This is a genomic window from Sphingomonas sp. LR55 (genome assembly GCF_036856015.1).
Classification (GTDB): Bacteria; Pseudomonadota; Alphaproteobacteria; order Sphingomonadales; family Sphingomonadaceae; genus Sphingomonas.
In genome coordinates this window covers 3874100-3930023 of the sequence record NZ_JASPFO010000001.1, presented here as the reverse complement: position 1 = coordinate 3930023, position 55924 = coordinate 3874100, and the positions used below count along the sequence as shown (strand labels likewise).

Annotated in this window: 51 protein-coding genes, 1 tRNA gene and 10 pseudogenes (2 of these 62 cut by a window edge); 28 read left to right on the top strand and 34 right to left on the bottom strand. The window is 63.6% G+C overall.

Annotation, left to right across the window (positions count from 1 at the left end):
• Positions 1-259, bottom strand: the 5' portion of a protein-coding gene (locus QP181_RS19060; RefSeq protein ID WP_333929500.1) for a DNA adenine methylase. 539 nt of this gene lie to the left of the window's left edge; the window shows 259 of its 798 coding nt (coding positions 1-259); its start codon is at positions 257-259; the stop codon falls past the left edge of the window.
• On the opposite strand from QP181_RS19060, the gene QP181_RS19055 reads away from it, so the two are divergent.
• Positions 258-956, top strand: a complete 699-nt coding sequence (locus QP181_RS19055) for a VapE domain-containing protein (RefSeq protein ID WP_333929499.1) — start codon at positions 258-260, stop codon at positions 954-956. The two genes, QP181_RS19060 and QP181_RS19055, sit on opposite strands and share 2 nt — an antisense overlap.
• A 2945-nt stretch (positions 957-3901) precedes the next feature.
• Here QP181_RS19055 and QP181_RS19050 read toward each other — a convergent pair.
• On the bottom strand, positions 3902-4741 hold the full coding sequence (locus QP181_RS19050; protein WP_333929498.1) for a DUF3732 domain-containing protein: 840 nt from the start codon (positions 4739-4741) through the stop codon (positions 3902-3904).
• 49 nt (positions 4742-4790) lie between these two features.
• Complete coding sequence (locus tag QP181_RS19045; RefSeq protein ID WP_333929497.1) at positions 4791-5015, bottom strand: YozE family protein; 225 nt, start codon at positions 5013-5015, stop codon at positions 4791-4793.
• A 135-nt stretch (positions 5016-5150) separates the two neighbouring features.
• Here QP181_RS19045 and QP181_RS19040 point away from each other — a divergent pair, with 135 nt between their 5' ends.
• The 3 genes from QP181_RS19040 to QP181_RS19030 all read left to right on the top strand — a co-directional run bounded on the left by QP181_RS19040 (position 5151) and on the right by QP181_RS19030 (position 7218).
• Positions 5151-5354, top strand: a complete 204-nt coding sequence (locus QP181_RS19040) for a hypothetical protein (protein WP_333929496.1) — start codon at positions 5151-5153, stop codon at positions 5352-5354.
• Positions 5355-5357: 3 nt separating this feature from the next.
• Positions 5358-6494 carry a DinB/UmuC family translesion DNA polymerase gene (locus QP181_RS19035; RefSeq protein ID WP_333929495.1) on the top strand — a complete coding sequence of 379 codons (1137 nt, stop codon included), beginning with the start codon at positions 5358-5360 and terminating at the stop codon, positions 6492-6494.
• Between the two features lie 133 nt (positions 6495-6627).
• Positions 6628-7218: a hypothetical protein gene (locus QP181_RS19030; RefSeq protein ID WP_333929494.1), complete on the top strand. Its 591-nt coding sequence runs from the start codon at positions 6628-6630 to the stop codon at positions 7216-7218.
• Positions 7219-7456: 238 nt separating this feature from the next.
• Here the strand turns inward: QP181_RS19030 and QP181_RS19025 are convergent, their stop codons facing one another.
• A complete protein-coding gene (locus QP181_RS19025; RefSeq protein WP_333929493.1) occupies positions 7457-8116 on the bottom strand; it encodes an SOS response-associated peptidase family protein in 660 nt (219 codons plus the stop codon).
• A 3-nt stretch (positions 8117-8119) separates the two neighbouring features.
• Positions 8120-8455, bottom strand: a complete 336-nt coding sequence (locus QP181_RS19020) for a hypothetical protein (protein ID WP_333929492.1) — start codon at positions 8453-8455, stop codon at positions 8120-8122.
• A 280-nt stretch (positions 8456-8735) separates the two neighbouring features.
• On the opposite strand from QP181_RS19020, the gene QP181_RS19015 reads away from it, so the two are divergent.
• Positions 8736-9068 (top strand): hypothetical protein, encoded by a 333-nt coding sequence (locus QP181_RS19015; RefSeq protein ID WP_333929491.1) that lies wholly within the window; start codon positions 8736-8738, stop codon positions 9066-9068.
• Positions 9069-9349: 281 nt separating this feature from the next.
• Here the strand turns inward: QP181_RS19015 and QP181_RS19010 are convergent, their stop codons facing one another.
• Together QP181_RS19010 and QP181_RS19005 are read right to left on the bottom strand one after the other, a co-directional pair.
• Positions 9350-9499, bottom strand: a complete 150-nt coding sequence (locus QP181_RS19010) for a hypothetical protein (protein ID WP_333929490.1) — start codon at positions 9497-9499, stop codon at positions 9350-9352.
• A 686-nt stretch (positions 9500-10185) separates the two neighbouring features.
• Positions 10186-10383: a hypothetical protein gene (locus QP181_RS19005; RefSeq protein WP_333929489.1), complete on the bottom strand. Its 198-nt coding sequence runs from the start codon at positions 10381-10383 to the stop codon at positions 10186-10188.
• Between the two features lie 545 nt (positions 10384-10928).
• On the opposite strand from QP181_RS19005, the gene QP181_RS19000 reads away from it, so the two are divergent.
• Positions 10929-11117, top strand: a complete 189-nt coding sequence (locus QP181_RS19000) for a hypothetical protein (protein ID WP_132897256.1) — start codon at positions 10929-10931, stop codon at positions 11115-11117.
• Between the two features lie 40 nt (positions 11118-11157).
• Here QP181_RS19000 and QP181_RS18995 read toward each other — a convergent pair whose 3' ends face one another.
• Positions 11158-11727, bottom strand: a complete 570-nt coding sequence (locus QP181_RS18995) for a hypothetical protein (protein ID WP_333929488.1) — start codon at positions 11725-11727, stop codon at positions 11158-11160.
• Positions 11728-11951: 224 nt separating this feature from the next.
• Between QP181_RS18995 and QP181_RS18990 the strand changes: the two genes are divergently transcribed.
• Positions 11952-12221, top strand: coding sequence for a hypothetical protein (locus tag QP181_RS18990; protein ID WP_333929487.1), 270 nt, complete (start codon positions 11952-11954; stop codon positions 12219-12221).
• Positions 12222-12304: 83 nt separating this feature from the next.
• Here QP181_RS18990 and QP181_RS18985 read toward each other — a convergent pair whose 3' ends face one another.
• The 4 genes from QP181_RS18985 to QP181_RS18970 form a co-directional block, all read right to left on the bottom strand.
• Complete coding sequence (locus QP181_RS18985) at positions 12305-12595, bottom strand: hypothetical protein (RefSeq protein WP_333929486.1); 291 nt, start codon at positions 12593-12595, stop codon at positions 12305-12307.
• A 72-nt stretch (positions 12596-12667) separates the two neighbouring features.
• Positions 12668-12985 carry a hypothetical protein gene (locus QP181_RS18980; RefSeq protein WP_333929485.1) on the bottom strand — a complete coding sequence of 106 codons (318 nt, stop codon included), beginning with the start codon at positions 12983-12985 and terminating at the stop codon, positions 12668-12670.
• A 138-nt stretch (positions 12986-13123) separates the two neighbouring features.
• Positions 13124-13390 carry a helix-turn-helix transcriptional regulator gene (locus tag QP181_RS18975; protein ID WP_333929484.1) on the bottom strand — a complete coding sequence of 89 codons (267 nt, stop codon included), beginning with the start codon at positions 13388-13390 and terminating at the stop codon, positions 13124-13126.
• A 25-nt stretch (positions 13391-13415) separates the two neighbouring features.
• A complete protein-coding gene (locus QP181_RS18970) occupies positions 13416-13652 on the bottom strand; it encodes a hypothetical protein (RefSeq protein WP_333929483.1) in 237 nt (78 codons plus the stop codon).
• 353 nt (positions 13653-14005) lie between these two features.
• Between QP181_RS18970 and QP181_RS18965 the strand changes: the two genes are divergently transcribed.
• The 3 genes from QP181_RS18965 to QP181_RS18955 are packed head-to-tail and all read left to right on the top strand — an operon-like array spanning position 14006 to position 18442.
• Positions 14006-14368, top strand: a complete 363-nt coding sequence (locus QP181_RS18965; protein WP_333929482.1) for a hypothetical protein — start codon at positions 14006-14008, stop codon at positions 14366-14368.
• Entirely contained in the window at positions 14365-14718 is a 354-nt protein-coding gene (locus QP181_RS18960; RefSeq protein ID WP_333929481.1) for a hypothetical protein, read from the top strand. Before QP181_RS18965 ends, QP181_RS18960 begins: the two co-directional genes overlap by 4 nt.
• Positions 14600-18442: a peptidoglycan DD-metalloendopeptidase family protein gene (locus QP181_RS18955; RefSeq protein ID WP_333929480.1), complete on the top strand. Its 3843-nt coding sequence runs from the start codon at positions 14600-14602 to the stop codon at positions 18440-18442. The genes QP181_RS18960 and QP181_RS18955 overlap by 119 nt, the downstream gene beginning before the upstream one ends.
• An 80-nt stretch (positions 18443-18522) precedes the next feature.
• On the opposite strand, the gene QP181_RS18950 is transcribed toward QP181_RS18955, so the two are convergent.
• Positions 18523-18612 (bottom strand) — tRNA-Ser (locus QP181_RS18950).
• 155 nt (positions 18613-18767) lie between these two features.
• On the opposite strand from QP181_RS18950, the gene hspQ reads away from it, so the two are divergent.
• The 4 genes from hspQ (at position 18768) to QP181_RS18930 (ending at position 20777) form a co-directional block, all read left to right on the top strand.
• Positions 18768-19163 carry a heat shock protein HspQ gene (hspQ, locus tag QP181_RS18945; protein WP_132738318.1) on the top strand — a complete coding sequence of 132 codons (396 nt, stop codon included), beginning with the start codon at positions 18768-18770 and terminating at the stop codon, positions 19161-19163.
• A gap of 243 nt (positions 19164-19406) precedes the next feature.
• Positions 19407-19754, top strand: coding sequence for a 50S ribosomal protein L21 (gene rplU / locus QP181_RS18940; RefSeq protein WP_107963253.1), 348 nt, complete (start codon positions 19407-19409; stop codon positions 19752-19754).
• 13 nt (positions 19755-19767) lie between these two features.
• Positions 19768-20058, top strand: coding sequence for a 50S ribosomal protein L27 (gene rpmA, locus QP181_RS18935; protein WP_132738101.1), 291 nt, complete (start codon positions 19768-19770; stop codon positions 20056-20058).
• Positions 20059-20231: 173 nt separating this feature from the next.
• Positions 20232-20777, top strand: coding sequence for a GNAT family N-acetyltransferase (locus tag QP181_RS18930; RefSeq protein WP_333929479.1), 546 nt, complete (start codon positions 20232-20234; stop codon positions 20775-20777).
• Between the two features lie 281 nt (positions 20778-21058).
• On the opposite strand, the gene QP181_RS18925 is transcribed toward QP181_RS18930, so the two are convergent.
• Positions 21059-21928: a metal-dependent hydrolase gene (locus QP181_RS18925; protein WP_277983611.1), complete on the bottom strand. Its 870-nt coding sequence runs from the start codon at positions 21926-21928 to the stop codon at positions 21059-21061.
• 63 nt (positions 21929-21991) lie between these two features.
• Between QP181_RS18925 and QP181_RS18920 the strand changes: the two genes are divergently transcribed.
• The 9 genes and pseudogenes from QP181_RS18920 to lptG all read left to right on the top strand — a co-directional run bounded on the left by QP181_RS18920 (position 21992) and on the right by lptG (position 32090).
• Complete coding sequence (locus tag QP181_RS18920; protein WP_333929478.1) at positions 21992-22681, top strand: TetR/AcrR family transcriptional regulator; 690 nt, start codon at positions 21992-21994, stop codon at positions 22679-22681.
• The gene (gene obgE / locus QP181_RS18915; protein WP_056055836.1) at positions 22669-23715 is read left to right on the top strand and encodes a GTPase ObgE; all 1047 of its coding nucleotides are present in this window, start codon (positions 22669-22671) and stop codon (positions 23713-23715) included. Before QP181_RS18920 ends, obgE begins: the two co-directional genes overlap by 13 nt.
• A gap of 150 nt (positions 23716-23865) precedes the next feature.
• Positions 23866-24961, top strand: a pseudogene (gene proB / locus QP181_RS18910) (glutamate 5-kinase).
• Between the two features lie 91 nt (positions 24962-25052).
• Complete coding sequence (locus tag QP181_RS18905) at positions 25053-25952, top strand: NAD-dependent epimerase/dehydratase family protein (protein WP_132896218.1); 900 nt, start codon at positions 25053-25055, stop codon at positions 25950-25952.
• Between the two features lie 58 nt (positions 25953-26010).
• Positions 26011-26256 (top strand): acyl carrier protein, encoded by a 246-nt coding sequence (locus QP181_RS18900; protein WP_333929477.1) that lies wholly within the window; start codon positions 26011-26013, stop codon positions 26254-26256.
• Positions 26257-26379: 123 nt separating this feature from the next.
• Entirely contained in the window at positions 26380-27642 is a 1263-nt protein-coding gene (gene spt, locus QP181_RS18895) for a serine palmitoyltransferase (RefSeq protein ID WP_333929476.1), read from the top strand.
• A gap of 163 nt (positions 27643-27805) precedes the next feature.
• Positions 27806-29701: an ATP-binding protein gene (locus QP181_RS18890; RefSeq protein WP_333929475.1), complete on the top strand. Its 1896-nt coding sequence runs from the start codon at positions 27806-27808 to the stop codon at positions 29699-29701.
• Positions 29702-29790: 89 nt separating this feature from the next.
• Positions 29791-30996, top strand: coding sequence for an LPS export ABC transporter permease LptF (gene lptF / locus QP181_RS18885; protein WP_333929474.1), 1206 nt, complete (start codon positions 29791-29793; stop codon positions 30994-30996).
• Positions 30993-32090, top strand: a complete 1098-nt coding sequence (gene lptG, locus QP181_RS18880) for an LPS export ABC transporter permease LptG (RefSeq protein ID WP_333929473.1) — start codon at positions 30993-30995, stop codon at positions 32088-32090. The genes lptF and lptG overlap by 4 nt, the downstream gene beginning before the upstream one ends.
• A 123-nt stretch (positions 32091-32213) precedes the next feature.
• Here lptG and QP181_RS18875 read toward each other — a convergent pair whose 3' ends face one another.
• Positions 32214-33302, bottom strand: a complete 1089-nt coding sequence (locus QP181_RS18875; protein ID WP_333929472.1) for a fatty acid desaturase family protein — start codon at positions 33300-33302, stop codon at positions 32214-32216.
• Between the two features lie 173 nt (positions 33303-33475).
• On the opposite strand from QP181_RS18875, the pseudogene QP181_RS18870 reads away from it, so the two are divergent.
• A pseudogene (locus tag QP181_RS18870) lies at positions 33476-34628 on the top strand (GNAT family N-acetyltransferase).
• Positions 34629-34782: 154 nt separating this feature from the next.
• On the opposite strand, the gene QP181_RS18865 reads toward QP181_RS18870, so the two are convergent.
• From QP181_RS18865 to QP181_RS18835, 7 genes and pseudogenes are all read right to left on the bottom strand, one after another.
• The gene (locus tag QP181_RS18865; RefSeq protein ID WP_333929471.1) at positions 34783-35067 is read right to left on the bottom strand and encodes a hypothetical protein; all 285 of its coding nucleotides are present in this window, start codon (positions 35065-35067) and stop codon (positions 34783-34785) included.
• A gap of 3 nt (positions 35068-35070) precedes the next feature.
• Positions 35071-35865: a transporter gene (locus tag QP181_RS18860; RefSeq protein ID WP_333929470.1), complete on the bottom strand. Its 795-nt coding sequence runs from the start codon at positions 35863-35865 to the stop codon at positions 35071-35073.
• Positions 35862-36632, bottom strand: a complete 771-nt coding sequence (gene xth, locus QP181_RS18855) for an exodeoxyribonuclease III (protein ID WP_333929469.1) — start codon at positions 36630-36632, stop codon at positions 35862-35864. Before xth ends, QP181_RS18860 begins: the two co-directional genes overlap by 4 nt.
• A 6-nt stretch (positions 36633-36638) precedes the next feature.
• Positions 36639-36977 (bottom strand): iron-sulfur cluster insertion protein ErpA, encoded by a 339-nt coding sequence (erpA, locus tag QP181_RS18850; RefSeq protein WP_056057508.1) that lies wholly within the window; start codon positions 36975-36977, stop codon positions 36639-36641.
• A gap of 229 nt (positions 36978-37206) precedes the next feature.
• Positions 37207-37797, bottom strand: a pseudogene (locus QP181_RS18845) (M23 family metallopeptidase); the annotation flags it as partial.
• Between the two features lie 448 nt (positions 37798-38245).
• Positions 38246-38701 (bottom strand): peroxiredoxin, encoded by a 456-nt coding sequence (locus tag QP181_RS18840; RefSeq protein ID WP_333929467.1) that lies wholly within the window; start codon positions 38699-38701, stop codon positions 38246-38248.
• Positions 38691-41367: pseudogene (locus QP181_RS18835) on the bottom strand (bifunctional [glutamine synthetase] adenylyltransferase/[glutamine synthetase]-adenylyl-L-tyrosine phosphorylase). The gene QP181_RS18840 and the pseudogene QP181_RS18835 overlap by 11 nt, the downstream one beginning before the upstream one ends.
• 73 nt (positions 41368-41440) lie before the next feature.
• Between QP181_RS18835 and QP181_RS18830 the strand changes: the two are divergent.
• A complete protein-coding gene (locus QP181_RS18830; protein ID WP_443027569.1) occupies positions 41441-41632 on the top strand; it encodes a hypothetical protein in 192 nt (63 codons plus the stop codon).
• Positions 41633-41810: 178 nt separating this feature from the next.
• Here QP181_RS18830 and QP181_RS18825 read toward each other — a convergent pair.
• Positions 41811-42465 (bottom strand): annotated as a pseudogene (locus QP181_RS18825) (sigma-70 family RNA polymerase sigma factor).
• A gap of 398 nt (positions 42466-42863) precedes the next feature.
• A pseudogene (locus tag QP181_RS18820) lies at positions 42864-43666 on the bottom strand (response regulator).
• Between the two features lie 247 nt (positions 43667-43913).
• Between QP181_RS18820 and QP181_RS18815 the strand changes: the two are divergent.
• Positions 43914-44117, top strand: coding sequence for a NepR family anti-sigma factor (locus QP181_RS18815; protein ID WP_333929466.1), 204 nt, complete (start codon positions 43914-43916; stop codon positions 44115-44117).
• A 40-nt stretch (positions 44118-44157) separates the two neighbouring features.
• On the opposite strand, the gene QP181_RS18810 is transcribed toward QP181_RS18815, so the two are convergent.
• Entirely contained in the window at positions 44158-44307 is a 150-nt protein-coding gene (locus QP181_RS18810) for a hypothetical protein (protein WP_333929465.1), read from the bottom strand.
• Between the two features lie 31 nt (positions 44308-44338).
• Positions 44339-44611, bottom strand: a complete 273-nt coding sequence (locus QP181_RS18805) for a hypothetical protein (protein ID WP_333929464.1) — start codon at positions 44609-44611, stop codon at positions 44339-44341.
• Between QP181_RS18805 and QP181_RS18800 the strand changes: the two genes are divergently transcribed.
• Together QP181_RS18800 and QP181_RS18795 are read left to right on the top strand one after the other, a co-directional pair.
• The gene (locus tag QP181_RS18800) at positions 44583-45764 is read left to right on the top strand and encodes a sensor histidine kinase (protein ID WP_333929463.1); all 1182 of its coding nucleotides are present in this window, start codon (positions 44583-44585) and stop codon (positions 45762-45764) included. The genes QP181_RS18805 and QP181_RS18800 overlap by 29 nt on opposite strands.
• 321 nt (positions 45765-46085) lie before the next feature.
• A complete protein-coding gene (locus QP181_RS18795) occupies positions 46086-46220 on the top strand; it encodes an entericidin A/B family lipoprotein (RefSeq protein WP_132738056.1) in 135 nt (44 codons plus the stop codon).
• 77 nt (positions 46221-46297) lie between these two features.
• Here the strand turns inward: QP181_RS18795 and tatC are convergent, their stop codons facing one another.
• From tatC to QP181_RS18755, 8 genes and pseudogenes are all read right to left on the bottom strand, one after another.
• Positions 46298-47080, bottom strand: a complete 783-nt coding sequence (gene tatC / locus QP181_RS18790) for a twin-arginine translocase subunit TatC (protein WP_132738053.1) — start codon at positions 47078-47080, stop codon at positions 46298-46300.
• Between the two features lie 43 nt (positions 47081-47123).
• Complete coding sequence (gene tatB / locus QP181_RS20165) at positions 47124-47693, bottom strand: Sec-independent protein translocase protein TatB (RefSeq protein ID WP_443027568.1); 570 nt, start codon at positions 47691-47693, stop codon at positions 47124-47126.
• Between the two features lie 53 nt (positions 47694-47746).
• Positions 47747-47992 carry a Sec-independent protein translocase subunit TatA gene (locus QP181_RS18780; RefSeq protein ID WP_056416986.1) on the bottom strand — a complete coding sequence of 82 codons (246 nt, stop codon included), beginning with the start codon at positions 47990-47992 and terminating at the stop codon, positions 47747-47749.
• 28 nt (positions 47993-48020) lie between these two features.
• Positions 48021-48541, bottom strand: a pseudogene (gene scpB, locus QP181_RS18775) (SMC-Scp complex subunit ScpB); the annotation flags it as partial.
• A 90-nt stretch (positions 48542-48631) separates the two neighbouring features.
• Positions 48632-49343 (bottom strand): annotated as a pseudogene (locus tag QP181_RS18770) (segregation and condensation protein A); the annotation flags it as partial.
• 406 nt (positions 49344-49749) lie between these two features.
• A pseudogene (locus QP181_RS18765) lies at positions 49750-50749 on the bottom strand (glycoside hydrolase family 3 N-terminal domain-containing protein).
• A gap of 35 nt (positions 50750-50784) precedes the next feature.
• Positions 50785-54864 (bottom strand): translocation/assembly module TamB domain-containing protein, encoded by a 4080-nt coding sequence (locus QP181_RS18760; protein WP_333929682.1) that lies wholly within the window; start codon positions 54862-54864, stop codon positions 50785-50787.
• A gap of 62 nt (positions 54865-54926) precedes the next feature.
• Positions 54927-55924 (bottom strand): annotated as a pseudogene (locus QP181_RS18755) (autotransporter assembly complex protein TamA); it runs 992 nt beyond the window's last position.

Here is a 55924-nt window from a genome sequence, read left to right as displayed (position 1 = left end):
GCCAGCAAAGCTCCTGGACGAACGGCTCGTAATGCCGGCGTACGATGCGAAACAGGTTTGCGACGTCGCCAGACAGGTCGTTGATGATCTCGACCGAAGGGCGGCGCGACCGGCGAAGGAAGACGCCACCCATGCCGACGAAGGGCTCGATATAGGCTTTGTGCGGGGTGGCATCGATCAGCGCGCACAGGCGCGTTGCGAGGTTGCGCTTGCCGCCCATGTACGGTGCGGGCGGGCGAGCGGTGATAACGGTATGCATGGTGGGTACCCGCGCCGACGTCCGACACATCAAAGGCTTCGTCAGCAGGCAGACGGACAAAGTGCGGCTGGCATATGCCAAACGCGCTCAGGAATATCGCCGGCAATCGATATTTTGCGGCTCGACCAACGACTTCAAATTCCTGAAGGACGATACCGGCAACCGTCGTTTCTGGCCCATTGGCTGCCACGTCGAGACGATCGATATTGATCGGCTGCGGGCTGAAGTCGACCAGCTTTGGGCGGAAGCTGTCGTGCTCTACCGCGCCATGCGCGCGGCGCAGCCGTTCGGGGACTTGCCGCTCTATCTGACCGACGCGGCTGCACAGGCGATCGCAGTTCAGCATCAGGAGTCAGCGCAGGTGGAAAGCGCAGATGAGGCGCAGGCGGGTCAGATCGGTGCATGGCTTGATACGCCGATAACCAGCGGCAACGTTGATGACGACCGAGACGCTGACGGCAAAGCCATCGTTCGGAACGAGACATGTTTGATCGAGATCTGGGTCGAATGTCTTAAAAAGGACCGCGGGCTATACAACCAGCAGACCGCGCAGATGCTCGGCCGCGCGATGCGGTTGGTGCCAGGATGGACGGTTGAGCAGAAGGCTCGGCGGTATAATCGGGAATACGGGTTACAGCGTGTGATCGCCCGCGACGTTGAGACGCTGCCGCGATCTGCCCCGGGAAGATCTGCCTAGTCGAAGCCCGATCAGGGCGCAGTCTAAACGCCCAGAGTCAGACGTTCCGGTGGGCAGCTCGCGGTCTCTAAAGCGGACGTCTGTTCATCACGATGGAGCCAAACTCGGCAATGGAATGATGCAAAATGAAAAGTTTTGCATCAGCGTTAGTACCCTACTTCCAGTGTCACGACCGTCAGCCGACCTTTGATTCTGCCGACCAACGTTACATTGCCACCAGGGGCGTCAGGGCTGTTCATTGCCATGATGGTGCTGGATGTCATTTGGGCCGTGAAAAGAGGTTTGAAGGTTGCTGCTCCCGGCGCGGTAACGATGGTGACCTTTGCTCGATCATCGACCCACGCACCGAAGCCCCATGCCGCCCCTATGAACCGTAGTGAGCGGCCGGGGGTGGCGGAGGAACGGCCGGTTCATAAAACTTTCGCGGCCCCTCACATCCTGTTTTGCTCAACCGGCCATTAGAGAGCGTGCCTCCTTCATAATCAGCTTGAAGTACGTAGCAGCGACCATCACTCAATGAGATAGTGACGGGCAGAAAACCTGAAGACCATGCCGCTACGACATGCGCTTTGCTCGTTTCGGCTATCGCATATGCGCCAACAACCTTGGCATGGCCTACAGCCAAGCCGCGCTTGTAAGCTGGATCGACACGGAATACGTTTGATACCGTGCTATCAGGAATGCGGGTTAGTGCCGGCGCGCTGGGATCTGATGGCACCGCGACACTCGGTCGTGATCCGTTACCGCTGTATCCAGCGGACGGGACAAACTGCGCATGAGCGCTGATCGCTGCGGCGGCTATGGCAATCCCCGCGCTTGCGCGAGCCCATGCTGATGCTTTGTTATTCATCTGCTACTCCTAGAACGAAGCAACTTACGACCGTGCTGCAAAAGCGCCAGCCGACATGCAGACAGTCCACCTGATGCAAAATCACCGATTTTGCATTGGCTAGAGAACGGCAGGAAAGCTGGGTATCCGCCGATGCAAAAATCTGATGCGTTTGGCGGGCGCATTCGATGGCAGGTTTCTCGGAGTGCGACCCCGAAAGGCCCGTCTGCTGTCCTTCTCATACCGGCCATTCCGCTAACGCCCACACCCGGACTTTCAGGCTGGCGATCAAGGCTCCCGATAACGACCGTTCGTTAAGCGCATCTTCCCGTTTCTCCGTCTCCAACAGGCCATTTCGGGAAGACGTATCGGTAGCAAGCGGCCGATTGCTGACATTCGCCCTTGGTGTACAGCCGTAGGAAAGGATCGGAGTGGCAGGCGATGTTAGGAAGCTGGATTACCGTATTCGCTGCTGTGACCCTTGTTACGGGGACCAGCGGATCAGCGCCTTCCATTGATAGGGCGTCATCTACGATATGTGCATCTGGCTCCCCCGAGATCAAATCCAGGTCCGCGTATTTCCCATCACCATTCAACGCCGCGTCTTTCCATCGCCTGATGAAATCATTGATCATGGAGGTAGCGCCTCGATGGTTCGACAATTCTGGCGCTTGGCGATGGCCGGCATTTGTGATCCGAATTTGCCAGAAGCTGATGCAAGATCAGCGATATTTGAGGCTCGGATCGTCGTCTTTGTAGAAGGGGAAAGGGATCGTAGCCCCCTTCTCCTAGAGTATCCAGACTGGCAGGATACCCCTGCGCCGGTCCGGGCGAGACTTAATGGAAGAACCGTTCTGGTGCCGGCAGCGGTCGTGCGCAAACTGCTCGACTATTCTAGAGTAGGTTGGCGAGACTAACTTCGTAAAGGGGGCGCCCGCCTTCTTCCTAACCCGGACATTCCAAAATTCGATCCTTTTAGAAAGGCCGCAGCGTCAGGCGACGTCCGCTAACGCCATCTGCCTTCCCAATAGCGGACCGTCCGCTTTCCTGCCCATTCCGGCCATTCCGCTCACGCCCCAGTTGCGGACATTCGGTGACCGGGCCATGATGGGTTATGCGAGGACGACAGCCCGACCGATACGACTACGGCTTCCACGCATTAGGCGCACTGCTCGCTTACCTAATTCTAGTGCTCGCAAGGGCGCGGGATTGGTCTTCGCCTGTATCCATCATCGCACTCGTCATCGTCCCCATCCCGATCGGCTTGGTGCTTGGACGGCTTAAACATCGGATACAGTCGCGAAGCACGAAGGCCCGCTGACCGTCCCATTCCGGCCATTCCGTGAACGCGCCTAAACTTCCGAAAAGCTGGCGAAAGGCATGGCTTTCTCCATCCCACACCGGATTACAGCCTGTTTTGCGGAAATCTCCACCAGCCTGTAACGGCAAAAACCCCAGAAATCCGCCATTGTTACAGGTGTTACATGTTACAGGTCGCCGGCCATAGTCTGTCGCGTCACGGCTCCCACGGAATGCCACCGACGGCCTCTGCCATGGTCGTATCTCACCCCATCAACCCACCACTGCCTATTAGACTCCTGTAACACCTGTAACGCTGTAACTATGGCGGATTTCTGCGGGTTTCCGCGTTACAGGTCATGTTACAGGCCTCGACCCTGTAACAGCGTACGCGTCTAGCCTGCGGTTTTCCGCATATTGTCCAGAAGCTGGTCCGAAATGGGTTGGAAAAAGGGACTCCGCGTCTCGCGCGAACGGCTACGGACGCTGGATAGTACCTTGAGCGGATTATAGGTGTCCGTAGACGTTCGTGGCCTTCCCGCACGGTCAAGCCAGTTCAATGTGGCTTGGGAAGTATGGCTTCGGCCTCCACCCAAACCTCCCGGTCTGTCATCATCGACGACTTAGCTAACGATCACGACCTTTAACTGCTCGCTCGCTCCGTCCTTGAAGTGAACGAGCACCCGATCCGGCAAGACATCGACTCGCATCTTCAGGACGAGCCCGCGCTTCGGTTAGCCATCAAGCGCGGGACGCCCCAGAACGCCGTAGCCTGCACGCCGTAGGTTAGACACCTCAGCGCACACTATGTCGCGCGTCATTGATCGATCCAGTCGAGTGGCACCAACTTGCGACCGTGTCGCCAACGTTCGATCACGGCTGCATCGAACCAGTCCTCTTTAAGGTCGGCATGGTCGAGCAGGATAACCTGAAGCGAGGGCGCGATCTCGCGGGCCACCTCGGCAATTAGCGAGAACAGCTTCTGCACCGCCGTCTGGTCCTCGTCCGCCAGCGACGTGATTGACCCGTCGCCGGTATCCTTATCCGGCGGATAATGTGCCTGGGAAGGCTGGTCGAGAATTAAGAAGCTGGGAACAGGCCGCGACTTTTGGCGGAACCATTTATGAAGCGCGAGATGAGTAAGGACGTGATAGCCGACCCAGTTCTCGCCGCTGCCCATCCGTTGCAGCGGTACCGGTCCGTCGATCGTGTCAGCAATTACCGTGAGCTTGCGGATATCGAGCCGGAGTTGGCTGCCACGATGCTCGAGGTCGAGCGCATCCGAATAGTCCGTCATCATCCGGCCAATGATGTTGAGATAGGTTTCAAGTCGCTCCTGGGAGTCGTTTGCGCCAACCTCGGCCGTAAGTATGGCGACGCGGGCGCGCGCCTCTTCGATCTCTCGCAGCAGCGTTGAATTGTCGGCGCTACGGGTTGTCGTGCTCAGATACTGCGTGATCTTGCCTACCGTCCGGGCTTGGACAATAAAATCGTCGCGCTGCTTAGCGAAGAGTTCGTTCTCGCGAATGCGGGCAGCCATGCGCTGACCGTTCTCCCGCAATCGGCCTTCAAGTAGCATCTCGCGCTCCTGCAGCGAAGCCAGTTTTGCCTGTATCTTCGGGCTTTCGCTTTCGACGGCTTGGAGCTCATGATGCATCTCAGCGAGGGCGCTTGCAATTTCCTCAACCGCTGGCACCCGTCCTGCATCAAGCCGACAACCAATCGGACTCGGCGTCGTCGACCGCGGCGAACATGTCGCCCTCAGCCTGCATGGCGCTGAGATGTTTGCGCACGGCCTCCGGATCTCCGTTGCGGGGAAACCGCCGATCGATGACCGCACCGGCCGCCAACTGGCCAACGAGATCGCTTCGGTCTTTCTGCGCCATAAGCCACTGACCAAACGCTGGCTTTGGCTCGTCATGATCTGTCATTCTCGCGTCCCTCGAATCAGTGACCTGCCAATCGCATCAGATTGATGTTCTTGCAATGTTCTTGCGAATCAACGGGGATCGCGCCTAGCTAGGGACAGGCCACGACCGGCGACTCGATATTGACGGAGCAACGAAATGCAGCACGATCTGCGGCTGAGAGCGGCTGCCCGCGTGATATACGACAACGTCTATCCACCTGTTGATGCCGTACAATTCAGCTTCGACGAGGCCGAACGGTTCGGAACGGTGGAGTACCGACAGGCCGTCGGCGCTGCCCAGGATGCGCGGTCGGTTCTGGCTGCGCAGCACGACCAACTCCTCTTTGCCGCGATCCTATAGATCATGCGCTCGACCAACTCAGGCCGCCCGGTCGTTGTCTCGCTGAACCGTCGGGACGATGCGCTGCGACTTCACGACGTCCCGTTCGAACTAGTGCCGTGTGAGGTGCCGTTCTTCCTCGTCCACACGCCGGCAGGGTTCCCGTCGCCTGCGCAGGACGACATGCAGGAGCCGATCGACTTGAGCGCGTGGCTCATCGAGCATCCAGCTGCCAGCTATGTCATGCGCGTAGAGGGGCGGTCCATGGCAGGCGCCGGGATCATCGACGGCGATCTGCTCGTCGTGAACCGGGCCAAGGCGCCAAGGACGGGTGCCATCGTCGTCGCCCTAGTGCACGGTGAGCGGACCCTGAAGCGTCTGCGCTATGTCGACGGCCGCCACTGGCTTGTCCCCGAAGCCGAAGGGTTCGCGGTCGGCGACGTGTGGGGCGTCGGCGGTGCGACTGCGCGCAAGCTGACTGATCTTGGTATTCATACCGCCGGCGCGTTACGAGACATGCCGATGAAGCAGGCCCGCGCCGTCGGGACCGTCGTGCTCGAGCGACTGGTTGCCGAGCTACGCGGCGTCCCGTCGAATGCTGTGGAGGCGGTCGAGCCGCGGCGGAAAGGCATGGCCGTCACCCGGTCGTTCGGGACGCCCATCTGCGACTTTGAGCGGATGATGGGGGCTCTGTCGCAATACGCGCTGCGCGCCGGGGAGAAGCTGCGATCGCACGGGCTGGTCGCCGCCCGGCTGACGACGTTCTTCCATACCAACAAGCACAAACCCGACCGGCCGCAGTACGGCGGGTCGCGCATGGTGACGCTGCATCCGATGACGAACGACAGCCTCGAACTGATTGCGGCCGCCAGACGCGGCGCGGAGAAGGCGTGGCGCGATGGGTACGCCTACACCAAGGCCGGCATCATGCTCGACGATCTGCTTCCCCAGGACGAGCGTCCGCGCACGCTATTTGAGGAGGATACAGCCAAGCGCGATCGACTGATGGGGGCACTCGACGCGATCAATGGCAAGTTCGGCACATGGACAGCGGTGACGGCGTCGCAAGGGTTCAAGCGCGAGTGGAAGATGCGGTCGGAGATGCGGTCGCCTGCCTGGACGACCGACATCGCTCAGGTGCCCGCCGTTCGAGCTGGTTGATTGCTAATAACGCAGAAGCGCCTAGCCTTCGTGCAAAGCGAAGGGACACGTTAAGGCGAAAGATGCCTGCAAGTTAATAAAATTGGTGTAATATTATACTAGCGTAAAATCGGTTAACAAATGGGGCGACTTAGTGGAACAAAAGACATGGCTGCGGCGAGTTGTCGATGAGTTCGCCAAATCTCCGGTTCAAGTTACAGGCAACGTTATCGGCGGAATAGCCGCTTTTATTGCCATCAGAGGCGCCTGGTTTCCGCAGATTAACGCAGGTTTCTCTAATGAAATTTCATCAAAGACAATCACACCGCATGCAATAACGCATTTGCCGCTATTGGTGCTGTCATGGTTTACCTTGTTTTCTGTAATAGCCGCTTCTATCAGCAGAGCGATGCGGAAGTCATCTTGGTCCGCAGGGTCGTTTGGATCCCTAATCGTCGCAACAATCGCCGGCTCAGTTATTATATCGCTCTGCCGCAGCCAAGGCATCATAAGCGATCATAACCATGACAACGCGCTTCGAACCGTGTGGATTGGCCTGACGCTGGTCTTCGCAGCATTCAATGGCGACTTAGTCCTTGACGATGCGCGCAATATGGGGCGGCGTGTCGCTGGTGATGACGGGGAAATGGAATATTTTGTAGCCTTCATCGTGCTTGTCGCGTTGGTGCCAATATGGATTTTCGCACTTAGCCTTACGCTGAACGGAGCCTCTGCCCTACTGTAACTCGGTAAGGGGCGTATTGCCGTTCTCGCTAAATCCGCCCACTATACTGTATTATCTATTGCGCTGCTGCGGCAGATTTCCTCGCCCATTTTGGGTCAGGCCAGCTTCTCGCGATCGAAGTTTCGTCGGAATGGCATCCCCGCTAGACGATCCGGTTCGAACCCAGCGACACGGGGGTGGGGGTCGACCTGGCAAAGCCGGTCTGGCTAAAACCTGAGCTGGACCAAGATGACCGTGCTTAGATTAACCGAGGCGTCGGCGTACGCGTGGGAAACACTGGCCCGCGTACCGTCATCCGATCGGCCGGGTATGGCCGCTGCAAGGACAGGACGTCGTCATAGCTGCCGGTCAGCCACCGCTCATGATCGTCCGGCCGTAGGATCGTAATCATCGCCTTCGGATGGATTGGAGCCACCAGCTCGTTCGCGTCGCAGGTGACCATCGCGAAATAGCGCTGCTCTCCGACCTGCCGCCAGAAACCCGCAATCGCGAACACGGGCTGATCGGTTACCCCGAACCACATCTCCCCCTTAATTGGCTTCTTGCCATCGCCGAGGTCGGTCGGCTCGCGGGCCCATTCGCAGAATTCCGTAAGCGGGATCAGACAGCGGTTCGCCGGATCAGTGACGAGCGAACGCCATTGCGGGAGATGCAGCGTGCGCACGTTGGTCTGCGCAACCTTGCGACCCGCCTGCTTCGCCTGCCCCGCCAGGACGTCCCATTCCATCACATCGAGTCCGCGGCGGTCGCCTTCGTTCCGCACGACGTACGCCCGACCGAACGGGCGCAGTTCCTTCGGGTCGAACCGGTTGTCCATCGGCTTGCCGACAAGCCATTCCGCACCGAACCGTTCGGTGATGGTCTCGGGCTCGCCGTCGAACCGGGCGCGATTACACATCGATCAGATCCCGAGGCTGCGACGCTTGATCTCGCCAAGCAGCGCTTCGGCTACCGGATGCCCAACCTCGCCGCCCGACTGCTCGTAGGCTGTGGTTAGATCCGTGTCGGATGCATCATTCAGCAGGCCCCGGACTTCGGCGCTGAACTCGTCGACTTCCTCGGCCGCTGCATCCGCTGCGTCGTCGCTGGTTATGGTCGGCTCGTCTCCGGGTGCCGGCGCATGTGCCATCACGGCATCCTGCTTGAACATATCGAAGGCGTCCGCGGCTTCGTTGCGTTCCTCCAAGGCGATCTCGAGGCGGGTGAACAGGTCGAGCGACGGTGCGGTGTTTTCCATCGCGGAAGCGTAAGCCCGGTTCGTCACTCCACGCAATATGCCTCAGTTGCACGTCGATGGTTCAGCTGTTGATCCGCCCGATTGCGGCGCCGATCGCGATCACAGAAACGATGATCGCCCAGCCCTCCCAGGTTCGAGGCGTCCACCCGATGCCTACCACCTTGGGCTGAAACCATTCTCGAGGGTGGTTCATGACGGCTCCGATACTGGCGAGACCAATCGGCCCCGCCTTTCGCTTCCCGGCCTCGAACGATACATGTCACGAACGGAGGACGCCAGCATGCCCGCGGACATCATGAAGATAGATGACCAAGCCAAGATCGACCTGTTCCAAGAGATCATGCCTATCGTGATGCAGTATCTGGCGGCAAACTCAGCCAATCAGGAACTGATCGCCGACGACATCATCGACTTCTTCGCCCTGTCGATCGCGTCGGTAATCCAGAACGACACAAACCTGACAACCCCGCAGTTGCAGCGCAAAGGCGTCGACGCGGCAGGCAAGCACATCGCGCACTGGGTCCGCCTGTTGAAGCTCGATCACGAACAACGCGGCGCGTCGCTGCTGGCGATGACGATGGGCGCAGTCGCGTCGGATGAGACGCAGCAATAGCTCGCCAAGGGAACGTGGGACGGCTCAGTCTGTCGGTAGATTGCGTGGATAGAAAGTGCCCGAGCGTTAGTTGAAACGAGAAGTTGCCTATTGAACCGCGGTGTTGGTGATTGCGTCGACCGCTGCGGCGAGACGGCGCCAGTCCTCGACCGCGATGCGATCGCCCAATGCGTCAGTCATCTGGTCGATAATATAGTCCGTTGTCATCTCGCCATGCATCGCGAGAATCGCTCCGGCTTGTATCCAAACTTCTCGAGCATTCATCCGTCCAGCACGAGCCATCAGATATTGAGGTCGCGACGTTCAATTTCAGCAAGAATTCGGTCGACCATCGGATCGAGCGGCTCAGCTTTCGCCTCTGCGTATGCTTCGACGAGGCTCCGGTCATCGAGGTATTCGATTACGTCGGGATGCAATGGTGGTGTTGCCATGACCCGAGCTTATGCGCGATCGATCGATCCGGGCAAACGGTTGCGACCGACCCGGCGCATTGGGAAACTCAGGCGATGCAATCGTAGCCTTTCCGTGGGCGCAAAGTCATCCGTCGACCATATGTTATGGAACGTTCGCCTGATATTGTTATAGACGTAATGAAACCTAGTAGGGTCCAGTCGCATCTCGAGCGTACCTTTGGGCGCCCATTAACGGTGGATGAGGTCGTTGCTATGGAGGCCGCACGAAAGTCGAACTCTGGTAAGCGGGGGACAGCGAAGGCGATGCGCTCAGCTGTTCAGATCGCAATTAGCCATCGGTTACGAACGCCATATCTCTGAACTTAGAGGCGTGCGGTGTGACCCCTATATTACGTCGGCTTCACGTTTCGTTGAGCATCGGCCATAATTCGCTGCCCTCTGGCTTCCGCAGCGGCGTCAGTGATGTCGTCAGCCATAATAACGGCGTCTTCTGCTGACATAGTGAGCGACGACGGCCAAATCTCGACATGGACTAATCCCTCTTGAGCCGAGAACACACTTACGGGCGAGGTAGATTTAGAGTTCATATGCAGTCCAATCCCCAGCCTAACGGCTCAACGATATAAACGGACGCTTCCAGTATGATTTATAGCGAACGGACGAGCCACGAACTAGCCGTGCCTCGCCCAAGGTTCGATAAGCGGTCAGTCAGGATTCAACCTTTCACCAGCTGCTAGCATCGCCTGCTGGCCAAGGGCGGCAGCAGAAGATTCTGTGAGCTGGTCCGCGAGTTGCAACGCAGCGGCCGGCGCCGAAGTTAAGGCAATTCCTGCCCCGTCGAGCATGACACACCCTTTTGCAGCAGCCGTTTGGAATGATTCGGTATTAAAAACAACTACCATCCGAGTTCTCCCGTCACTCCTTTAACGGTTCACAACTCAGGTTAGACCCCAGGTAATTGACATAAATTACTCCCTGCAGATGTCATTCCGTAAGCATGACGTGAAGAAGCTGCTGCAGATCAGCACGAATTAAAACCATCCTGGTAATGCTTCGAATAGTCTCCGATCAGACCAAATTTCCGGGAATTGGGGAAAAATATGCCGCTGTGGAACGAAAACGCAGTCGCTGTCGAGCGCCGGCAGGGTGAGACCGTCATCATCGGCGATGGCACGCTAGCCGCGCTAGTTGGTGGACTGCGAACTCTGCGGACAAGCGCGTTGACTAGGGTTCGGGTTTCGCTGCCAGACCGGCGCGTTCCCCCGTTCATCTTCGAAGGCCAAGGGCTTGTCGAACTGTTGAGAGACCCAAGTCGACCGGACGCACAACCGACAAAGCTCCTCGCGCCGGTTGTCGAGTAGCCATCGCGTTCCGGTCATACCGGATTGACGGCCGACGACGAGCAACGCAGTTTCATCCGCCCGGTTCTCGGGCAGGAGAATGCTAGATGCGTAAACTGCTGTTCGCTGCCGCTTCGTTATCCCTGCTCGTCGGGGCGCCATCGATGGCTGCGCCGTGCAAGGACGCCAAGGGGCGCTTCACTAAGTGCCCGAAGGCGCCGGCTAAGACCGTCCGGTGCAAGAGCGCGAATGGCAAGTTCGCGAAATGTGGCACTGCTGGCGCCAAGCCGGTCTGAAGCTAGATGAGCGCGGGCGATCACACCCGCGCTCACTACGTCAGTTTTTCGCCGGCGCGGTGACGACCATCGGCGCGCTTGCCGGGACGACGGCAACCGAAACGTCCTCGTCGATAAAGGCGGTCACCGGCGAGCCAAGAGGAATGTCAGCGCTCGTTCCGGTCATGAAGAAGCCCGCGACCGGGATTAGAACCGCGGCACCGACGACGCCGGCAGTCCCGGTCTTCCCCTTATCGTCGATCGACCCGCTCATACGGATCTGGCGACCATTCGCACGCACGTACAGGACGCGGCCGTTGATGCGGCCGGACTTGCCCCACATGCCCTTGTTCCTGACTTCGGTGATCTCACCCGTTGCGGGGCTGCCTGCCGGGATCACGATGTTGCCGTCGATCGTGACAGCCTCCGCGGTCTCCATCTGAAAGCGTTGCCCGACCTTGAGCTTCTTGCCCTTCGTGGTCAGCCCTTCGGCCATCTTTAGCGGAACCGAGGTTCCGGCACGAAGCGTCCCAGACGTCGTTGCAGCGGTCGTAAGCGGTACCGTCTGCGCGGCTGCCGCAGACGCGGTGAAGGTAAGCGCACACGCAAGAACGCTAACTGTAATTCTCATTGAACACCCCTCCTGATTCGGCCTCCCCAGGCCGACAAACAGATCGAAGTCTTTCTAATCTAAAGGGTCAATCAAAACTCGAACCGATTTGATACGTTGTATTTAAACGACATATCCTCACGAACATAGATTAAGTGTGCCCGCAACGCTGAGCGCGACGGAACAAATCACCCTGCACAGAATTCTAGTCTGCCTAGTTCGCAACGAACGACAGGGGACGGAATATGAAGAAGGCATTCGTTATCGCGATGGCAGCAGGGCTTTTTTCGCTGTCGGCATGCAACTCCAGCCCCCGCGAGCAGGCAGCTGATAACATTGAGTCCAACACCGAGGCTGTCGCAGATAACCTAGAAGACGCTGCGGACAACGTCAGCAACCCAGCTGCCGAAGCGCGCCTCGAGAACAAAGCTGACGCCGTCCGCGCAACCGGTCAGAATCAAGCTGACGATATGCGGACGAACGATCCCGACACGAACCTGTCGAACGGTATCTAGTTTCACGAGACAGAACGAGCCGCTCCCAAGCACAGCTCGAACTGGAAGGGCGCCCGAGGAAACTTGGGCGCCCTTTTCGTATATTAGCCGAATGCAGTGATCTCAGCGACCGTGGGCTCTACTGCAATCGGGAATTCACCCAGCAACAGTTCGCGCCGCTCGGCTGCGGTTACCGGCATGAAAAGCGATCTCGGCTCGACTGAGCGAACGTCATTCTTCAGAACGCTGCCGCGAACAGCTTCCTTCGCATTATACAAAATTTGCCCAGTCGCCTTGAGCGGCTTGAGACCTGCTTCCTGCGTCCGCGCGGGGGCGGTGAACGCCGTCCCCTTACGCATGATTTGAGCATATGAGTCGCTGATCACTTCGGCCATTTCGCCTGCCTCCTACTCAATTTGATATGAAGGCCGCCTGCGGTGGAGTGAAGCCGCAGGCGACCAACTCGTTCAGGCGAACTCTGTCTGCGCGTCTGCAAACAAAGAGAGCTCAGCCGTCGAAGGCTCTTCCGCGGGTGGATACTGACCCTGCAGTAGTTCGATGCGGGCCGCCGCCGTGGGCGGAACGAACAGCGAGCCTGGCACTGCAGTCTGCTGCGCGCCGTACGTGATGGAATTGATTGCCTTCAGCGGCATGATGCCGGATTCTCGGATTACGGGGTCCGGTAGCGCGCCGCTGGGTGAAAAGTTCGTCTTTCCGTCGGGAAGCCGCTTGCGATCGATTTCAAGGGTATCGTTGCCGGTTGGGCGTGGTTTGGCGTTGGCCATGTTCGTTGTCCTGACTGGTGGTCCGATGTCCTGAAAGCATGTGGGCGAGCACAGTTTGCACCAGCCCACACCCAGTACAGGACGAGTCGTACATAGCCGCAATCGGACGAGAATCGTAATTATGGAGGCCTAATACAACTATGAGTTGAGAAGCTCGTCAAAGTCATTGTCGAGTTCTGCATCAATATCGGGACGCCGCGTTGCGAACTGTTCCTGCTGCCATCGCTTAATATCGTTCGACAACCAAAAACGCTTCTTTGGTGTATCACGGTAGCCGTTCGATCTTGGGAACAGGCCAAGATTCATCTGACGATAAACCTCCGTCTTGGAAACACCAGTAACCTCGACAACGCGTTTTAGGCTCCAGAACTCAGCGTGAACGACTGGTCGTTCGTCGCGTATCATGTCAGCGCTTGCGCCGACCGATCGGCTAAACGCTGAAAAAACCAATGTGTACGGCACCCCACCTCCCAATCTTTATCATCTCGTGGACAATGTGAGAGAGCGCAGGCGTGGTATTCTCTACAGTTGCCATCTTTAGGACGAGCGCGTCAGCCATGAGTCGACCAGTCGCACAGTCCGCACCGTAGTCACCAGTTTCCGACATCTGTGCGTAGCTGACGATCTCGGCGCGCGTGATAGCATTTTCGTTGATTTCGTTGGTCATGGGTAACACTCCGCTAAAGTTTATACCCGGCTCCCATTTTCCGAATGGTAGCCGGACGATAATAAGCGGAAAATCGTGTAGCGGACACGATTGGCTAGAAGCCCTTACTATCGCCCGACCGACTCCCGTTTACCGAAAATCGTGGGCATGTCCACTACACGAAACCTTTCGGTCCGCTCCAAGAGACATAATCTTGGTAAACGCTTTGTAACTTTGAATCAGAGTCGAGATCAAGCTTGAATTTCAAGCGCATATATTGCTCAGTGACGACTACGTGTATTTCAACTGCAGGTTGAAACAGTTCGACGGGTCCTGACTATTCGGTGATTGGCTTAGTACATGATACTTACGGCATGCCATTTGCAAAACGGGAGTGCCGCAACTTGTCAAACGCCCTAACCCTTCGCGAGCTCGAGCAGATCATTCAACGCCACCCATCGGCGTTCACCGCCGCAGCAGAACGGCCGACGATAACGACCAACGACATTGCATTTGCTGTGTCGCAAATGGCCGTGGACGGTGACGTTGCGCGGGATGTTGTGGCAACAAGCAGCGGTTGCCCTCTAGACGAGGTCCCATCCGGGCTCATGACACTGATCCGAGCGGCGGCGATCGTAAGGGAAACCCTGAGCAGGCATCCTTCACAAAGCATTGCGAATATCTTCGTCTCGGCGGTCGTTCCAGGCTTCGGTAACGAAGCGGGCAGCCTCCAATGAGTGCACGTCCCCAAGTCGACAGCGTCCTCGTAATCCGAGCTCGCGACGAGGCGACCAAGGCTGTCACCGCGATCGGCAGTGCGCTCGAGCAGCTAATCGGCACCCAGAAGCGTGTCGCCGCCGGCAGCGAGACCGCGGCGACCGGGATGCAGCAGATCCTCGGCGTTCTGGCGTCCTTGGACAAGGCCTACGCGAAAACCGCTGCCGCGACCGACGGTGGCGCGGAAGCCCTTGAGCGGCAGAACCGCGCCATCGCTGCCAGCAAGGAGCAGTATTCGGCGCTGGAGGCCCAGCAGCGCGGCGCGTGCGGCGGATCAACTGCGGGTTGCAATAGTAGATGCGCTAATTAATCGCGGCGCCACCGACATTTTACGGGCGCAACTTGCCGAAGTCACGACTGAGATGGGCCGACTCGAGTCGGAAGCCGGCAAACTGCAGCGCACGATCGCCCAGCAGGAGGTCGGATACACCCGCGCAGCGTCTGGCATGGCCGAACTGGAGCGGCAGACCCGCCTAGCCGGTGCCGTCAGCACGTTCGCCAGCGGCGAGGCCAACGACTACGCGCGATCGCTCGACAACCAGACGGCAGCCGCGCAGCGTAACGCCAGCGTCATGCGGAACATCGCGCGTGCAACCGGCACCGACCGCGGCGCAGCGACCGACAACGGTGCCACGTTCGCTGCGTTGGAGAAGCAGGCGGCAGCGTCGGAGGCAGCTGCTGCGGCGGAACGCGATCGCGCACAGGCAGCCGAACTGACGAATAACGCCCTGCGTGCCCGTGGCCGGATCGAAGGCAATGGTGGCAGCGTGCCGAAGGCAGCCGACACCGCGTTCGCCCAGCAGCTGCGCGACGAGGAGACGGCTGCCACGGAAGCCGCGCGAGCCGAGAAGGAACTGACGGCAGCGACCGCACGGCTGCGCGCCGAACTGAATCCGATGGGCGCGATTCAGGAAAAGCTGAACACCGAACTGGCCGAAGCCGACCGCCTGTATCGCGCTGGGAAGATCAGCGCGACCGAACTGGCTGGTGCAACCGCGCTGCTGAAGGGCAACGCCGCTAGTGCAGCCGCGGCGCTGAACGGGCGTAACGGCATCGGCGCGGGCGGTAAGCCGTCGCTGTTCGGCCTGAAGCCCTACGAACTGCAGAACCTCGGCTACCAGGTCAATGACGTCGCCACCCAGTTGGCGTCGGGCACGTCGCTTGCGCAGACGTTAGGCCAGCAGGCCGGCCAGATCATTCAGATCTTCCCACGCGTCGGTTCTGCCATCGTATCCGCCTTTACGAATCCCGTAATACTCGGGTTCGTGGTGACCGTCGGCGCAGTCGTGCTCGCCCTGAAGAACGCCGGCGACGAAGCCGAACGCACCCGGAAGTTCATGGGGCTGCTGGCTGCATCGGCTGACGGCGCCACGTACGGCGCGAAGCAACTCAGCGAGGCGTCGGAAGCCCTCGACCACTATGGCCTGTCGGCAGCCGACGCGGTCACCGTGGTGCGCGGATTCGTGAAAGACGGCGTTGATCCGACCCGCATCGTAGAGTTCGGCAAGGCCGCGCAGGATCTGGCCGACGTGCTGGGCATCAAGGTAGTCGATGCCGCGCAGCAGGTTGGTGAGGCGTTCACCGGCGGGTACGACAGCGTCAAGAAGCTGGACGACGCGACGAACTTCCTCACGTCCGCCCAGCGTGACAACATCAAGTCCCTGTTCGACCAGGGCAAGGCGGCCGAAGCGCGGAACGAGGCTCTGCGTATCTTCAGCGATCAGCAGGAAGACGCCGCCAACAAGATGCGCGGCAGCTGGTCGGAGGCCGCGCGGTCGCTGGGCGGCGCGTGGCAGGACTTCCTCAACGTGCTGTCGGATACGGCGCCGATCAAGGAAATCGCGAAGGAGCTTGATGGCCTCGGTCGCATCGCGTCGCAGGCCATTCGTGCGATCGCCGGCGCGAAGTCCGCGGGCGACATCAGTGCGCAAATCGCCCGCGCGAACACGGTCATCGGCAACCTGGAAGGCGCGAAGGCGGCACAGCCGAATTTGGCAGCCGCGTACGAGCAGGACATCGTCAAGATCCGGAAGCAGGTCGCCGGGTGGCAGGCTGACCTGGACAAGCTCAACGGCGTACAGGCGAAGGTCAACGACACGGTTGCCATCCGCGGTGAACTGCAGAAGAAGCAGTCGGCTGACCTCCTCACCGCGACGGATGCCGCCAAGTCCGAAAAGACCGTGCTCGAGGCAACGAACGAGGCCCGACGCACGGCTACCGAGTATGTCGAGAAGAACTTCAAGTTCGCCAGCGACGCCGCGAAACAGGCGTACATTGGCCAGAAGGCTGAAGAGGCGCGGACGGCAGCCCTGAAGAAGGCGGCCGACGAACGGAAGCGTGAAGCGAATGAAGCGAAACGCGCGGCTGACGAGGCCAAGCGCGAACGCGAACGGCTCGCCAAGCAGACGGTGTTCCAGGCGCCGGTGGACGGTCGCATTTCGTCCGGCTTCGGTGCGCGTGCCGCCCCGAAGGCTGGTGCGTCGACGTTCCACAAGGGTGTCGATTACGCAGTACCCGCCGGCACCACCGTCCGTGCGCCGGCGAACGGCGTCGTGGTCGAGACCGGCACCGACTCCAAGCTGGGCAAGTTCGTCTACATCGACCACGGCAAGGGGGTCATATCGAAGTTCGGCCACCTGTCGGACAACAGCGTGGTCGAAAAGGGGCAGGTCGTCACGGCCGGTCAGGCGATCGCGAAGTCGGGCAACACCGGCAACAGCACCGGCGCGCACCTGCACTACACGGTCACCGTCAACGGGAAGCCGGTAGATCCGACCAAGGGGCTGTTCCCCGCCGACGGCAAGTCGCGGTTCCAGGTCGACCAGGCTGATGCGATCGGCAACTACGACGACGCGCAGCAGAAACTGGCCGATAAGCGTGACGCGTATCTGGCGAAGCTCGACCAGTCGACGGCTGCCACCACGCAGGACACCGACCAGTTGAAGCAGCAGGTTGGCCTCACCGGCGAACTGCTGCTGGCCGCACAGCGTCAGGCGGCCATCGAGGACGCCGTTCGGAAGGCGAAGACCGACGCCACGCAGGCCGGTGTCGATCCTGCCGACGCGGGTCTCGCGCTGCGGATCGAGGCGCTGAAGGGCGTCACGGGTGCGTATTTCGATGCCGCCCACGCGAAGGATGCGTTCGACGCCAAGCGGAACAACGTCGACAAGCCAGTGGCCGATCTGACCGCGCAGCGCGACGCCATGCGGGACCAGATCACGTTCCTCCGCGACAACGGGTTGGATGCCGAAGCCAACCAGTTGCTGCCGCTGCTGGGGCAGGTGAACGGCCAGTTGCAGGGCGCGATCGACAAGGCGGTCGCGTTTTACAAGGCGCTATCGCCGGACTCCAACCCGCTCGCGCTGACGGGCGCACAGATCGATGCGATTCTGCTGAAACTCCAGATGGTGAACCAGACTGCTCAGGAATGGGGAACCGTCCTCAACATATCAGCGGAGCAGATCGCGCAGGCGTTCGCGAACGCCCTCACCTCATCCGTTGACGGCTTCGTGCAGGCGCTAGTCGACGGCCAAAATGCGTTCAGTGCGCTAAAAGATGCGTTCTTGGATTTCGCAGCGAACTTCCTGCGCCTGATCGCCCAGATGATCCTGCAGCAGATCGCACTCAATATCGCTAAGGGCATTCTCAGTGCGGTAGGCGTCGCCGTTCCCACGCCTGTCCCCGCAAATCACACCGGGGGCATTGCAGGCCAGAACACCTCCGGAACTCGTCTTCTTAACCCGAACGTGTTCGCCGCTGCAGCCCGGTTCCACACCGGCGGCATTGCAGGACTCCGACCCGACGAGGTGCCCATCATCGCGCAGAAGGGTGAAGAGATATTGACCCGCGGCGACGCTCGGCACCGGGCGAACGGTGGGCTGGGCGGCGGCGGTGTCCCGGTAAACCTTAAGGTCGTCAACGCTATTGATGCTGGCGACTTTGTGTCGAAGGGTCTCGACAGCGGAGTCGGCGGGAAAGCGCTGATGAATTACATCAGGGCGAACAGTGGCGCGATCAAACAAGCGATCGGTTGACAGCGAATCCCTTCTGGCAGGGCAGAAAGTAGGGCAAGCCCTGCCCGAAGGCGAAATTATCTAACAATTACAGTAGTTTGTGGCGGAGAGGGTGGGATTCGAACCCACGGTACCCTCGCGGGTACGCCGCATTTCGAGTGCGGTACATTCGACCACTCTGCCACCTCTCCGCAGGTCATCCAAGGTGCTGCGAACAGTCCCTCCGATCGGTCGAAGCGCGGCCTCTAATGAAGTGCCCCAAGAGACGCAAGCGGATTTCGGGGTTGCGGGCTCCAGCTGGCGCGTTTTCCTTGTGCGGCGCAAAACAGACCCTAAATTGGCGGATATGCCCCGACACGACAGTATCGCTCACGACATCACCAGCCCGCTCATCCCCGTCGAGGTGGTCGCGCCGCCGATCTCGCATGCGAATTTCTCGATTGGCGACGTCGTGCGGCACCGGCTGTTCGATTTTCGCGGGGTGATCTTCGATGTGGATCCCGTGTTCGCGAACAGCGACGAATGGTATGCGGCGATTCCGGAGGATATCCGTCCGCGCAAGGATCAGCCGTTCTACCATCTGCTCGCGGAGAACATGGAGTCGAGCTACGTCGCGTATGTGAGCCAGCAGAATCTGGTGCCGGACGATAGCGACGAGCCGGTCGATCATCCGGCGATCTCGGGGTTGTTCAGCGACTATGCGGATGGCCGGTACGCGCTGCGGCAGGTTCACCGGCACTGAGGCGAATCGCGCCGTCGCCTAAAGACGCTTGTTCTCCCGCGAAGGCAGCAGTTCGGTCTGGGTCCCCGCCTTCGCCGGGAAACAATTTGGGGACGGTGCGGTAGACGACACCACGCTCTCCATCTTTACCACCCTCCCGCGCCCCTTCGCGGTTGACAACTCTGCCCCCTCCCTTAGCTGCCCGGCTTCTCCCGGCGGACCTTGCGTTCGTGGGGCACATGTATTTGGAAAGTGACAAGGGCCATGTTCGCAGTCGTGCGCACGGGCGGCAAGCAGTATCGCGTCGCCGCCGGAGATAAGATCGTCATCGAGAAGATCGAGGGCGATGCAGGTGCGTCAGTGACGCTTGGTGACGTTCTGCTGGCGGGCGAAGGCTCGGAGCTGCGGTCCGTCGAGGGCTTCGTCGTCGCTGCAGAGATCATCGCGCAGGCGAAGGCGGACAAGGTCATCGTCTTCAAGAAGCGTCGTCGTCATAACTATCGTCGTAAGAACGGCCATCGCCAGCAGCATACGATCCTGAAGATCGTGTCGGTCGGCGGCCAGACTGCAAAGAGCAACGAGGGCGACACCGCCCCCGCCGCTCAGGCATAAGGAGTAGCTTTAGATGGCACATAAGAAAGCAGGCGGCTCTTCGCGCAACGGTCGCGATTCGGCCGGTCGTCGTCTCGGCGTCAAGAAGTTCGGTGGCCAGGCGTGCGTCGCCGGCAACATTCTCGTGCGTCAGCGCGGGACGAAGTTCTACCCAGGCACGAACGTCGGTATCGGTACCGACCACACGCTGTTCGCGCTGGTCGATGGCCGCGTCGTGTTCAGCCAGGGCAAACTCGGGCGCAAATTCTGCTCGGTCGAGCTGGCAGCGAACGACACGGCAGAGATGCCGGTAGCAGCCGAATAACATCGGGTAACCATCCGGGTTGCCCACCAGGGTGACCCGGGTCGCGAAAGCGAACCTGAACAAGGGAGACGGGTCACCCCGGCTCCCTTTTTATTGCTCCCTCCACGCGGCTGTCGCGGTCCCGTCATCCCGACGTGGCATGCGCGCAGCCAACGACGCGATAGGAGAGAGCCGTGTTCGCGCGCACCAAGAGACTGACGTTGCGGCCGGGTTGGCCGGAAGATGCGCCCGCATTGGCGCGGGCGATCGGCCATGAGTCGGTGGTCGCGAAGCTGGCGCGAGCGCCTTGGCCGTATGCGCTGGGGGACGCCGAGGCGTTTCTGGCGCAGCCGCGTGGGCCGCACGACCCACATTTCATGATCGAGACGATGGAAGCGGGCGCACCGCGACTCGTTGGCGGGATCGGTATCCGCGTGGCCGATGCGGGACATGAGCTCGGCTATTGGCTGGCGCCTGACGCCTGGGGTCGCGGTTATGCGACCGAGGCTGGCGAGGCGGTGGTGGCAATGGCGCGGCATGCGCTGGGCTTGCGGCGGCTGGATGCGTTTCATTTCGTGGATAATCCGGCGTCGGGGCGCGTGCTGGCGAAGCTCGGGTTTCGGCCCACGGGGCGGGTCGAACCACGGACGTCGCGCGGGCGGGGTGGCGAGGCGCCGGCGGTGATGTTCGAGCTGGATCTGGATGACGACCGATGTGCGCCGATGCCTTTGGCGGCGTAAGTCGGAGATTCGCTACCCTCTAAAGGTACGCCACCCCGGCGAAGGCCGGGGCCCAGTTGGGGGACGTCTCTAACAGAGGATAGCCCTCCGTTACTGCAACCTTTCCAACTGGGCCCCGGCCTTCGCCGGGGTGGGGTGTATGTTTAGGCGGGCAGTTGCTCTTCACTAACTGTTCCCCCGCGAAGGCGGGGGTCCAGGAATCACGGGCGGTGTCATTTGGTATCCTGGGCTCCCGCCTTCGCGGGAGAACTAGGAGGGAGATAGAAGCCGGGAGTCCGGACTCAGGCCACCGCCACCACCCGCTTCGCCACCGGCAGCACCGCCGCTTCATACTCGCTCTCCGCCAGCCCGATCAGCGCGCGATCGTCGTGCTTCCATGGGTGGAAGCCCGGCAGGAAATACGCTGCCCACACACCCGCAACTTTCCGCGCCATCCCCGGATTGCCGAACGCGTACCACGCCATCCGCGCCCAAACGCGCGGCCCGGTCAGCCCGTCCTGCCGCAGCAGTTCCGCCATTCCGCGCGCACGCCCGGTGAAGAAGCGCCACGTCGTGATCAGCATCACCTTCGACTTGATCCGCCACCGCAGCAGTCGCGGCCAGTCGCGAGTCGCGTGCAGCCAGGTGTCGTAGGCGACGCCCTTGTGCTCGATCTCCTCGGCTGCGTGCCACAGCCACAATGCCGCCGCCTGCTCGTCGCCTCCCGCCAGATGCTTCGGGTTGGCGATCAGTTCGTGCGCCAGCATCGCGGTGAAATGCTCGAGCGCGGTGGTCGCGGCAAGGCTCGCGATCTCTGGCTTGTCCTTGGTGATCGCCAACTGTGCATCGACATCGGCCATCAGCGGCGCGACGTCGTAACCCTGGTCGGTCACGTGGCGGTTGAAGGCGACGTGCTCGCGCGTGTGGATCACCTCCTGCTTGATAAAGGCGTTGATCTCGGCGTGCAGTTTAGGCGGCGTGCCCTCGCGAAACTTACGGACGCTGTCGACGAAATAGCCCTCGCCCTTGGGAAACGTCACCGACAGCGCGTTGTAGAACGCGGTCGCGACGGGATCGTCGTTCAGCCACCAGCGACGGATATCGGCGCCGCGGCCAAAGCGGCGGTCGCGTGGGGTGATCGTCAGATCGGCAGGCGTGGTTGCTTTCGCCACGGAAACCTCCAAACAGGAATGAACACTCGTTACTTACATTGATGTAAATAGGTTTCCCGGTCTGTGACGTCAACACCGCGCAAGCGCCTCTCCCCCACCGAATCGCGTGAAGCGGCCGTCGAGGCTGCGCGCGCGCTGCTCGTCGAGAGCGGGCCCAGCGCGGTCACGTTGAAGGCGGTCGCGGGCCGGATCGGGCGCACGCACGCCAATCTGCTTCACCATTTCGGCTCGGCGGAGGCGCTGCATACCGCGTTGATCACGCGGATGGCGGCGGACATCGTCGGGACGATCGGCGCCGCGGTGTTGCGCGTGCGGGCGGGCGAACTCGACCCGCGCGAGGTCGTCGAGATGACCTTCGACGCGTTCGGCAAAGGTGGCGCGGGCGCGCTGGCGAGCTGGATGATCCTGTCGGGCAATACCAATGCGCTCGATCCGATCCTGACCGCGATCCACGACCTCGTCGATGAACTGGCGGAGGGTGACATGCCCGGCGACCAGCCGATCCAGGAGCAGACGTTGACGCTGGTGCTGATGGCGCTCGGCGATGCGCTGATGGGAGCACCGATGGCGCGCGCGCTGGGGCTGCCGGTCGGCAAGGCGCGCGAACTCGCGCTCGACGCACTGCTCGCGAGCAAGGACGCTGCCACCCTCCTCGCTGCTGACACGCTCGAACCAGAGAGCAAATCGGGAGCCGAGTCGCAGAGGGTGGAGATTTTCGCCAATTTCGCTATGGGGCGGCGATGCATTTTCTAGACCAAGCCAAGATCTACGTACGTTCGGGTGAGGGCGGCCCCGGTGCCGTCAGCTTCCGCCGCGAGAAATATATCGAATATGGCGGCCCCGACGGCGGCAATGGCGGCAAGGGCGGCGACATCGTGTTCGAGTGCATCGCCGGCCTGAACACGCTGATCGACTTCCGCTACACCCAGCATTTCCGCGCGCCCCGCGGCTCGGGCGGGTCGGGCTCGAACCGTACCGGCGCGGGCGGCAAGGACCTCGTCATTCGCGTTCCGCTCGGCACGCAGGTGCTGTCGGAGGACAAGGAAGAGGTGCTGATCGACTTCACCGAAGTCGGCCAGCGCGAAGTGTTGTTCCGCGGCGGCGACGGCGGGCGCGGCAATGCGAGCTACAAGACGTCGACCAACCGCACTCCGCGTCAGCACGGCACCGGCTGGCCGTTCGGCGAGGCGTGGGTCTGGCTGCGGCTGAAGTTGCTCGCCGATGCGGGCCTCGTCGGGCTGCCGAATGCGGGCAAGTCGACCTTCATCAACCAGGTGACGAACGCGCAGGCGAAGGTCGGCGAATACGCCTTTACCACTACCCGCCCGCAGCTGGGTGTGGTGCGCCACAAGCAGCGCGAGTTCGTGGTCGCGGATATTCCGGGGCTGATCCAGGGTGCGGCCGAAGGTGCGGGGATCGGCGATCGGTTCCTCGGGCACATCGAGCGGTGCCGGGTGCTGCTGCATCTGGTCGATGCGAACGACCGTGACGTGGCCGAATCGTACCGGATCGTGCGCGACGAGCTGGAAAATTACGGCGAGGGGCTGACCGACAAGAAGGTGATCGTCGCGCTGAACAAGATCGACATGCTCGATCCCGAACTGATCGCGGCGCTGTCGGCGGAGCTGGCCGAAGCCAGTGGTGCCGAGGTGATGGCGATTTCGGGGGCGAGCGGCGCTGGTATCGAGGCGGTGCTCGACCAGCTGATCGAGGCGATCGGGCCGGCTCCGGGCGCGGCGAAGGAACTGGAAGAAGGCGAAGTGCCGGTCGCATGGTCGCCGCTTTAGGTGCCGTCTTAGCCCTCTCCCCTGCGGGGAGAGGGTTGGTTCCAGATTTCTCCCCTCCCGCTTGCGGGAGGGGTCGGGGAGGGCTTTCTTGCCGACAGGTCACGCCCGCCCCTCCCCTAACCCCTCCCGCAAGCGGGAGGGGAATGCGTGATGTTTCCCCCGTCTTCGTGTGCGCGGCTGATCGTTAAGATCGGGTCGGCGTTGCTCATCGATCCTGATGGGAGCGTTCGGCGGGAGTGGCTCACGGGACTTGTGGCTGACATTGCTGCTCGGACTGGTGAAGGCCAGCAGGTTGCGATCGTGTCGTCTGGCGCGATTGCCCTTGGCGCTCGGCGGCTGGGTCTCCCCAAGGGTGGCCGGGCCAGTCTCGAGGACGCACAGGCCGCCGCTGCCACCGGCCAGATCGCGCTCAGTCAGGTCTGGGCTGAACTGCTCGCCGCGCAGGGGCTGAACGCCGCGCAGATCCTCGTCACGCTGGACGATCTCGAAGACCGGCGCCGCTATCTCAACGCCGCGGCGACGCTCAACCGGCTGCTGTCCCTCAAGGTCGTTCCCGTCATCAACGAGAACGACAGCGTCGCGACCGAGGAAATCCGGTTCGGCGACAATGACCGCCTTGCTGCCCGCGTCGCGCAGGCCGCCGGCGCGCAGGGCGTGATCCTGCTGTCCGACGTCGACGGGCTCTACACCGCCAACCCGCATACTGATCCGTCCGCCACGCATATCGCCAGCGTGCCGCGGATCGACGCGGTTGCGGGGATGGCGGACGACGGCTCGGGTTCCGGCATGGGTTCGGGTGGCATGGCCTCGAAGATCGCCGCAGCGCGGATCGCGACCGGAGCAGGCATTCCGCTGGCGATAGCGTCGGGGCGGATCGAGCATCCGCTGTCGACCCCTGCCCGTCATACGATCTTTACGGCTGAGCGGACGGCGTCTGCACGGAAGGCCTGGCTTGCGGGGGCTTACCGCGAAGGGTGCGATCCATGTCGATGCGGGGGCTGCGTCTGCGCTCGGCCAGGGTCGGAGTCTGCTCGCCACGGGCGCGACTCGAATCGATGGCGGCTTCATGCGCGGCGATCTGGTCACGATCGAAGGACCAAACGGGACGGTCGCGCGGGGACTTGCAGAATATGATGCGGCCGACACCGCGCGTCTGCTTGGTCGCCATAGCGACGATCATGCGGCGATCCTTGGGTATGCTCCAAGATCCGCGCTTGTGCACCGCAATCATCTGGCGCTCGTATGATCGGCCAAGCATTGTTCACCCGCGAAGGCGGGTGCCCAGTCTGGGCACCCGCCTTCGCGGGTGAACAAGCTTCTGTCTGGGGAATGGGCTCATGATTCTCGCCATCACGGGCGGCACCGGGTTCGTCGGCAGCCACCTGATCGACCACGCGCTGGAGACCGGGCACACCGTCCGTGCGCTCGCGCGGAAGCCGCAGGCCAAGCGCATCGGCGTGACCTGGATCGAAGGCGCACTCGATCGCCCCAAGAGCCTCGCGACCTTGGTCGAAGGCGCGGACGTGGTGATCCACGTCGCCGGTGTCGTCAACGCGGCCAATCGGGCGGGCTTTGCCGAGGGTAACGTCGCCGGAACCGAAGGCATCCTTCAGGCGACGCGAGCGGCCGGCAGTCGCCGCTTCGTCCACGTCTCCTCGCTCGCCGCACGCGAGCCGACGCTGTCGAACTACGGCTGGTCGAAGGCCGAGGCGGAGACGCGCGTCCAGACATCGGGGTTGGACTGGACCATCGTCCGTCCACCCGCGATCTTTGGTCCGCGCGATCATGATATTCTCGATCTCTTCAAGGCGGCACGGTCGGGGTATCTGCCGATGCCCCCGGCAGGCACGCGCGTCTCGCTCCTATATGTCGAGGACCTGACCACGCTGTTGCTCACGCTCGCCGAGAGTGCTGACGCGCCGTCTATCATGGAGCCCGACGACGGGGTGCCGAACGGCTGGGACAACCGCGACTTCGCACGCGCGATCGGCGTGGCCGTGGGCAAGCCGGTCAAGGTGTTCTCGACACCCCGCGCACTCCTGAAGGTCGCGTCCGCCGCCGACCGGCTCGTCCGTCGCAGCAAGGCCAAGCTCACGCGCGACCGGGTCAGCTATTTCTGCCACCCCGACTGGGTCTCGCACAAGCCGCCGCCGGCCGCGCTGTGGACGCCGTCCGTCCCGACCCCGCAGGCACTCGCGCAAACCGCGGCGTGGTATCGCGCCGCCGGGCTGCTATAGCGCCGAAAAGCCGCCGCAATTCCCTGTCAGGGATCGCTGCGACACCGAAGGGATTATCATGAGCGACCGCCAGCAGATCTACGACACCGTCACCGCGCAGATCGAGCCGTTCAACAAGAAGAACGCCTCGCTCACCGATGCGACGACGTTCCAGGGCGACCTGGAATGGGACAGCCTGACCGTCATGGATTTCGTCGCCGCGATCGAGGACGAGTTCGACATCATCATCACGATGAACATGCAGGCCGAGATCGAGACGGTCGGCCAGCTGGTCGACGCGGTCGCGAAGTTGAAGACCGCCTAACACTACCCTCCCCGTTCGCCCTGAGCGAAGTCGAAGGGTGGCCCCGTGAGGCGAGGCTTCGACTTCGCTCAGCCCGAACGGGGTGGGGGAAAGACGACACATTCCAACCTCATGGAATCCGATATGACCGAAGCCGCCACCACCGCCCACGCCCTCCCCGTCGACGCTCCAGAGGTCGCCCCCGAACGCGACCTGATGTCGAAATTCGACGCGCTTATCGCCGAACGCGAGGCGCTGATCGCCAGCGGCGTGCGCAATCCGTTCGCGATCGTGATGGACGAGGTGAAGGGCCCGACTCAGGCGGTGATCCGCGGCAAGGACACGATCCTGCTCGGCACCTACAACTACATGGGCATGACGTTCGACCCCGACGTCATCCAGGCGGGCAAGGACGCGCTCGACGCGTTCGGGTCGGGCACCAACGGCAGCCGGATGCTCAACGGCACGTTCCATGACCATATCGACGTCGAACAGGCGCTCCGCGAATTCTACGACATGACCGGCGCGATCGTGTTCTCGACCGGGTACATGGCGAACCTCGGGATCATCTCGACGCTCGCCGGCAAGGGCGAATACGTCATCCTCGACGCCGACAGCCACGCGTCGATCTACGACGGCTGCAAGCAGGGCAATGCCGAGATCGTCCGCTTCCGCCACAACGACGTGCAGGACCTCGACAAGCGGCTCGGTCGCCTGCCGAAGGAAGCCGGCAAGCTGGTGGTGCTCGAAGGCGTCTATTCGATGCTCGGCGACATCGCCCCGCTGAAGGAGATGGTCGCAGTCGCCAAGAAGCATGGCTGCATGGTGCTGGTCGACGAGGCGCATTCGATGGGATTCTTCGGCCCCAATGGGCGCGGCGTGTACGAGGAGATGGGGCTGACCGACGAGGTCGATTTTGTCGTGGGCACCTTCTCGAAGTCGGTCGGCACGGTCGGCGGATTCGTCGTGTCGAACCACCCGAAGTTCGAGATGGTGCGGTTCGCCTGCCGTCCGTACATCTTCACCGCGTCGTTGCCGCCGTCGGTGGTCGCGACCGCCGCGACCTCGATCCGCAAGTTGATGACCGCGCACGACAAGCGTGCGCAGCTCTGGAAGAACGCACGTCGGTTGCACGGCGGTCTGAAGGCGATGGGCTTCAAGCTCGGCACCGAGACGTCCGATTCGGCGATCATCGCCGTGATCCTGACCGACCAGGAACAGGCGATCGCGATCTGGCAGTCGCTGCTCGAGGGCGGGTTGTACGTGAACATGGCGCGCCCGCCCGCGACGCCGGCTGGGACGTTCTTGCTACGATGCTCACTGTGTGCGGAGCATACGGACGAGCAGATCACGACGATCCTTGGGATGTTCGAGACGGCTGGCGGCGCCGTCGGCGTGATCGGCTGACGGTTTCCTCCTCCTGCGGGGGGAGGAAACATCCGTGAAATGTTCGATCCGTACTGGCATTCCAAGTCATTGCGTGTGAGCAACGACGCGTTAGGATGCCGGCCGTGACGCAAGACGAGGTCGAGATGGCGGCCCAGGGGGCGGGGCGAGATGGCGCATAGCCATGCTGGTCGTGATGGGCCTGCTCGGTGCTGCCGTGCTCATTGCGCTAATCGTGACGCTCGGCCACGCCAATCGCCAGCGCGATCGGGCACTCGAACTCCAGGCGCACAGCTATGACGTGATGATCCTCGCGCGGACGCTGTCGGGGACGATCGCGCGGTCGGAGGCGTCGCTCGGGCGCTATGTCATCAGCGGCGACAAGCAGCTGGGCCAGCTGTATTTCGACGAATGGCTGCTCGCGGGGACGCAGATCGACCGGCTCGACCGGATCACCAACGACAATCCCGACCAACAGCCGCGAGTCGATCGCCTTCGGACGGCCTATGACGCGCGCGGCCGCGAGTTGTCGCTGACAGCGCTCAACACGCGCTACGGCAAGAACGGCCAGGCGCTTGCACGCTATTACCAGGGGCGAAAGGCGCCGACGCTCATCGAGATCAACAAGACGCTCGACACGCTGATCGCCGGCGAGCGCGCGTTGTTGGACGACCGGACGGCGGCGGCGATGGGGTCGGTCGAACGGTCTAGCTGGGTAGCGGGCGTGCTTGCCATCTTTGGCGTGCTGATCGTGCTGGGCGCGATCCTGCTCGGCTGGTTCACGATCCGTGCGGTCGGCGATCGGGCGACCGCGCTGGCCGATGCCGAGCTTGAACGCGAACGTGCGGACGAGCTGACCACCGCGGTCGCTGCCGCCACCGCCGAACTGCGCGTGCAGGAGGCTAAGCTGCGCCAGATCCAGAAGATGGAGGCGGTCGGCCAGCTGACCGGCGGGATCGCGCACGACTTCAACAACATGCTGGCGGTGGTGCTAGGCGGCCTCGAACTCGCGCGGCGCAATCTGGCGAGCGATCCGGCTAGCGTCCGTCGCCATATCGACAGCGCGACCGAGGGCGCGAACCGCGCGGCGGCGCTGACCCGCCGGCTGCTCGCCTTCAGTCGCGAGGATTCGCTGAAGGCGGAGACGATCGACGCCGCCGCGCTGGTCGCGGGGATGTCGGACCTGCTCGACCGTACGCTGGGGGACGCGATCACCGTCATCGTGCGCGACGATGCGGCGGGCGGGTGCGTCCGCGCCGACCGCGTCCAGCTGGAGAACGCAGTGCTGAACCTGGCGGTCAACGCGCGCGACGCAATGAACGGGCGCGGCACGCTGACCGTCGCGACCAGCACGACGACGCTAGTGGCGGAGCAGGTCGGGCGGTGCGCGGCGGGCGACTACGTCACGATCATGGTCGGCGACGATGGCTGCGGAATGGCGCCTGATGTGGCCGAGCGCGTGTTCGAGCCGTTCTTTACCACCAAGGAGGTCGGCAAGGGCACAGGGCTGGGCCTCAGCCAGATCTTCGCGCTGGTCCAGCAGTTGCACGGCGAAGTCGGCATCGTCTCCGCACCGGGCGAAGGGACGACCGTCACGCTGTATCTCCCGCGCGCTGCCGAGCTGGTCGCCCTCCCCCTGCCGACCGTCCCGATCGCGATGGTCGAGCCGATCGCACCGACGGTGCCGGAAACGTTGCAGATCCTGGTGGTCGAGGACGATCCGCGCGTGCTGGCCGCGACGACCGGCGCGCTGGAGGAGATCGGCCATCATCCGATCGCGTGCGACGATCCGCTTGCCGCCCCTGCGATACTGGCGGCGAACCCCGGGATCGGGCTGATCATCTCCGACGTGCTGATGCCGCGCCAGACCGGGCCGGAGATGATCGCCGCGCTCTCGCCGCTCTATCCGCACGTCGCGGTGCTGTTCGTCACCGGGTTTGCCGGCGAGGTGAACGTCGCGCAGTTCGGCGGGCACGAGGTGTTGCGTAAACCCTTCACGCTCAACGGGCTGGAGCGCGCGGTCATGACGGCGATGGCCACGGAGCGCCGCGAGACGAACCACCCGATCGCCGCGGAATGATCGTTCACTGATCCGTTGCGATTGAGGATGACGCCTCGCGCGTGCGCCCCTATACCCGCGCGACCCAGCATACCGAGCCCAACCCGCGCATGAAATCCATCGACCGCTACATGGCCCGGCTGATCGCGGTGCCGCTGTTCTCGACGCTGCTGATCGCCGTCATGCTGTTTGTGCTCGATCGCATGCTCGGGCTGTTCAATTTCGTCGCGACGCAAGGCGGCCCGATCAGCGTCGTGTGGCGGATGCTCGCCAACCTACTGCCCGAATATCTGGGGCTTGGCATCCCGATCGGGCTGATGCTGGGCATCCTGCTCGCGTTCCGGCGGCTGTCGACCTCGTCCGAGCTGGACGTGCTGCGCGGCGTCGGCATGAGCTACAACCGGCTGCTGCGCGTGCCGTACATGTACACGATCGCGCTGGCGCTGCTGAACCTCGCGATCGTCGGCTATGTCCAGCCGATCGCCCGCTATTATTACGAGGGCCTGCGGTTCGAACTGCGCACAGGGGCGCTCGGCGCATCGATCAAGGTCGGCGAGTTCACCAATCTGGGCCAGCGGATGACGCTGCGGATCGAGGAGAGCAAGGACAAGGGGCGCGGGCTGTCGGGCATCTTCGTCCATGCATCGACCCAGACCGGCGACTGGCTGGGCGTCACCGCGGAGAAGGGCAAGTTCCTGGCGACCGACGATCCCAACGTCATCATCTTCCGCCTCGCCAACGGCACGCTCGTCCACGACAAGCCCGAGTTCAAGACGCCGCGCGTGCTGACCTTCACCAGCCACGATCTGCCGATCAACCTGCCCAAGTTCGAGAGCTTCCGCAGCCGCGGCGGTCGCAATCTCGAATATACGCTGCCCGAATTGGCCAAACAGGGCCAGCGCGGTGCGACGCTGGAGCAGCGCGACGGCAGCCGGTCGGAATTCCATTTCCGCCTCGCCGAGGTCGCGACGATGTTCCTGTTGCCGCTGCTCGCGCTCGCGCTTGGCGTGCCGCCCAAGCGATCTTCGTCCGCGCTGGGCGTGTTCCTGTCGATCGTGATGATCGTCACCTATCACAAGGTGAACCAGTATGCGGCGGACGTCGGCGAACTCGGCCGGATCGACCCGATCATCGCGCTGTGGGTGCCGTTCACGATCTTCGCCGGGCTGATACTGTGGATGTACTACACGATCGCCTACGTCCCTGGCGGGCAACCGATCGGTGCGCTCGAACGCGTCTTCTCGAAAACGTTCAAGGCGATCACCAAGCGCATTCCGGGCTTCCGGCCCAAGTCGCAGACGAGCAAGACTGCATGAAAACCGTCAGCTTCTTCCCGTCGCGCACGGTCGCGATCTACATGGGGCGGATGTTCCTGGTGCGAACGTTCGCCGTGCTGGCCGCGTTGGTGCTGGTGCTCCAGGCGCTCGACCTGCTGAGTGAGTCGGGCGACATCCTCGCCTATCCGGGCAATGGCGACTCCCAGGTCTGGCAATATGTCGCGCTGCGCGTGCCGCAGATCGTATCGCGCTTCCTGCCCTTCTCGGTGCTGCTGGGCACGATCCTGACGCTGATCACCATGAACCAGAATAGCGAGATCGTCGCGCTGAAGGGCTCGGGGCTGTCGGCCCACCAAGTGCTGGCGCCGCTATTGGTTGCGAGCCTGGGCGTGGCGGTGATCAGTTTCGCGTTCAACGACCGGGTCGTGGCGCGTTCGACCGCAACGCTGAACCAGTGGCAGAAGGTGAATTACGGCAAGCTGCCGATCGATCGCGGCGACCGTGCCAACGTGTGGGTGCGCGACGGCGACGACCTGATCGAGGTCAATCAGATCCGCGGGCGCGGCGACGCGACACGGCTGGGTGGGATCACGCTGTACGATCGTACCGGTGGCAACCTCGTCGCGATCCTGCGTGCCGATCACGGCAAGCGCGCCGGTGGTGGCTGGCTGGTCGAACCTGCGACGCGGTTCGATGTGGCGCGCGGTACCGTCACCAACCTCGGCTCGATCGTGATCGCGAAGGACGTACGGCCGGATCAGTTCACGCTGGCGAGCGTCGATGCGGATGGGCTGTCGTTCGGCGCGTTGAAGGCGGCGATCGGCGACCTGTCCGATGCCGGACGTCCGACCAAGGCGCTCGAGGGCTCGCTATGGCACAAGCTGTCAGGGCCGCTGTCGTCGGTGCTGATGCCGTTGCTGGGGGCGGTCGCGGCGTTCGGCATCGCGCGGTCGGGCAAGCTGTTCGTGCGCGCGGTGATCGGGATGGGCCTGGGGTTCGCGTTCTTCGTCGCAGATAATTTCGCGTTGGCGATGGGCAATCTCGGCGCCTACCCGCCGTTCCTGGCGGCGTGGGCGCCGTTCCTGCTGTTCTTCCTTATCGGGGAAGCGGTGCTGATCCGGTCCGAGGAATAGAGCGAACCTTCTATTGGTCATTCCCGCGGAGGCGGGAACCCATACTGGCTAGCTTCGCGATGGATTCGCACGCGCTAGAAAATATGGGTTCCCGCCTCCGCGGGAATGACCAACGGACTAGCGTTAGCGCCTAACCATCGTGCTGCGGGCAATCTTGCTCACCAGCCCCGGTAGCCCCGGATAGCTCGCTTTGTGATACGGCGACATCGCATCAAGCTCCGCGGAAATCCGCCGATGTGCCTCACCGAGCGCGTGATAGGGCAGTCCTGGCAGCAGGTGATGCAGCGCGTGGTACCGCAGACCCACAGGCGCCCACAGCGCAGGCAACAACGCCGGCGGCGGCACGTTGACCGTGTCGAGATACTGCGCGGTCACCGTCATCGGCTCGCCGTCATTCTCCCAAAGATGCGCCACCAAGGTGCGGACCTGGTTGAGCACTGCGAACGCCGACGCCACGCCGAGGATCGTCAGGAACGCTCGCAACGGCAGCACGCCCGTCACCGCAATCGCGATCAGCGTGATCGCCCACAGGCTCGCCGCGATCTCGAGGCGGTTCCAATAGGTCTTCGCCTCGCCCTCGGGCGCGCGACGGCGGAACTGAGGGTTGATCGCAAGCGCCGAATAGCGGTCGACGATCATCGTCCGCAGCTTCGGCGACAGCAGCGACAACGGTGACAGGATCGCGAACCGGACGATCAGCGCGATTGGCGCCAGTGCGGACACGACGATGAACAGCGGCAACGTCCACGGCTTCATCAGCGCGAGCGGCAGATATTCGGGATCTTCGACCGTGCCATAACGCGTCTTGGCATGGTGGAGGTTGTGCACGCCCTCGTACATGAACGACGGCGTCATCATCGGCACGCCGACGAGGATGTTCCACCCGAGTCGGAAGTTCGGCACCGAGGCATGCTTCATGTGACTGACTTCGTGGATGAAGCTCAGCCCGCGGTACAGCCCGAGCACGGATGCGACCGCGGCGATCACCGCGACCGCCGTCGAGTCGCTCGTTGCTGCCACGAACAGCGCGCCATAGCCCAGCACCATCGACGCGATCAGGTCGCCCCAATAAACCGCGGGCCGCGGCTTCACGAGGTCGCGCGTCAGATCCGCGGCGGCACGCAGCATCGCCTTGTCATCGGCAACGCGTACGACGCCGGCCGGCGGAACGGGAGCGGCCGTGCCGCGGGCGAGGCTGAGCGATGTGTCCATGGGCATATCCATTGCCCGAAGATAATGGCTGCAGCGTGGCATTTACAGGTTGTCGGCTTACCCACCCGCCGAGGAAACGCGATCACCGTGACAGGTGCGACCGATAACGCATGTACTCGCCTTTGTCGGCATCGCTGGCTAGACACGCTCGACTGCGCTTTCGGGAACGACACATGGCCAATCTTACGATCCGTCCGGTCGAGACGAAGAAAGACCGGAAAATCTTCATCGATCTTCCGTTCCGGCTTTATGCGGACGATCCCAACTGGGTGCCGCCGCTGAAGTCCGAGGCGCTAGGGCTGATCACGCCCGAGAAGAACGGCTGGTTCAGCCATGCCAAGGCGCAATTGTTCCTTGCCGAGGAAGATGGCCGCGTGGTCGGGCGCATCTCCGCGCATATCGATACGCTGGCGCTGACGATGCCGCCCGAACAGGGCTTCGGCCCCGGCGTCGGTCAGTGGGGGCTGATGGAGGCGGAGCGGCAGGACATCTTCCAGGCGCTGCTTGCGCGCGCCGAAGCGTGGCTGCGCGAACAGGGCATGACGCGCGCGATGGGACCGATCAGCATGTCGATCTGGGAGGAGCCGGGCCTCCTGATCGACGGTTACGATCATCCGCCGACGATCATGATGGGCCACGCCAAGCGTGAATATCGCGGCTGGATCGAATGGGCGCAGTATCGCCCGATCAAGCAGCTGATGACCTATGAGGTCGACGTGACGAAGCAGTTCCCGCCGATCGTCCAGCGCATCATCAAGTCGGGCGAGAAGAACGCGCGAGATCACCGTTCGCAACGTCGACAAGACCAAGTTCGAGGAGGAGGCGGCGATCATCCTCGCGATCCTCAACGATGCGTGGAAGGACAATTGGGGGTTCGTCCCGCTTACCCCGCCGGAGATCAAGGACGTCGGCGTGAAACTGAAGCCGATCGTCTTCAACGACCTGATCCGGATCGCCGAGCTGGACGGCAAGCCGGTCGCCTTCATGATCACGCTTCCCGACCTGAACGAGGCGATCAAGCCGCTCAATGGGAGCCTGCTCCCGTTCGGCTGGGCCAAGCTGTTGTGGTGGCTGCGCAAGCCCAAGGTGCGGACGGTGCGCGTGCCGTTGATGGGCGTGGTGAAGGAGTTGCAGGCGTCGCGGATGGCGAGCCAGCTGGCCTTCATGATGATTGAGTATATTCGCCGTGCGTCGGTTGCGAATTATGGTGCGAGCCGGGCCGAGATCGGCTGGATCCTCGATGACAACCAAGGAATGCGGTCGATCGCGGAGACGATCGAGAGCCGGGTGAACAAGGTGTATCAGGTGTACGAACGGACGCTGTAGGGGACTGCCCCTCACCTTCCGTCATCCTGACGAAAGTCAGGACCCATGGTACCGAACACTGCCCCGTTTGGCTCTGGGTCCTGACTTTCGTCAGGATGACGGAAGGGGTGTACGCGCTACTCCCGCTTCCCCCTGCCGAACGGCATCTTCAGCGTTACCGCGCCCCCTGCCCGACCGCACCGGGCAGTTCGGTACGAATCGCGTGGACGTTGCCCTTGCCGCCCCCGGGCAGGCGGAACGACAGCGGATCGAAGGGCGGTGGCTGGACCGGCTGGGGAAGCTTGGCGAGCCGCTGGTCGGTCGGTCGCGCGCAGACGACGATCTCAACGTAGGGATCGGTCTGTACCGGACACGGCATCGTCGCTCGCGCGACGCGCTTGCGCAGTTCCGGCGGAAGCGGCGGCCCGGCTACCGCTTGGAGCAGGAACAGGCCGGCCAACATCTAGAACCGCCGCGATATTCCGGCATACACCCGCGTATCCGGGGTGTCGTCGTTGAGCCCCGCCGCACCGAGGATGTCGAACTGGAGATCGTCGTTCGCCATCCACGCCAGCGACAGCGCGGCGAGCGCCTGCGTCGCATGCTGGTCGGGATCGTTGTCGCGCAACGCCTGCACTTCGCCGGTGAGCGTGAAGTCCTTCGCGACCTTGAACGCCAGGCCGGCGGTCGAGCTGTACGCCAGATGCCGGCCATTGCCGTCCTGATCGACCGCCGCATCGATCTCCGGTGTCAGATCGAGCGAGACCGTGTCCGACAGTTCGTAGGTCAGCGGCACGAGAAACCCCGCACCCCAGTCGCCTGCACCGATCGAAGACCGTCCGACCGGCAGTGTCACGAACGGCAGCACCGACACCGATACTCCCGAGCCATCCGGATTGAGCAGGTTCGCCTTCATTCCGAGCGACCCGCCGCCGACCCCGTTGACCGTATCGACGCCCGTCGAGTCGCGTTTTCGGTCATGCCCGAACGGCGTCCAGCCGATCCGCGCCTCGATCGTATCGCTCACGCCGACGCGGACCAGCGTGTCGCCGAACAGGATGTTGTCCTCGCGCGAACCGGGCTGATCGTCGCGCGTCCAGTCTGCGATCGACGTCTCGACCGAAATCTTACCCGGCGCGATCGTGCAGGCGGGCGTGTCGAGCCCGGGCCGCTCAGGGCAATATTCGCGGTCCTGCGCGCTGGCGCTGGTCGCGTACAGTGCCGCGAACGACAGCAGGGCGACCGATAGCGCCTTCATCGCAACCGGACCCATGTCGGTGCATGGTCGCTGGCCTTTTCACGGCCGCGATAGGCCTTGTCGACGCCGGCATCGATCATCCGGTCGGCGGCCAGCGGGCTGAGCAACAGGTGATCGATCCGGAACCCGGCATCACGCTGCCACGCGCCGGCCTGGTAATCCCAGAACGTCCAGACGCCGCCCTTGGGGAATTGCGTGCGAAGCGCGTCGGTCCAGCCCTGCGCGACGAGCGCGCGGTAATGCTCGCGGCTTTCGGGTTGCATCAGCGCATCGTCCTGCATCGCGCGGACGGAGAAGGTGTCGTCGTCATTGGCGATGACGTTGTAATCGCCTGCGAGGATCGCTGGCTTTTCTTCAGCCAAGATTACGCGTGCGCGGTCGGCGAGGCGGTCCATCCAGCGGAGTTTGTAGTCGAATTTGGGCCCCGGTTGCGGGTTGCCGTTGGGGAGATACAACGCAGCGACGATCAAGCCATCGATTTCCGCTTCGATATAGCGGCTGTGGTCGTCCTCGGGTTCGCCGTCGAGGCCGCGCTGGCGGACCACCGGCGTGCCGCTTTTCGCGAGGATCGCGACGCCGTTCCAGGCCTTCTGGCCGTGCCACACCGCGCCGTAGCCGACCGCTTCGATATCGGCGATCGGGAAAGTGTCGTCGCTCGACTTGAGTTCCTGAAGGCAGACGATGTCGGGCTGCGCCTCGACGAGATACTCTATCAACCGCGGCAACCGCGCCTTGATGCCGTTGACGTTGTACGTGACGATTTTCATGAACCGTCAGACCGAAAAGCTGGAGCCGCAGCCGCAACCCGAGGCGGCGTTGGGGTTCTCGACCTTGAACGCGGCGCCGGCGAGCGACTCGACGTAATCGACCGCGCAGCCGCGGACGAGATCGATGCTGACGCTGTCGACGACGAGCTTCACGCCGTCATGTTCGGCGATTACGTCGTCGGACTCGACCGAGTCGGCGAACCCGAACTTGTACTGGAACCCGGAACAGCCGCCGCCGTCGACCGAAAGTCGCAGGATCGCCGGCTTCCCCTGTTTGACGGCGATCGCCGCGACGCGCGCTGCTGCGGAGGGGGTGAGGATGATGTCTTGAACCAGCGTTGCCATGTCTGGGAGATAGGAGGTTGCGCTATCCGCGGCAACCTTGACGGCGACGGCACGCGTGAGGCCTGTCGAAGTTCCGCAGCCTTCGCCTCGTCCGTCATCCCAGCGAAAGCTGGGATCTCATGCTGATGGTCCGTCCCCGTGGAGGGATATCCCAGCTTTCGCTGGGATGACGGGTGGTGCGGGGTGACGGGGGTGTGCCCTACGATTAGCGGCTACGCCTGCGTCAACATTAGTCCTGTGCGGCAGGGCCACCCGTCGAAACTGGGATCGCGTTGACCGAGCGGTCCTGGGCGGCGAGCAGGTAATCAGCGGTGGTCAGGAACGGGATCGGGTTGACCGCGTGGCCGTCGATACGGACTTCATAGTGAAGATGCGGCCCAGTCGAGCGGCCGGTCGAGCCCATCAGCGCAATCAGCTGGCCGCGGGTGACGCGGGCGTTGTCGGCGACGAGGATCTTCGAGAGATGACCGTAGCGCGTCGCGATGCCCTTGCCGTGGCTGATCTCGACCATGTTGCCATAGCCGCCCTGGCGACCGGCGTGCGCGATGATGCCGTCGGCGGTGGCGTAGATCGGCGTGCCGACCGGGCCGGGAATGTCGACGCCGGCATGCATCGCCGCAGTGCCGCGGAACGGATCGGAGCGGATGCCGAAATTGCTGGTGAACGAGAGCGAGTGGACCGGCTGGACCGACGGGATCGCGATCACGCCCTGCTGAGTCGCATCGAGCTTTTTCCAGGTCTGGAACAGCGTGCGGAACTGCGCGTCGGCGCGGAGATCGGCGGTGGCTTCCTCGGTGTTGGCGGCGATCATCGGACCGCCGGTGCCTGCAATGTGGTGCAGCTTCGCGCCGTTGGCCGAATTGGCGACCTGGGCCTGGGCGGTAACGCCGAAGCCGGATAGCGCGATCATTGCGGCAGCACCGGCGACACGGCGGAAAACGGATGATGTGGCGGTCACGGACGCGATTTTGAAGCGCGTCACGATGGCTGCTGCGGTAAATTCGACCATTGGTCCCCGACACAAAAATGCAGGGCCGTTCGCATGAAAGCGCACGGCACCGAAACTCTGTCCTGACTCGCAGCCCCTCCGCGCCCCAGACAATGCGAGTTAGGCCAAATACGGCCGTTCCGGGCAAGGGCGCGCGGGCGTTCTAGCGGCGGGGCGGCAGGTTGATGCGGCGAGTTGATGCGGATCAGGCCACTTAGCCGGGAACGATGCCGCAAGGCGCCGGAATATCTGCGAATCCCGGGGCCTTACGGAAACGTCTTCAGAGCGCCTTTGCGGCGGCCAGCACGGCGTCGGCATGGCCCGGAACGCGGACCTTGTGCCACACCTTGGCGAGCGTACCGTCGGCGCCGAACAGGAACGTCGCGCGCTCGATCCCCATGTATTTCTTGCCGTACATCGCCTTCTCGACCCAGACGCCGAACGCTTCGCAGGCGACGCCGTCGACATCGCTACCGAGTTGCACGGTAAGCGCATGCTTGGCGGTGAATTTCGCGTGCGAGGCGGGCGTGTCCTTCGAGATGCCGACGACCTTTACGCCAGCAGTCTGGAACGCGTCGGCGAGCGCGGAAAAGTCCTTCGCCTCGGTGGTGCAGCCCGAGGTGTCGTCCTTCGGGTAGAAGTACACCACAAGCGGCGTGCCGAGGCTCGCCAGCGACACGGCTGCTTCGTCAATCGTGACCGTCACGTCGGGGATCTTTGCGCCTTCATCCATCATGCTCTCCCGTCACTTGTGTCCAGAACCGGCGAACCTCCTGCCGCGTCGATTCGAGCGTGGCAACCACCGCCGGCCAGTCCGCGACGCCGATCGCACGCGCGATCAGTTCTTCCGTCGCGTGACCCGGCGGCGCAGCATCGGGCGCGACGAGGCGGAGCGTGACCAGCAGCCGGGTCAGCACGTCATCCGCAGCAAGCAACGTCGGCGGGACAAGGCCTTTAGTCGTAAGTCGATCGATCGCGGTGCCCAGATTGGGATCAAAGCCGGCGCGGTTGACCAGCTGGACGACGTGCACCGCGAATTCCAGATCGACGAGGCCGCCCGGGAGAAGCTTGGCGTCGAGCGGTCCCTTGGGCGGCTTGTGCGCCGCCATGTCGGCGCGCATCGATTTGGCCTCCGCGACGACATCGCGGGTCGGGCGATCGCCTTCGAGCACCCCGCGCACGATCTCCGCGACCGCGGCGCGCGCGTCCGGCGAGCCGAACACGGGGCGGGCCCGGGTGAGCGCCATATGCTCCCACGTCCACGCATCCTCGCGCTGGTAGCGGGCGAAGCTGTCGAGGGTGACGACCAGCGGCCCCTGCCCGCCCGACGGCCGCAACCGCGTGTCGATCTGGTAGAGCGGACCGGCGGCGGTCGCGACCGACAGCGCCGCGGTCACACGCTGGGCGAGCCGGTTGTAATACAGCGTTGCGCCAAGCGGTTTCGGCCCGTCGGACTCGGCCGTGAAGTCGCCGGTGAACAGATAGATCAGGTCGAGATCGGACGCGTGCGTAAGCATCGCCCCGCCCATCCGGCCGAGCGCGAGGATGACGAGTTCGCTGCCCGGCACCGCCCCGTGCGTCTTGGCGAACTCCTCGATCGTCGCGCGCGCCAGCACGCCGATCGCCGCCTCCGCCACCCGCGCATAGCCGGCGGCGACGTGCAGCGGATCGGACGCGCCCGCGACGATCTGCGCCCCGAGCGCAAACCGCAATTCGCCGACCACCCGGCGGACATGATCGAGCCGGGCCTGGTAATCGCCCCCGGCCTCGCCTGCGCGCATCGCCGCCTCCAGCGCCGCGATATCGCCGACCGGCTCGAATGCGGTCGCGTCGATCAGCCCGTCGAGCAGGTTGGGTCGTCGCCCGAGATCGTCGGCGAGCGTCGGCGCGTGGCTGAGGATCGCGGCAAGCAACGTCGCCAACCCCGGCCGCGCCTCCAGCAGGCGGAAGATGTTGATAGCGCTCGGCAGGCGTTCGAGTAGCGCATCGAGCCTGAGCAACGCCGCCTGCGGCACCGGCGCGGTCGCAAACGCGGTGACGAGAGTCGGCAGCACCGCTTCCAGCGCCTCGCGCGCGGCCGGGCTGCGCAGCGCGGGATAGGCCCCGCCCCGCCACGCCTCGATCCGACGACGCGCAGGCTGGGGCTCGTCGAACCCGGCGTCCGCGAGATCCGCCTCCAGCGTTACCGAGTCATGCGAGAAGGCGGGACGCACCGTGTCGTCGAGCGCATCGTAGATCCGCCCGGTCGCCGCCACCCGCGGCGCGAGCAACGCCAGCAGCGCCCCCGCATCCTCCAACCCGTGCAGCTTGGCGACGCGGTCGAGCGCTTCCCCGGTCGGCAGCGCATGAGTCTGGCGATCGTCGATCATCTGTACGCGGTGCTCGATCGTCCGGAGCAGCGTGTAGCCATCGATCAATGCCTGCGACTCGTCGGTGCCGATCCAGCCCGCCTCGGCCAGCCGCGCGAGCGCATCGCGAGTCGCGGGCGCACGGACGCTCCGATCGCGCCCGCCATGGATCAGCTGGTGGATCTGCGCGAAGAACTCCGCCTCGCGTATCCCGCCGCGCCCGCGCTTCAGGTCATAGCCCGCACCGAACGCCTGCCCCTGCGAATGGTGATCGCGGATCCGCGCCGAAATGCCGCGGATCTCGCCGATCGCGCCGAAATCGAGCGCACGCCGCCAGACGAACGGCCGAATCGCGTCGAGAAACCCCTGCCCCAGAGCGATGTCGCCGGCCGCCGCACGCGCGGATGAACGCGGCGCGCTCCCACGGCAGCGCCTGCGCCTCGTAATAGCCGATCGCCGCCTCCACCGGCAGGACGATCGGCGTGATCTCGGGCGACGGCCGCAACCGCAGGTCGACGCGCAGGACATAACCATCGCCGTCACGTGCCTGGAGCAGTTCGACGACGCGCTTGCCGATCCGCACCGCCGCCTGCTCAGGCTCCTCGCGCGGCTTCCGTGGCAGCGTCGCGGGGTCGAACAGCAGGATCGGATCGATGTCCGACGAATAATTGAGTTCGCCGCTACCCTGCTTTCCGAGCGCGATCGCGGTAAAGCCGAGCGGCTCGGCGCCGGGCGTCCGCTCCTCGATCGCGGCACGGATCGCGGTGTCGAGTGCATAGTCGGCAAAGCGGGTCAGCGCCCCTGTCACCGCGGTGAGGTCGAGCACGCCCGCCAGATCGCCGACGGCGACGTTGAGCGCCATCGCGCGCCGTTCGAGCCTCAACCGTTTCGCGACCGGCATATCGGGCTTGGCGCTCGAAAAACCCAGATCAAGACGTCCCGCCGCGAGCGACCGCGCGATGACCGGTTCACGGTCGAGGATCATTGCTAGAAATGGCGACCACAAGCGGGCGCGATCAACCGCATTATCTAACTTATGTTCAGTATTCGGCATGACCACCCCGCAATACTCAATAATAAAAGTATCGCTTGACAAACGAAAGCAACGAATTTCGCGATCGCACGTTGTGCGCGGTATGATGTATTCTTTTCTAACGATCAAACGTGAAACCGATGGCCAACAGATCGTGCGGCGCCCCCGCGTCACCGACGCGGTCGGCGATGTGCTGCGCAATGCCTTTGGTGAACAGGATGGTTTACCCGCCGATATGGCGCGGCTTTTGCGCCAACTGGATGGAACGGGTCAGAGCTTCCACTGATCGGGAAGCCACCCGGGCGGCACCAGCTTAGTCAGGCCATGATTTGGGCACGCCTGTCCGAAGCGGTCCAGCATCGCCGACCAATTCCGGCGTCCACGGCACCGCGTAACTTTCAGACAGTGAACTGCGGCACCGACCATCCCGGAACATCTCCGGAGTGAGGGCTATGCATCTCCGTTTATCGACCGCGACTCAGATGTTCGACGTCACCCATGATCGAGATCGAGCGCCGTCTTGCTGGTGTCCGTCTCATGATCGCGGCGTGATGGCAGCGAGCCGTCGGTCAGGATCGTCTCCAACGCGACGCGACCGCGCGCGACGCGGCTCTTGATCGTGCCGACCGCGACGTTGCAGATTTCCGCGGCCTCTTCGTATGCGAAACCACCTGCACCGACGAGGATCAGCGCCTCGCGCTGCGGCTGCGGGAGATGCATCAGTGCACGCTGCATGTCGCCGAGTTCGACGTGGCGATCCTGGCTCGCCGGCGCGGCGAGGATACGGTCGGCGACCAGATCGTCCCACTCGCCCTTGAAGCGCGCGCGGCGCATCTGCGACAGATACAGATTGCGCAGGATGATGAAGGTCCAGGCGCGCATATTGGTGCCAGCCTGGAACCGCAGACGTGCGGCCCAAGCCTTGAGCAGCGTCTCCTGAACCAGATCGTCCGCGAGATCGCGGCTTCCGGATAGCGAGCGTCCGAACGCACGCAGATGAGGGATCACCTGCGCAAGCTGAACCTTGAACTCGGCGTCGGACAAAGAGACATGCTCCACCGGCGCGACGACTTCGTCGATATCGTCCTCATCGTCGGTATGTGGAGCAGGCTGAACCATGAAAATCCTGTCAGTATCGATCGTTAGCTTACGAGCGCGTCGTCGGACGTGCTGCTTCAAGCGTAGCAGGTTGCAGGCAAACATAGGCGTTCACACCGGCAATGCCAGCCATGTACGCCTAACTTATGTCAGCGAATAACGAGGAAGCCAAATATCGCTATGACGAGCACCAGGGATATGACGAGGATATACCGGGTCATATGCGGGGTGGAGCCTGCGCGGGCATCTTCGGTGGCAATATGAATGGGTTCGTTCGGATCAGCCATGTCGAGTAAACCCCCGAAAACCGTTTTGGGTCCGCAACCATTTACGGAAGCGAACCCAAGATGCATCGACACGGACACGCGATCAAGCGGTTGGAAAAACTGACCGCTAACGCCGCATGTCAGCCGGCGATCTTACGCGACAGGAACGGTCGCCTGATCGAAGAACAGCGCCTGGCTGATCGCCGCCTTCACCGTGGAGCGCTGGAACGGCTTGGTGATCAGGAACGTCGGCTCGGGACGCTCGCCGGTCAGCAGACGCTCGGGGAATGCGGTGATGAAGATCACCGGAACCTCGAACTCGGCAAGGATATCCTTGACGGCGTCTATGCCCGAACTGTCGTCGGCAAGCTGAATGTCGGCCAGTACGAGGCCCGGCCGCGTTTCCATCGCCAGCGCGACCGCTTCGTCGCGGGTAACGGCAACACCGGTCACGTCATGGCCGAGATCCCGAACGATCGTCTCGATATCCATCGCGATGATCGGCTCGTCCTCGATGATGAGGACCTTGGCCCGCGTCTGGCTCTCGATCTCGGAAAGTGCTTCGGCGACGAGATCGTCGACTTCGCTCGAATCGACCTCGATCAAATAGGCCGCGTCCTCTGGCGTGAAGCCTTCCATCGCGGTCAGCAGCAGGGCCTGACGCGACAGTGGCGTCATACGAGCGAGACGCGCACGGGCGACTGCCTCATGACCGCCGCCGTCCGATACCGTTTCATCGGCAACCTCGTCGAAATTGGCCGAATTCCAGATTACCTGGAACATCCGATACAGGCCCAGGCGAGGATCGACGTCCCGCGGAAACTCTTCGGGTGCGGCGACGATCGCCTCGAGCGTAGCGCGCACATATTTGTCGCCGTGCATCTGACTGCCGGTCAGGGCCCGGCCGTAGCGCCGCAAAAGGGAAGGTGCGGTGCGAGTTGCTGTCCAAGCGACATGGGTAACGAATACTCCCTGATCCTACGCGGCCCCTCATGTGTCGGGTGCCTCGTATCATTGCAATGGCGATAGCCGAAAAAGCATCCTTTGATCCAAAAGGCACATAGGGCTGGACCAGAGGTTCGATTTTCGCTTGAACAGGGAACTAACGAGACAGTATTTGGTTTCACCTCCATCGTAGGCGACTCCGCAACCCGCTCGACATCCGTCGTGGCGGGTTTGGATATCGCCCTTTTGTGACATGGTATGCCAGATGATCAGGTTCGCGTCGTGCAGGGGGAAGTTTTGAGTTTGGGCCACGACACGCAGAATACAGTGCCTGCTACCACCTCCACAAAGGGGCCGGACAAGGATCAGCGAATGGGGTCGGCCCTTCGTTCGGTTTATCAAAAAACCGTCGATGAGGCGATTCCGGAGGATCTGCTGGACCTTCTCGGCAAGCTAGACTGAGCGCGGGCCGCATGGCCTCGCCGCAAAATTCCATCCCAGCTCAGTCCGCCGTCGCCGCCATTGCCACCGAGCATGTCGACCAGACCGACGGCCGACGCGAAACCCGGCTGATTTCGGCGATGGGACGGCTGCCCACGGGCGCCAAGCTGTTCTTGATCCTGAGCGCGGCATTGTTGCCGTTGGCGCTCATAGCCGTTTTCGCAACCTTCCAGACGACCCGCCTAGCCGATACCGAGGCACGGGCGCGCCTGCGCGTGACCGCGAACGAAAGCGCGCGGGCGATCGCGATCGAGTTGGTCGGCGACATGACCGCGTTGCGGGTCGCGGTGAACGCGCTCGGTAACGATCCCGCCGACGCGCCGAGTTGCGCGCGCCCAAGGCGTATTCGCCCAGCAATCCTCCGCCGGTACACGGTTCGTCATCACCGACCGCGCCGGCACCGTATTATGCGGCACACCGATCCCGATGCCTGCGGCACTCCGCCAGACCGACATGCCGATCACCGCGGATATCATCCCCAACCGTGGGCTGGTGCTGGCGATCTCCGGGCCCGGTGGCGATACGTTCGCCCGCGCCTATTTCCCGCAGCCGTTCCTGCAAAAGATCGGCCGCCCATCCAGCCGCGCACTCACCTTCAGCAGCGCGCTGGTGCTCGACGAAGATGCCTTGACGCTCGAGACCATCCCTGACGAACGCCCGCTCGATCGGATGGAGACGATGCGGACCGATCTGGGCGTTGCCGGGATCGCCCTGCGTACCAGCATTCGGAGTGCGCCGGTCACCTCGTCGCTGGTTGTGGCGATGCTGCTTCCGTTGCTGATGTGGCTTGCAGCAGCAAGCATCGCATGGTTCGTCGTCGACCGTCTGTTGATCCGACCACTCCGCCGCCTGCGGGGTGCAGTCGCCGCGTTTACACCGGGTGAAACCCTCGACCTGGGCGAAGTCCGGACATTGCCGGCACAGGAAATCCGTGAACTTGGCGACACCTTCCAGGCGATCAGCCAGACGGTGGCCCTTCACGAGGCCGGGCTCGCGGAGGGGCTCGTCCGCCAGACCAAATTGACGCGCGAAGTGCATCACCGGGTCAAGAACAACCTACAGGTCATTTCCAGCCTCATCAATTTCCATGCGCGGAGCGCGCCGAGCGAGGATGCGACGGTGGCCTATGCGTCGATCCAGCGCCGCGTCGATGCGCTCGCCGTGGTCCACCGTAATCATTTTGCCGAACTCGAAGAGAATCGCGGCCTCAACCTGCGGACGATGATCGGCGAACTGTCGGCTAACATTCGTGCGACCGCGTCCGAACGATCGCATGGATTGGGGATCACGCTGGATATCGATCCATACCTGGTCAATCAGGACGTCGCCGTGGCGATTGCGTTCCTCGCGACCGAAACGATCGAGCTGGCGATATCCTGTGATCCCGCCGCGCAGATTCGGATCGTCGTCAAGCCTGCCGACGCGCCCGAACGCGCGCTGTTGCGCGTCGTCTCGCGCGCCCTCGTGGAGAGCGATGCGTTTCGCGAGGCCGTCGTGCGCTATGGCCGCGTCATGGAAGGCCTGTCGCGGCAGTTGCGCTCGCCCTTGCACCACGACCCGCTGGTCGGCGCCTACGAGATCGCGTTCACGGTCAAGGGACGCGACTGATCGGCAGCAAGTCGCCTACGGTTAATACTTGTTAGCCCTAGTTTTTTTCGGATAATCGTCGCGCGACGGGAACATCTTGGAGCGGTCGCCGTTCAACATTTCGGACAGCGACTTTATGCCCCCCGCTCTCGCTGTCCAAGTCATAGGCCCGGATGCATCACCCTCCCCCCGGTGATGCATCCGGGCCTTTATCGTCTGGTGCGCGATGCCCGTGCGCAAGCCGCTGAATCCGCGCAAATAGTGTCCGGTCGATCGGAACGAACCGCGATCCCGAACATTTCACCCCCGGTGGCATTCGTGCCTTTTCTTGGAGGAAGTTTCATGCGTAAGTTGGTTGGATTGGTTGTCGTCGCAGGCGCGCTTATGGTTTCGGCATGCAACACCGTTGAGGGTGCAGGCAAGGACGTGGCATCGGCGGGCAAGACCGTCGCGAAGACCGCAGACAGCGCCAAGTAAGCCTCGCGCTTTTGATACGGAACGGGGTCCGGTGCACATGCACCGGACCCCGTTTTCGTATCGGTCCTTGGTAGCCTTCAGCTTTCGACGATATCAGTGGACTCGCCCTCGACCGCCTTGGCCTTTGCCCGGCTACGCTCGGTGAACCAGATGCCGATCAACGCGAGTTCGTACAGAATGACCAGCGGGATCGCCAGCAACAGCTGCGACCCGATATCCGGCGGCGTCAGCACCGCTGCGATCGCAAAGGCCGCAACGATCGCGTAGCGCCGCGCACCGATCAGCTGCTTACGCGTGACGATCCCTGCCCGCTCCAGCAGCATCAGCAGCACCGGCAGCAGGAACGAGATCCCGAAGCCGAACAGAAACTGCATCGTGAACGACAGGTAGTTGCCGATCGCCGGCAGCGCCTCGCGGTGAATCCCGCCGACCATTCCGTCGAACCCGAGCAGGAAGTGCAGCGCCATCGGAATGGCGATATAATAGGCCATCGCCGCGCCGGTCAGAAACAGCACCGGAGTCGCGAGGATAAACGGCAGCAGCGCGCGCTTCTCCTTTTTGTACAGGCCGGGCGCGACGAACTGCCAGAGCTGGTTCGCGATCACCGGGAACGACAGCATCATCGCCGCAAAGAATGCCACCTTGATCTGGACGAAGAATGCCTCGAAGATCTCGGTATAGATCACCTTGTTCTGCCCCGCCGCGAGCAGCGGATGGACTAGGAAGCCGAAGATATCCTCGGCAAAATACATCGCGATCCCGAACGTCACGACCAGCGCGGCGATGCAGTACAGCAACCGCCGCCGCAGCTCGATCAGATGGTCGAGCAACGGCGCCCGGCTTGCGTCGATCTCGCTCATGCTATGCTTTCGGCGTTTGGGGAGGCGTTCACGACCATGACGCTCACGATGACGCTATGTCGGACTTGCCGGTCTTGTCGTCGGGATGGACCACGGTCGAGACCGGGCTATCCAGAGCATCCTTACCACGATCCGCGAGCGGCTTACCGTCAGGGTCGGTCGGGACCGCAGCCGTGTCGGACGAGGTCGCTGTAGACGACGACGCGGCGGGGAGAGCGCCGTCGAACGGAGCGGCAGCCACTACCGGCTTCTCGACCATCACCGGCTCGTTCGTATGATCGTCCGCATCGTCGATAGACCGGTAATCGCGCCGGTGCTCGTCCGTTTCCGGCGAATGCACGACCTGTGCGGTATCCGCCGCTGCGTCCGCACCCGTCTGCGGATGCTCGCGCATGATGCGTTCGTTTTCCGACGCCCAGCGCTTTTCCATCTCTTCGAGTTCGGCCTCGCGAACCATCGAATCGAAGCCCGAGCGAAATTGCCGCGCGACGCCGCGCGCCTTGCCGACCCAATAGCCGACCACGCGCATCGCCTTGGGGAGGTCCTTCGGACCGATCACGACGAGCGCGACGAATGCCACGAGCAGGAACTCGGAGGGCGCGATATCGAACATTCAGCCGCGCCTATCTAGGGTCTTCAACTCTGCCAACTTCAAGCATGCTTGCTTCAGGCAGGACGGTCGTCGCGGACGCGATTGCCATCGCGATCGAACGCGGGATCGGCAGACTTCTGCGCTTCGATCCGCGCCGACGGCTTGGCCGGCGTCTCGTCGTCGTTCTCCGACATGCCCTTCTTGAAGTTCTTCACGCCCTTGGCGACATCGCCCATCAGGTTCGAGAAGCGACCGCCCCCGAGAAGGAGGATCGCGACGACCGCGAGGACGAGCAAGTGAATCGGGCTAAAACCGCCCATGGCCATTCTCCTGAAAACTGGACCCTATCTAAGGCTCATCCCGTCTCAATGCCAGAGATTGCGCCATCCCCCCGCCATCTTCATTATCGTCGAGCCGATCAAAGGCGAGATCGACCGGATCGAGCAGCCCCGCAGCGCGCAGATCGTCGATCCCCGGCAGGTCGCGGCGGCTCGCCAGCCCGAAATGGACGAGAAACTCAGGGCTGGTCACGAACGTAAGCGGCCGCCCCGGCACCTCGCGCCGCCCCGCCGGTTTCACCCAGCCCGCCTCCATCAGTACGTCGAGCGTCCCCTTTGAGATCTGCACCCCGCGAGATCGCTTCGATTTCCGCGCGTGACGGGCTCGTGATAGGCGATGATCGCCAGCGTCTCGATGCCGGCGCGACTGAGTTTGCGCGGCTCCTCGCGGTCGCGGCGCAGCATGTGCGCCATGTCCGGTGCGGTCTGGAACTGCCAGCGCTCGCCGCGCCGGACGATATGGATACCGCGCCCGGCATAATCGGCCGTCAGCCGGTCCAGCGCCGCGCGGACATCGCCCGCCCCGACATGCGCGCGGATCGAGTCGATCGTCAGCGGGCTCTCGGCCGCGAACAGCACCGCCTCCACCGCGCGCACGAAGTCGTCCGGCGGCGTCACGCGCGCCCTGAGATAGAGCGGCGCGAACGGCGAGGCCTGGCGCAGGTCGATCTTCCCCTGTCGCGCGAGTTCGAGTGCCGCGACGAAGCTCGATGCGAGCGCCGAGCGCCGCAACCGTTCGCCTGCTTCGGGCAGGAAGCTCTCTATCACGCTCCAGTCGATCCGTTCGCCGACCAGCATCGACACGCGCTCCAGCGCCGCCTCCAGCGTCATCACCTCGCGGTCTGCGACTACGTGCATCACCGGCCGCGTCCGCGCGGAAATCCGACCGTAAGCGGCGATCAGGTCGAAGATTTCTGCCTGCCACGCCGCCTTCCGCACAGTCCGCAGCCCTTCGGGTGCCCCACGCAGGAAGACGTCGCGCCCGGTCCGATCGCGCGCCATCAGCCGGGCGCCGGCCTCGCGCATCGCACTCAGCCGCTCGAGCCGGAGTTGCAGCCGCAGCGCGAGTTCTTCCGGGTCCGGCTCGGCGAGCGGGTCACGCGGCAACAGCAACGCTGATTTCAGATAGGCCAGCCACGCCGCCATCACGAGATAGTCCGCCGCCAGTTCCAGCTTCAGCGCGCGCGGAGTCGACATAGGCGAGATACTGCTCGACCAGCGCGAGGATCGAAATCTTCCGCAGATCGACCTTCTGCCCGCGCGCGAGCGATAGCAACAGATCGAGCGGCCCCTCCCACCCATCGAGATCCAGCGTCAGTTGGGCGTCGTCCATTGGCGCACGCTACATCATGCAAGAAAACAGCGCATCCCGGGGTGTTGCGGTAGCTTGGCGCGAGAACGCGCTGGCGATGGGGACCGCTGGCGCGCGGATGGAGTGACGTGGCTCTGGCTCGTGGGGCGGGTCACGCAACCTCAAGCTCTCCCCGCAAACTGACGCCCCCCCAAACCCTTCGTGCTGAGTAGCGGCCGAGTAGGCTCGTCAGAGCCGTATCGAAGGCGCGTATCGAAGCACAGGTTCCAAGCACCACGCTTACCAAAGATCCACCCCGGCGGAGGCCGGGGCCCAGTTGGGGGACGTCAATTGTCGGCGTCGCGCTTCGTTACTGCGACCTCTCCAACTGGACCCCGGCCTCCGCCGGGGAGGTGAATAGGGAGATGTGCACTAGTCTTAAATAAGCTCAGACCCGCGCCAACAGCGCGTCCCTCGTAGCGATCAGTTCGGCAAAATTACCCTTCGCCGCCCCGACCGACGCCATCGCCCGGTCCAACCGCGCGCGCCGCTGGCGAGATTTCCTCCAGCCGCCCGGCGATCTCGACCATCTCGTCCATCCGCGCCCAGCAATCGAGCACCAGATCGCACCCAGCCGCGATCGCCCCGGCCGCCTTGTCGCCGGCGGTGCCGAGACAGCGCCTTCATGTCGATATCGTCGGTCATCAACAGCCCGTCAAAGCCGATCCGCTCGCGGATGATCCGCTCGATCACGATCGGCGACAGCGTCGCGGGACGGTCGGCGTCCCACGCGTCGAAGACGATATGCGAGGTCATCCCCATCGGTACCTGGTTGAGCGTGCGGAACGGTTCGAGGTCGATCTCGAGCTCGGCATCGGTTGCGGTGACGGTCGGGAGGTGGTGGTGCGTGTCGAGCTTGGCGCGACCGTGACCGGGCATATGCTTGACGACACCAACGACGCCGCCTTCTGCCAGACCCTCGAGCATCGCCCGACCCAACGCCGCCACCCGCATCGGGTCCGACCCGTAGGTGCGGCACGACACCGCCTCGGTCGTATCCGGCTGCGACACGTCGAGCAGCGGCGCGCAGTCGACGGTGATGCCGACCTCGCTGAGCATCACCCCCAGCGCCTGCCCGTTGGCGCGCGCCGCCTGGATCGCGGTCATCGGCGCGCGCTCATAAGCCGCATCGAACGCCGGGCCCGCTGGAAACGCCGGCCATTCCGGCGGCCCCATCCGCGCGACGCGTCCCCCTCTTGGTCGATCAGGATGGCGAGGTCGTCGCGGCCGGCAAGCGCGCGGAGCGAGTCTGTCAGCGCGCGGACCTGCGCGCGGTCGACGACGTTGCGCTTGAACAGGATGTAGCCAGCGGGCTCGCATTCGGCGAAGAACGTGCGTTCGGCGGGGGTGATCACGGGGCCGGACAGGCCGAAGATGACGGGCTTCATGCACTCTTCCTAGCGAAACGGGCCGGCGCGATCATTCAATAATCCTTCGACACGCGGACGTTGGCGCTCTGGCGGCCGAGCGTCGAGATGCTCGACAACAGCGACAGCCACCGCGTAACCTGGAACTCGACCTGGGTTGCGGAATAGCCCTGACCGTCGGTGACGATCTCCGCATACAGCCGCCGCGTCACGTATTTGCCCGCCGCGATCGACGTCCCCTGCCCCGTCTGCGGGTCCGCCGGCAGGATGCGCAGGCGGTCGAGGCCGGCCGCACGGCGCACCGCGTTGATCGGGTTGAGGCCATTGCCGCCGCCCTGCAACGCCGCGACCGCCGCCGCCAGTTGCAGCGCTTCAGGTGCCGACAGGTTGGTGATCGAGGTACCGAACAGCAGGCGGGAGAGCAGCTCGTCCTCGGGCAAGGCGGGCGTACTGGTGAAGCTGATCTCCGGTTTCAGCGCGTAACCGGTCACCCGGATCGACGCGCTGAGCCCGGTCGAGTCGGCGTTCGCCTCGATATCGAGCGCGGGGTTCGCCGGCACCTGTCCATCGAAGCGGATGACGCCACGCGCCAGTTCGAACTTGCGACCGGCGAACTCGTAGTCGCCGCGGATCAGCGTCGCGCGGCCGGTGATCGCCGGATTCTCGGGCTGACCGGCGATCTGGAGGTTCGCGGACCATTCGCTGGTGAGCCCGAGCCCGCTGACCATCACCTGGTTCGGCGCGCGCGCCTTGATCGCCAGCGTCCAGGGCTTGGTCGGCGTCTCGATCTCTTCGCCACCGTCTGGCAGGTTGACCTCGCGGATGTTGAGTTGCGGCACCGCGCTGGCGGCTGTGGCCTGGCCGAGGCGGTAGCGGCTCTTGTTCAACACAACGTCGCCCGCGATCGTGCCACCGGAGCCGTTCGACTTGAACGTGAGCGGTCCGGAGACGGTCGCGCCGATGTCGTCGCGGTTGATCATCACCGCCTTGCCGGCCTGCAAGGTCAGGTCGAGGCCGACACCGTTGGCGGCGGCGAACTCGAACTGGCCGGTCCCGGTGACGCGCCCGCCCTTGCCGGCGTCGGCGCCGAACCGGTCGATTACGAGCCGCGATCCGCCGAACCGGCCGGTCGCCTGGACGTTGGACAGGACGGTACCGGTGGTCGCGCTCTCGATCCGCGCGCCGTTCGCCTGGACGATACCGCGGAGCGTCGGGTTGGCGAGTGTGCCGACGACATCCGCGCCGATCGCGACCGGGCCGGACAGGTCGAACAACTCGACACCGGTGAGCCGCCAGAGCGTGTCGGCGGGGCCGCTATACCGCAGCTGTCCGAACAGGCGGGCGTTGCTGATCCGCGAGGCGAGATCCCCCTGCCCGAGTGGCGCGAGCTGGGCTTGCGCACGGCCGATCGTCTTGCCCGCCGACGCGATGACGGCGCGCAGGCCGAGCTTGTCGGGGGAGAGCACCGCCGCGACGCCGACGTCGATCGGGCGTGACGAGAGAACGAGGCCAGCGCGGCTAAGCCCGCGGATCGTGACGTTCGCCTTCCCCGTCGGCGCGGCACCGTTCGCGGTCGCGACCGTGACGCTGCCCGACGCGCTGCCGCTGAGGCCGAGCCCGGGATACGCGATGTCGAGGATCGCGAGCGGCATCCGCGTCAGGCTGGCGTCGATCGCGGTGCTGGCGGCGGTAAAGCGGCCGCCGACCTGTGCCTCGCCCCCGGAGAAGCTGAGCCTGGTCGGCGCGAGGTGCCAGCCGTCCTCGGCCTGGGTGACGATTGCCGGGGTGAGCAGTTTCAGCGGCCGGCCATCGAGCGTGCCTTGCGCCGAGATCGCGTAGCTGTTGGCGGTGACCTGCGTGACGCTCTGGATGTCGAACGCCCGACCGCGCGAGCCGGCGATCGACGCCTTGATCGTGCCGACGCCGCCACGGAGCGACGCGGACCCGTTGAACCGGGCGAGGCTTAGCGCGCCGCGACGCAGCCCGAGGCCGGTTGCGGTGGCCTCGATCGAGGTACCGGCGGGATCGAGCAACGTGACGAAATCGAGCTTGCCCGAGCGGAGCGCGACGGTGTCGAGCGTCGCGGCCTTGGCGGCGAGATGCCCTTCGATGCGCTGGATCTGGCCGACTGGGCGGAACAGAAGTTCACCCGAGATACCGCCGCCTGCGACTGCCAGCGCGCCGTTGAAGCCGCCATCGACCACCGCGACATTGCCGCTCGCGCGCGTGCCGGCGACGTTCAGTGCGGCGACCTGGATCGTCGCACCGGCACCCGGCGGCAACAGGATCGCGCCGTTGGTGGTGAACGGGCCGAGCCGCGATCCTCCGCCCGCGGTGAACGCGAACCCCTGCGCCGTCGGATCAAGATGCGCGCGGACGTTCGACAGGCCGAGCGTGGCATTGGGGCTGGCGAACACGAGGTCGAGCGTCGGCTTCTCGATCTGGCCGTCGAGTTTGAGCGTGAGCGGGCCGTAGGTCTGCTGGCGCCCGCCGCCATCGAAATGGAAAGTGCCATCGCGCCGGCGATACCCATTCCCGGTCAGCCGGATCTGCGGCGCGGTTAGCACAAGGTTCGTGAAGTGCAGGACGCCGTCGGTGGTGCGTTCGAGGTCGGTGGTGATCCGCGGCAACCCGCCCGCGAGACTGCGGAAGAAGGCGTTGTCGAGCCGCACCATCTGCGCGCTGCCTTGGCCGATGACGCGCGTGCCCTTGCGGTTCGGGCCGGGGACGACCCGCAAGGTCGATTTCACGTCGACGATGCCGAGACCGGGGATCAGATACCGCCCCAAGCCACCGTTGATGCCGACCTCGAACTGACCGTTGCGCAGGTCGACCGCCAGATTGATGCTGCCGGTGAGCTTGTCGGACCGGAGCTTGAGGGCGTCGCCGGTGAGTAGCGTCGGCGTCACGCGGAGCAGCCCGTCGACCGACAGGTTGCGCAGGATCCCGCCCGCCACGCTGCCGACTCCGGTCACGCGCGCGGCGGTGAAGCGGATCGGGACGGTCACCGGCGCGGCGGACAGGCGGCCCTTGCCGGCGGCGTGCGCGTTCTCGAAACCGGTCTGGTCGAACGCGAAGCGGCTCGCGTCGAGGCGGTAGTCGAACGCTGCGGTCGCGAACGGGCCGTCGAGGATTGCGCGGAGCTCGACCATGTTGCCGGTCATGTTGTCGAACAGCGCAGGCGGTCGCAGCAGTCGCGCCTTGATCCGCACGTCGCGGTAGGCGTTTGCGCCGAGATCGACGATCCCCGTCGTATCGATCGCGAGCGCTGGCGTGCGGAGCGAAAGCTGGCCGTCCAGCCGACGGTTAGCGAACCCCGCGCTGCCGTTGACGAGCACGCGTGGCGCGGTCAGCCGTTGCAGGCGACCATGCAGCAGCGACGACGGCGAAAGCGTACCCGACAGCGTGTAGCGCCCGGCGACTTGTGCGAGCGCGAGATCGACGACTCGGGTCGTTCCGACCATGCCGTTCGCGCGGCCGTTCCATTTGGCCCAGCTGCCGTCACCGGCGACCGCGAGCGCGACCGGCCCCTTCGCCTTCACCATCCGCGCGAGCACACCGCCCGCGGCCCCCTTTGCGGCGACGTCGATGTCGAAGCGATCACGTGCGGGCTCGGCATCGATCCGCAGCTTCAGATCGTCGCTGCCGGCAACGCGTGCCTTCAGGTCGACCAGCGCCCGGCCCGAGCGGATGTCAGCGTGCCCTTCGAGCGTACCGATCCGCTGCGTCCCCAGCACGCGCTTCGCCAGCGTCAGCCGTCCGACAGAGAGCTTGCCGATATGGATATCGAAATCGGGCAGGATCGGGCCGCGCGTCTTGGACGGCCGAGTGCGCGGCGTGTGAGTCAGGATCGCGCGATCGACGATCAGCCGCTGGATCTCGAGCCGGTTCGAAAACCAGTCGAACGGCGACCAGTCGAGCGTGACGTTGGGCGCCTGGAAGACCAGCCCCTCAAGATCGTACACGCGCAGATCGATCAGCCGCGTATCGCCGTATAGCGAGCCGTCGATCCGCCCGACCGTGAAGCGTAGCCCGTTAGCGGTCTTGATCGCCGCGATCCGGTCCGCGACGAAGCGGTGGCCGATCCCCGTGTCGACGATGAGCAACGCGGTACCGACGATCACGAGCAACGCCATGAGGGCGCTGACGATCCACCGCCACCACGCGATCCGACGCTTCGGAAGAACGACGTCTTCGGTCAAAACGCCTGCCCCAGCGAAACGTACACGGCGATCCGGCTATCGCCCGGTTGCGGATTGATCGGCGTGCCGACGTCGAGACGGATCGGGCCGAAGTTCGAATAATAGCGCACGCCAATCCCGGTGCCGTATTGCAGCCCGGTGAATTTCGGCAGCGGCGAGGTGTAGATGTTGCCCGCGTCGAGGAACGGCACGATCCCGAAGCTGCCGAGCACGCGCACCCGCGCCTCGATCGAGAATTCGGTCAGGCTGCGGCCGCCGATCGGATCATTATTGGGGTCGCGCGGGCCGATCGACTGATAGCCATAGCCGCGCACCGACGCGCCGCCGCCGGCGTAGAAACGCCGCGACGGCGCGACCTGATCGCGCGGCGCGCCGACTATGGTACCGAGGCGGGTGCGGGCTGCGAGCACTACCCGACTGCCGAACGGCTGGTAGACGCTGCCGTCGAACTGCGTCCGCGCATAGCCGAACACCGAGCCCTGCAACGATACTTCGGGGCTGAGCCGCCCGCCGAGGCGGAAACCCTTGGTCGGGTTGAGCAGATCGTCCGAACCATCGTAATTAAGGCTGGTCGGCAACGCGCCGATGAAGAAGGTGCGGCGGCGTGGGTCGCCGGTCGACAGGATCACGTCGCGCTCGTCCGACGCGAGCAATTCGGCACCGACCGACCAGGTCCAGGTCTTCTGGAAGAAGATATTGGTCTGGCGCTCGAGGCTGCCCGCGAGCGAGAACGTCTTCGCATCATAGGCGTCGCGGTTTGTGTGCACCGCGGACGCCTGGAGCGTCAGCACACGGTCGCGCGCCTGGAAATTGTTGCGCCGGAACACGATCGAGCCGAGCTGTTCCTGCGTCCCCAAGACGCCGCGCAACGTCAGCGCGCCCTCGGGCGGGAACAGGTTGCGGTGCGTCCAGCTGAGTTCCGCGCGCGCCCTCGCCGGTACCATAGCCGAGCTCGCCCGCGACGGTATGCGGCGGCGCGGGGTCGAGCTTGACC

Excerpts from the sequence above, each read along its gene's own strand:
- QP181_RS18985 (WP_333929486.1), bottom strand. The coding sequence starts at position 12,595 with ATGGCCGAAGTGATCAGCGACTCATATGCTCAAATCATGCGTAAGGGG.
- QP181_RS18890 (WP_333929475.1), top strand. The coding sequence starts at position 27,806 with ATGCTGGTCGTGATGGGCCTGCTCGGTGCTGCCGTGCTCATTGCGCTA.
- QP181_RS18960 (WP_333929481.1), top strand. The coding sequence starts at position 14,365 with ATGAGTGCACGTCCCCAAGTCGACAGCGTCCTCGTAATCCGAGCTCGC.
- QP181_RS18965 (WP_333929482.1), top strand. The coding sequence starts at position 14,006 with ATGCCATTTGCAAAACGGGAGTGCCGCAACTTGTCAAACGCCCTAACC.
- QP181_RS18975 (WP_333929484.1), bottom strand. The coding sequence starts at position 13,390 with ATGATACGCGACGAACGACCAGTCGTTCACGCTGAGTTCTGGAGCCTA.
- QP181_RS18815 (WP_333929466.1), top strand. The coding sequence starts at position 43,914 with ATGCCAGATGATCAGGTTCGCGTCGTGCAGGGGGAAGTTTTGAGTTTG.
- QP181_RS19040 (WP_333929496.1), top strand. The coding sequence starts at position 5,151 with ATGCAGCACGATCTGCGGCTGAGAGCGGCTGCCCGCGTGATATACGAC.
- QP181_RS18805 (WP_333929464.1), bottom strand. The coding sequence starts at position 44,611 with ATGTCGGTCTGGCGGAGTGCCGCAGGCATCGGGATCGGTGTGCCGCAT.
- obgE (WP_056055836.1), top strand. The coding sequence starts at position 22,669 with ATGCATTTTCTAGACCAAGCCAAGATCTACGTACGTTCGGGTGAGGGC.
- QP181_RS18810 (WP_333929465.1), bottom strand. The coding sequence starts at position 44,307 with ATGAGCGCCAACGGCAACAATGCCGCGCTCAGGATCAAGAACAGCTTG.
- QP181_RS18995 (WP_333929488.1), bottom strand. The coding sequence starts at position 11,727 with ATGAGAATTACAGTTAGCGTTCTTGCGTGTGCGCTTACCTTCACCGCG.
- tatB (WP_443027568.1), bottom strand. The coding sequence starts at position 47,693 with ATGTTCGATATCGCGCCCTCCGAGTTCCTGCTCGTGGCATTCGTCGCG.
- QP181_RS19055 (WP_333929499.1), top strand. The coding sequence starts at position 258 with ATGGTGGGTACCCGCGCCGACGTCCGACACATCAAAGGCTTCGTCAGC.
- erpA (WP_056057508.1), bottom strand. The coding sequence starts at position 36,977 with ATGGCAACGCTGGTTCAAGACATCATCCTCACCCCCTCCGCAGCAGCG.
- QP181_RS19020 (WP_333929492.1), bottom strand. The coding sequence starts at position 8,455 with ATGGAAAACACCGCACCGTCGCTCGACCTGTTCACCCGCCTCGAGATC.
- QP181_RS19000 (WP_132897256.1), top strand. The coding sequence starts at position 10,929 with ATGCGTAAACTGCTGTTCGCTGCCGCTTCGTTATCCCTGCTCGTCGGG.
- QP181_RS19015 (WP_333929491.1), top strand. The coding sequence starts at position 8,736 with ATGCCCGCGGACATCATGAAGATAGATGACCAAGCCAAGATCGACCTG.
- tatC (WP_132738053.1), bottom strand. The coding sequence starts at position 47,080 with ATGAGCGAGATCGACGCAAGCCGGGCGCCGTTGCTCGACCATCTGATC.
- QP181_RS18990 (WP_333929487.1), top strand. The coding sequence starts at position 11,952 with ATGAAGAAGGCATTCGTTATCGCGATGGCAGCAGGGCTTTTTTCGCTG.
- rplU (WP_107963253.1), top strand. The coding sequence starts at position 19,407 with ATGTTCGCAGTCGTGCGCACGGGCGGCAAGCAGTATCGCGTCGCCGCC.
- QP181_RS19025 (WP_333929493.1), bottom strand. The coding sequence starts at position 8,116 with ATGTGTAATCGCGCCCGGTTCGACGGCGAGCCCGAGACCATCACCGAA.
- QP181_RS18795 (WP_132738056.1), top strand. The coding sequence starts at position 46,086 with ATGCGTAAGTTGGTTGGATTGGTTGTCGTCGCAGGCGCGCTTATGGTT.
- QP181_RS19050 (WP_333929498.1), bottom strand. The coding sequence starts at position 4,741 with ATGCATCATGAGCTCCAAGCCGTCGAAAGCGAAAGCCCGAAGATACAG.
- QP181_RS19045 (WP_333929497.1), bottom strand. The coding sequence starts at position 5,015 with ATGACAGATCATGACGAGCCAAAGCCAGCGTTTGGTCAGTGGCTTATG.
- QP181_RS19035 (WP_333929495.1), top strand. The coding sequence starts at position 5,358 with ATGCGCTCGACCAACTCAGGCCGCCCGGTCGTTGTCTCGCTGAACCGT.
- QP181_RS19005 (WP_333929489.1), bottom strand. The coding sequence starts at position 10,383 with ATGGTAGTTGTTTTTAATACCGAATCATTCCAAACGGCTGCTGCAAAA.
- QP181_RS18905 (WP_132896218.1), top strand. The coding sequence starts at position 25,053 with ATGATTCTCGCCATCACGGGCGGCACCGGGTTCGTCGGCAGCCACCTG.
- lptF (WP_333929474.1), top strand. The coding sequence starts at position 29,791 with ATGAAATCCATCGACCGCTACATGGCCCGGCTGATCGCGGTGCCGCTG.
- QP181_RS18970 (WP_333929483.1), bottom strand. The coding sequence starts at position 13,652 with ATGACCAACGAAATCAACGAAAATGCTATCACGCGCGCCGAGATCGTC.
- QP181_RS19010 (WP_333929490.1), bottom strand. The coding sequence starts at position 9,499 with ATGGCAACACCACCATTGCATCCCGACGTAATCGAATACCTCGATGAC.
- QP181_RS18800 (WP_333929463.1), top strand. The coding sequence starts at position 44,583 with ATGCCTGCGGCACTCCGCCAGACCGACATGCCGATCACCGCGGATATC.
- QP181_RS18860 (WP_333929470.1), bottom strand. The coding sequence starts at position 35,865 with ATGAAGGCGCTATCGGTCGCCCTGCTGTCGTTCGCGGCACTGTACGCG.
- QP181_RS18875 (WP_333929472.1), bottom strand. The coding sequence starts at position 33,302 with ATGGACACATCGCTCAGCCTCGCCCGCGGCACGGCCGCTCCCGTTCCG.
- rpmA (WP_132738101.1), top strand. The coding sequence starts at position 19,768 with ATGGCACATAAGAAAGCAGGCGGCTCTTCGCGCAACGGTCGCGATTCG.
- QP181_RS18760 (WP_333929682.1), bottom strand. The coding sequence starts at position 54,864 with ATGGCGTTGCTCGTGATCGTCGGTACCGCGTTGCTCATCGTCGACACG.
- QP181_RS18840 (WP_333929467.1), bottom strand. The coding sequence starts at position 38,701 with ATGATGGATGAAGGCGCAAAGATCCCCGACGTGACGGTCACGATTGAC.
- spt (WP_333929476.1), top strand. The coding sequence starts at position 26,380 with ATGACCGAAGCCGCCACCACCGCCCACGCCCTCCCCGTCGACGCTCCA.
- QP181_RS18980 (WP_333929485.1), bottom strand. The coding sequence starts at position 12,985 with ATGGCCAACGCCAAACCACGCCCAACCGGCAACGATACCCTTGAAATC.
- QP181_RS18780 (WP_056416986.1), bottom strand. The coding sequence starts at position 47,992 with ATGGGCGGTTTTAGCCCGATTCACTTGCTCGTCCTCGCGGTCGTCGCG.
- QP181_RS18900 (WP_333929477.1), top strand. The coding sequence starts at position 26,011 with ATGAGCGACCGCCAGCAGATCTACGACACCGTCACCGCGCAGATCGAG.
- lptG (WP_333929473.1), top strand. The coding sequence starts at position 30,993 with ATGAAAACCGTCAGCTTCTTCCCGTCGCGCACGGTCGCGATCTACATG.
- hspQ (WP_132738318.1), top strand. The coding sequence starts at position 18,768 with ATGCCCCGACACGACAGTATCGCTCACGACATCACCAGCCCGCTCATC.
- xth (WP_333929469.1), bottom strand. The coding sequence starts at position 36,632 with ATGAAAATCGTCACGTACAACGTCAACGGCATCAAGGCGCGGTTGCCG.